The 57,671-nt window shown below is 26.8% G+C and carries 40 protein-coding genes (2 of these 40 running past the window's edge); 22 read left to right on the forward strand and 18 right to left on the reverse strand.

Annotated elements, in window-relative coordinates; genetic code table 11:
• A protein-coding gene (locus J0H68_05075) for a 23S rRNA (adenine(2030)-N(6))-methyltransferase RlmJ (GenBank protein ID MBN8828060.1) crosses the window boundary here: on the reverse strand, window positions 1–468 show its 5' portion. It extends 327 nt beyond the left edge of the window; only the first 468 of its 795 coding nucleotides appear in the window; its start codon is at window positions 466–468; its stop codon lies beyond the left edge, outside the window.
• Between the two features lie 64 nt (window positions 469–532).
• Between J0H68_05075 and J0H68_05080 the strand changes: the two genes are divergently transcribed.
• The 3 genes from J0H68_05080 to J0H68_05090 all read left to right on the forward strand — a co-directional run bounded on the left by J0H68_05080 (window position 533) and on the right by J0H68_05090 (window position 3,421).
• Window positions 533–1,807 carry an EAL domain-containing protein gene (locus J0H68_05080; GenBank protein MBN8828061.1) on the forward strand — a complete coding sequence of 425 codons (1,275 nt, stop codon included), beginning with the start codon at window positions 533–535 and terminating at the stop codon, window positions 1,805–1,807.
• Between the two features lie 94 nt (window positions 1,808–1,901).
• Window positions 1,902–2,513, forward strand: a complete 612-nt coding sequence (locus tag J0H68_05085; GenBank protein MBN8828062.1) for a DedA family protein — start codon at window positions 1,902–1,904, stop codon at window positions 2,511–2,513.
• Window positions 2,513–3,421: a hypothetical protein gene (locus tag J0H68_05090; GenBank protein MBN8828063.1), complete on the forward strand. Its 909-nt coding sequence runs from the start codon at window positions 2,513–2,515 to the stop codon at window positions 3,419–3,421. Before J0H68_05085 ends, J0H68_05090 begins: the two co-directional genes overlap by 1 nt.
• A 178-nt stretch (window positions 3,422–3,599) precedes the next feature.
• Here the strand turns inward: J0H68_05090 and J0H68_05095 are convergent, their stop codons facing one another.
• The gene (locus tag J0H68_05095) at window positions 3,600–4,712 is read right to left on the reverse strand and encodes a penicillin-binding protein activator (GenBank protein ID MBN8828064.1); all 1,113 of its coding nucleotides are present in this window, start codon (window positions 4,710–4,712) and stop codon (window positions 3,600–3,602) included.
• A gap of 163 nt (window positions 4,713–4,875) precedes the next feature.
• On the opposite strand from J0H68_05095, the gene J0H68_05100 reads away from it, so the two are divergent.
• Both J0H68_05100 and acnA read left to right on the forward strand, forming a co-directional pair.
• Window positions 4,876–6,918, forward strand: coding sequence for a hypothetical protein (locus J0H68_05100; GenBank protein ID MBN8828065.1), 2,043 nt, complete (start codon window positions 4,876–4,878; stop codon window positions 6,916–6,918).
• Between the two features lie 82 nt (window positions 6,919–7,000).
• Window positions 7,001–9,670 carry an aconitate hydratase AcnA gene (gene acnA / locus J0H68_05105; GenBank protein MBN8828066.1) on the forward strand — a complete coding sequence of 890 codons (2,670 nt, stop codon included), beginning with the start codon at window positions 7,001–7,003 and terminating at the stop codon, window positions 9,668–9,670.
• Window positions 9,671–9,806: 136 nt separating this feature from the next.
• On the opposite strand, the gene J0H68_05110 is transcribed toward acnA, so the two are convergent.
• Window positions 9,807–11,213 (reverse strand): hypothetical protein, encoded by a 1,407-nt coding sequence (locus J0H68_05110; GenBank protein MBN8828067.1) that lies wholly within the window; start codon window positions 11,211–11,213, stop codon window positions 9,807–9,809.
• A 258-nt stretch (window positions 11,214–11,471) separates the two neighbouring features.
• On the reverse strand, window positions 11,472–12,584 hold the full coding sequence (locus tag J0H68_05115) for a patatin-like phospholipase family protein (GenBank protein ID MBN8828068.1): 1,113 nt from the start codon (window positions 12,582–12,584) through the stop codon (window positions 11,472–11,474).
• A 215-nt stretch (window positions 12,585–12,799) separates the two neighbouring features.
• Here J0H68_05115 and J0H68_05120 point away from each other — a divergent pair, with 215 nt between their 5' ends.
• Complete coding sequence (locus tag J0H68_05120) at window positions 12,800–13,246, forward strand: hypothetical protein (protein ID MBN8828069.1); 447 nt, start codon at window positions 12,800–12,802, stop codon at window positions 13,244–13,246.
• 49 nt (window positions 13,247–13,295) lie between these two features.
• On the opposite strand, the gene J0H68_05125 is transcribed toward J0H68_05120, so the two are convergent.
• The 8 genes from J0H68_05125 to J0H68_05160 all read right to left on the reverse strand — a co-directional run bounded on the left by J0H68_05125 (window position 13,296) and on the right by J0H68_05160 (window position 20,653).
• Window positions 13,296–13,535 carry a response regulator gene (locus tag J0H68_05125; protein MBN8828070.1) on the reverse strand — a complete coding sequence of 80 codons (240 nt, stop codon included), beginning with the start codon at window positions 13,533–13,535 and terminating at the stop codon, window positions 13,296–13,298.
• Between the two features lie 5 nt (window positions 13,536–13,540).
• The gene (locus J0H68_05130; protein MBN8828071.1) at window positions 13,541–15,544 is read right to left on the reverse strand and encodes a sensor histidine kinase; all 2,004 of its coding nucleotides are present in this window, start codon (window positions 15,542–15,544) and stop codon (window positions 13,541–13,543) included.
• 73 nt (window positions 15,545–15,617) lie between these two features.
• Entirely contained in the window at window positions 15,618–15,824 is a 207-nt protein-coding gene (locus J0H68_05135) for a hypothetical protein (GenBank protein ID MBN8828072.1), read from the reverse strand.
• Window positions 15,825–15,839: 15 nt separating this feature from the next.
• Window positions 15,840–16,130: a hypothetical protein gene (locus J0H68_05140; protein ID MBN8828073.1), complete on the reverse strand. Its 291-nt coding sequence runs from the start codon at window positions 16,128–16,130 to the stop codon at window positions 15,840–15,842.
• Window positions 16,131–16,558: 428 nt separating this feature from the next.
• Window positions 16,559–17,551: a response regulator transcription factor gene (locus J0H68_05145; GenBank protein MBN8828074.1), complete on the reverse strand. Its 993-nt coding sequence runs from the start codon at window positions 17,549–17,551 to the stop codon at window positions 16,559–16,561.
• A 4-nt stretch (window positions 17,552–17,555) separates the two neighbouring features.
• The gene (locus tag J0H68_05150) at window positions 17,556–18,866 is read right to left on the reverse strand and encodes a HAMP domain-containing histidine kinase (GenBank protein MBN8828075.1); all 1,311 of its coding nucleotides are present in this window, start codon (window positions 18,864–18,866) and stop codon (window positions 17,556–17,558) included.
• Between the two features lie 79 nt (window positions 18,867–18,945).
• A complete protein-coding gene (locus J0H68_05155) occupies window positions 18,946–20,112 on the reverse strand; it encodes a hypothetical protein (GenBank protein MBN8828076.1) in 1,167 nt (388 codons plus the stop codon).
• A 136-nt stretch (window positions 20,113–20,248) separates the two neighbouring features.
• Window positions 20,249–20,653 (reverse strand): helix-turn-helix transcriptional regulator, encoded by a 405-nt coding sequence (locus tag J0H68_05160; GenBank protein MBN8828077.1) that lies wholly within the window; start codon window positions 20,651–20,653, stop codon window positions 20,249–20,251.
• 210 nt (window positions 20,654–20,863) lie between these two features.
• Between J0H68_05160 and J0H68_05165 the strand changes: the two genes are divergently transcribed.
• Both J0H68_05165 and J0H68_05170 read left to right on the forward strand, forming a co-directional pair.
• A complete protein-coding gene (locus J0H68_05165; protein ID MBN8828078.1) occupies window positions 20,864–21,076 on the forward strand; it encodes a hypothetical protein in 213 nt (70 codons plus the stop codon).
• 13 nt (window positions 21,077–21,089) lie between these two features.
• On the forward strand, window positions 21,090–21,473 hold the full coding sequence (locus tag J0H68_05170; GenBank protein MBN8828079.1) for a response regulator: 384 nt from the start codon (window positions 21,090–21,092) through the stop codon (window positions 21,471–21,473).
• Here the strand turns inward: J0H68_05170 and J0H68_05175 are convergent.
• Window positions 21,470–22,105 carry a helix-turn-helix transcriptional regulator gene (locus J0H68_05175; protein ID MBN8828080.1) on the reverse strand — a complete coding sequence of 212 codons (636 nt, stop codon included), beginning with the start codon at window positions 22,103–22,105 and terminating at the stop codon, window positions 21,470–21,472. The two genes, J0H68_05170 and J0H68_05175, sit on opposite strands and share 4 nt — an antisense overlap.
• A 240-nt stretch (window positions 22,106–22,345) precedes the next feature.
• Between J0H68_05175 and J0H68_05180 the strand changes: the two genes are divergently transcribed.
• The 11 genes from J0H68_05180 (at window position 22,346) to J0H68_05230 (ending at window position 42,394) form a co-directional block, all read left to right on the forward strand.
• Entirely contained in the window at window positions 22,346–22,507 is a 162-nt protein-coding gene (locus tag J0H68_05180) for a hypothetical protein (GenBank protein ID MBN8828081.1), read from the forward strand.
• Between the two features lie 227 nt (window positions 22,508–22,734).
• Complete coding sequence (locus J0H68_05185; GenBank protein MBN8828082.1) at window positions 22,735–22,902, forward strand: hypothetical protein; 168 nt, start codon at window positions 22,735–22,737, stop codon at window positions 22,900–22,902.
• Window positions 22,903–23,084: 182 nt separating this feature from the next.
• Complete coding sequence (locus J0H68_05190; GenBank protein MBN8828083.1) at window positions 23,085–24,278, forward strand: hypothetical protein; 1,194 nt, start codon at window positions 23,085–23,087, stop codon at window positions 24,276–24,278.
• A gap of 23 nt (window positions 24,279–24,301) precedes the next feature.
• Complete coding sequence (locus J0H68_05195) at window positions 24,302–27,283, forward strand: hypothetical protein (GenBank protein ID MBN8828084.1); 2,982 nt, start codon at window positions 24,302–24,304, stop codon at window positions 27,281–27,283.
• Between the two features lie 469 nt (window positions 27,284–27,752).
• The gene (locus J0H68_05200; GenBank protein ID MBN8828085.1) at window positions 27,753–30,482 is read left to right on the forward strand and encodes an ankyrin repeat domain-containing protein; all 2,730 of its coding nucleotides are present in this window, start codon (window positions 27,753–27,755) and stop codon (window positions 30,480–30,482) included.
• Window positions 30,483–30,558: 76 nt separating this feature from the next.
• Entirely contained in the window at window positions 30,559–32,097 is a 1,539-nt protein-coding gene (locus J0H68_05205; protein MBN8828086.1) for an ankyrin repeat domain-containing protein, read from the forward strand.
• Between the two features lie 19 nt (window positions 32,098–32,116).
• Complete coding sequence (locus J0H68_05210; GenBank protein ID MBN8828087.1) at window positions 32,117–38,302, forward strand: ankyrin repeat domain-containing protein; 6,186 nt, start codon at window positions 32,117–32,119, stop codon at window positions 38,300–38,302.
• A gap of 657 nt (window positions 38,303–38,959) precedes the next feature.
• On the forward strand, window positions 38,960–40,891 hold the full coding sequence (locus tag J0H68_05215) for a hypothetical protein (GenBank protein MBN8828088.1): 1,932 nt from the start codon (window positions 38,960–38,962) through the stop codon (window positions 40,889–40,891).
• Window positions 40,892–40,988: 97 nt separating this feature from the next.
• Complete coding sequence (locus J0H68_05220; GenBank protein MBN8828089.1) at window positions 40,989–41,249, forward strand: hypothetical protein; 261 nt, start codon at window positions 40,989–40,991, stop codon at window positions 41,247–41,249.
• A gap of 25 nt (window positions 41,250–41,274) precedes the next feature.
• Complete coding sequence (locus tag J0H68_05225) at window positions 41,275–41,514, forward strand: hypothetical protein (GenBank protein MBN8828090.1); 240 nt, start codon at window positions 41,275–41,277, stop codon at window positions 41,512–41,514.
• 88 nt (window positions 41,515–41,602) lie between these two features.
• Complete coding sequence (locus J0H68_05230; GenBank protein ID MBN8828091.1) at window positions 41,603–42,394, forward strand: class D beta-lactamase; 792 nt, start codon at window positions 41,603–41,605, stop codon at window positions 42,392–42,394.
• Between the two features lie 95 nt (window positions 42,395–42,489).
• On the opposite strand, the gene J0H68_05235 is transcribed toward J0H68_05230, so the two are convergent.
• From J0H68_05235 to J0H68_05245, 3 genes are read right to left on the reverse strand one after another with little or no spacing between them, the layout of a single operon-like run.
• On the reverse strand, window positions 42,490–43,473 hold the full coding sequence (locus tag J0H68_05235; GenBank protein MBN8828092.1) for a tyrosine-type recombinase/integrase: 984 nt from the start codon (window positions 43,471–43,473) through the stop codon (window positions 42,490–42,492).
• Window positions 43,474–43,490: 17 nt separating this feature from the next.
• On the reverse strand, window positions 43,491–43,889 hold the full coding sequence (locus tag J0H68_05240) for a type II toxin-antitoxin system VapC family toxin (protein MBN8828093.1): 399 nt from the start codon (window positions 43,887–43,889) through the stop codon (window positions 43,491–43,493).
• A 1-nt stretch (window position 43,890) separates the two neighbouring features.
• Window positions 43,891–44,130, reverse strand: a complete 240-nt coding sequence (locus tag J0H68_05245) for a hypothetical protein (protein MBN8828094.1) — start codon at window positions 44,128–44,130, stop codon at window positions 43,891–43,893.
• Between the two features lie 424 nt (window positions 44,131–44,554).
• Between J0H68_05245 and J0H68_05250 the strand changes: the two genes are divergently transcribed.
• Window positions 44,555–47,317 carry a hypothetical protein gene (locus J0H68_05250; GenBank protein MBN8828095.1) on the forward strand — a complete coding sequence of 921 codons (2,763 nt, stop codon included), beginning with the start codon at window positions 44,555–44,557 and terminating at the stop codon, window positions 47,315–47,317.
• 204 nt (window positions 47,318–47,521) lie between these two features.
• Window positions 47,522–50,179, forward strand: a complete 2,658-nt coding sequence (locus J0H68_05255; protein ID MBN8828096.1) for an ankyrin repeat domain-containing protein — start codon at window positions 47,522–47,524, stop codon at window positions 50,177–50,179.
• 256 nt (window positions 50,180–50,435) lie between these two features.
• On the opposite strand, the gene J0H68_05260 is transcribed toward J0H68_05255, so the two are convergent.
• Entirely contained in the window at window positions 50,436–51,308 is an 873-nt protein-coding gene (locus tag J0H68_05260) for a hypothetical protein (GenBank protein MBN8828097.1), read from the reverse strand.
• Window positions 51,309–51,513: 205 nt separating this feature from the next.
• Between J0H68_05260 and J0H68_05265 the strand changes: the two genes are divergently transcribed.
• Entirely contained in the window at window positions 51,514–57,054 is a 5,541-nt protein-coding gene (locus tag J0H68_05265) for a pentapeptide repeat-containing protein (GenBank protein ID MBN8828098.1), read from the forward strand.
• Between the two features lie 49 nt (window positions 57,055–57,103).
• Here J0H68_05265 and J0H68_05270 read toward each other — a convergent pair whose 3' ends face one another.
• Window positions 57,104–57,671, reverse strand: the end of a protein-coding gene (locus J0H68_05270) for an ankyrin repeat domain-containing protein (protein ID MBN8828099.1). It continues 1,262 nt past the right edge of the window; 568 of the gene's 1,830 nt are visible here — the last part of the coding sequence; its start codon lies off the right edge, out of view; it ends in the stop codon at window positions 57,104–57,106.

The raw sequence follows: 57,671 nt of genomic DNA on the forward strand, positions 1-57,671 counted from the left end.
AATTACTCCTCTTTTTTCTTCTAAAGGTAAAAGAGCATTTAATGCTTCATATCCATCACGATTATGAATTAAAATATTTGTATCTTTTAATTTAAGTAATTTTTCATATATAACTTTATTTTTCTCAATAAAAATTCCTTTATCACTTTCTCTTTTTAGATTTTTAATTATATATGGTGAGCCAGGATAATACCTAATTTCACTATTAACATTTAAACTCTCAATTAATTTACAAAAAACTGGAAATTCTTGTTTTAATTCTTTATAAACTAGATTAATTCCTGTTAAATATTCACCAGTTCTTTGAGATTTCTCATTATAAAGATCATAAATTCCTTGACCTGCATGAGTATCAAAAAAAACTATTGGTTTATTTTTTAACTTATAATATTCTATTTCATGAATTAAAGTTAAATGTTTAATAATATCGGAAAAACTTCCGGCATGAAATTCATGATTGTAATTCATAACTTGTATAATTATTTTAAATTTTTTATAACTACTAATAAATTTTTACGGCTCAAAGGTTAAAATGGATAAAAACTTATTACCGAAAGACTTTAATCTTATAACTGATTTCTATTCAAGTAGAATTTTAGAAATTATTACTAATGCATTAGATGATAAGAATAATAATGAATTAGGGTTTTTAATTGTAGAAATAAAAAATTTTAATAATATATTATTTTTACTTGGTAATGAGAAAGCTTATTCACTTATCCATAAGCTTGGTTATGAAATACAAAAAAATCATGTACAAGTTGAAATCATTAACCACAATCACTTTTTAATTATAATCAAAGATTGCTCGGATGCAAAACTTAGTGAATGCGCTTTAGATTTTTTTAATCAAATTCATCTATTTGGCTTTAAGCAAAATGAAGAAGCTTATTTTCATCCTGTTATAGGAGGAACACTTAGAAGCGGAAGTAATTTACCTAATGCCAAAGATATTCTTAATCAATGCATCACTGCTCTTGATAATGCTAAAGACTCTACACAAAATTACACTTCTTATAAGGAAGTACTAAATATTCAGGCAAAAATTAAAAATGAAATGCATTTAGCTAATTTTGCTCATAAAGCATTATTTTATAAAAACATAGCTTTCGCTTTCCAGCCAATTATAAAAAGTTCTGACGGTACCACCAGCTTTTATGAATCTCTTTTAAGGTTACTTAATGATGAAGGTAAGCCAATTTCTGCAGGCCCTTTTATTCCAATTGCTGAAAAATTTGGATTTATAAATCTTATAGATGACATTTCGTTTAAAATGGTTATCGACAATCTTACAAAATATAAAGACATTACATTATCTTTTAACCTTTCTAGTATTTGTATCGACAATAACAATTTTTTACAAAAAATGTTTGAATTTTTAAGAAATTGCCCTGAACTTGCCTCAAGATTAATAATTGAAATTACAGAAACTGCTATTTTAAAAGACCTTGGTAAAGCTGCATATTTAATTGCAAAACTACAAGATTTAGGTTGTAAAGTAGCGTTAGATGATTTTGGATCGGGATATACTTCTTTTAAAAATATTAAAGCTTTAACTATAGATATTATTAAAATTGACGGCTCGTTTATTAAAGATATTTCTGATTCTCATGATAATAAAATTTTCGTTGAAACCTTTATCGCTATGTGCAAAAAATTTGGATTAGAATCAGTAGCAGAATATGTAGAAACGGGTGATATAGCTAAAACTCTTATAGATCTTAAAGTTGATTACTTGCAAGGAAATTACTTCTCTCCAGCAGTAATTGAAAAACCTTGGCTTAATGAACAAAAGAAAATTATTTAATTTTTTGCTTGATTATTAAACATTTTAAGCTTGCTGGTTAGATGTTTTAGACGTATTATCATCTCAATAAATTTGCAATTTAACTTGAGACATCATGGAATTAATTTTAGACTGGATACAGTGGTTAGTTAACTTTACACATAGCATTGGTTACTTAGGAATTTTTATTGCAACTTTTTTAGAAAGCACTTTTTTACCTATCCCAGCTGAATTAACAATGATTCCCGCAGGTTATTTAGTTTATCAGGGCGAAAGAAATTTAACATTAGTAATTTTAACTAGTATTTCAGGAACAATTTTAGGGGCTGGTTTAAATTATTATATTGCATATGTATATGGTCGCAAATTACTTCTAAAATATGGAAAATATTTTTTTATTGATGAAAAAAAATTAAATTCTATTGAAAAGTTTTTTAATAAACATGGCGCAGTTTCTACCTTTTCCGGAAGATTGATCCCAGGAGTTAGACATTTCATCTCATTCCCTGCAGGCCTTGCTAAAATGAATCTTAAGAAATTCTGTCTATATACTGCCTTAGGTGGCGGCATATGGATGATTACTCTTATAGTACTTGGTTATTATATTGGAGAGAATGAAGATCTTATAGCTGAATGGCTACCTATTATAACTATTTTTATTCTTTCAGTCTGCGCAATTTTTGTAGGAATTTACACAAAATTACAAACAAAAAAGAAGGATAATTAATGGATAGCAGATGGTATAATATACTTCTATTTTTAGGCAGCATATTTTTTCTATTCTTCCTTTTTGAGAATAAAATAAATAAAGGTATTAAAGTTTCGCAAGAAATTATTGATGCACCCCTTGCCCCTCCTCCTACAAAGGATATTGTTAAAGAAATTACAGGAAAGGAAGTAAATAAAGATAATTTACTTGAAAGAAAAATTGCAGGAATAGTAGCTTCTTTCGCAGAAACACCTCAAGGTAAAGATTTTTTAAGGGGGTTAATTCAACCAGTTAATCCTATTAATGAACTTGAAAATAATTTTTTAGATGTGGAATTACCAAAATCAATTATTGAATATAAAATTATTGAAATAGGCTCTGTTAAAACCTCAAAATGCGGAGATAAATTAGATATAATCGATTTAGATAATAATAGTTCTAAAGTGATAACTTTAGGATTAAATGAATTTCATAATCTTGACCCTATAATTGGTTTAATGAGCATTGGTGAAACACGAGAAATTTCCTTAATGTCTAAGAAATTTAAAATCAAACTTAATAAAATTATCCATGAAGTAAAAAGAGAAAAAAGCTTGCATTTTTTTATGAATAAACCTACCAACCGAATTGCATGCGGGAGAAAAGTAGTAATAGATACAGCATTAAAAGACTTTAATAATGAAAAAATATATCATTATAGCGAAGTTAATAAAAAACCTTTAATAATAAATGTTAATAATAAAGACTTACCTACTTTTATTTTAGACCCACTTATTGCAGGTGGAATAGGAAATAAAGTATCAATTATTTTAGATAATAAGAAACTAAGTGAAGCGAAGAAATATTTTAATTTTCTATCAAACATTACTCTAAAAAACTCTGAAGTTTTTTCTTTAGAAATAGTGAGCCTGGCTTATATGGAATAGTTTTATATATTTTTCTAAATAAATACAATTTTAGAAAATGCTGATATAACCTATATTTTAACAGATTCAAACCTTTAGTAATTATTAATGGCGCTGCATATTATTAATCTTATTCCACTAAATTTTTTCGTGGAATAAGATTCTTTTATTTTGAAAAACTTTAATATACACCTTTAAACTATTGGAGTTCAGTTACTCCTCTATCCTCGCCTTTTCGTATAAAGACATTATTCTTAATGTCAAATATGTGCATATTATTATCAAAAACGCTTATTTTCAATTCATTTAGATTGGTGTTACCATTTTCCAAATAACTGATTAACTGGGGAATTAAAAGAGAAAGCTCAAATCCAGAGATAATATTATTATTAACTATTTGATTATTATTTAATCCCCTTAATATTTCCTCATAATCATTATGTTTAAATTCTGCAAATAAAATACCTTTTAAAACCTCATTATCAATTTCAGCGAATTTATCATATTGATTTGTCCCAAATATTTTTACACTTGTCATATCAACCTGCTCGCTTATAAAAGTATCTATTATATCTTTTATATACTTACCTGTATCCAATATTAATAATGCATTTTTAGTTTTTAGTGGATCTTGGGCTTTAAGAGACTCAGCCATTGATTTAGAAGCAAAAGTTAAAGATTCATTATCGTTATATTTCTCAATTTTAACTATAGTAGCATCATTTATATTTACTATTTCACTTAAATGCTCAATAACCTGATCAGCCACTTTTGTCTTTGGTGATAAGATAAATATATGCTTATAATTTTCTTGTAATAAGTTTTCTATTACAATTTCGGCATATCTTTTTGGGTGAAGGCCATAGATATAAACATTTTCTTTAGCAATTTCTTCATCATTAGAAAATGAAATAATCACCGTGTTTTTACTAATATTCTTTCTTAATTGTTCCGTATATTTACTAAAATACGGGCCATAAATAATTTTAATTTTATTGTTATTAATATAACTTATAGCTTTCTCTAACTCAGTTTCCGAATCAAAAAATTTTATATTTATATCTTTATATTCCTTATCTATTGAATGTAAGGTTTTAACCGCTTGCTTCATTCCAGTGGCTATATCCTTTCCGGTTCCATCGTGGCTACCTGTAAGAGGTAGAAGAGCAACGACAGTAAATTTGCCAACAAATTCTTCTTCTTTCTTTATTATTACTTTTTTATTTACAGTTTTACCAAGTAAATTATCAGTATATTTACAACCCGTAAACGAAGTAAATATCCATAAAATAATAAGACATTTTTTAAACATATATATTTCTCAAGATTAATTTTAAAAGTGCAGAATTATAATATATTAAAAACTTATAACTTACAATCGTTGCCTTACAACTAAAATATGTTAATATAATATTAACTATTTAATGTTTTAATTAAATAGTTAAATTATTTAACTATTTATAATAGGTTATTATATGTCTAAAAGTAGTGAAGAAAAAGTACAAGTAGAATCTACTGGTGATAAAACTCCTAGCACTGGAAATTCAATCCCTTCATTACATATTGTTGATATATTGCCAGAACATCAAACTCAAGTTGCACAATTAAGAGGAGAAATGAGAGCTAATAACTCACTTGAAAAAGATGAAAAAATTGCACGCGAATTACAAGACAAGTTAGAAAAAGAATCTCTTAATAATAATACTAATGAACCAAAAGAAACTAAAACAAAAAAAATAAAATTAATTAAAGAGGAAAAGTCTGAAGAAGGAAGTGAAGAAAAAACAGAGAAAATCTCACCTGATATTAAGGGTATAAAAACTTCTAATAATAACATTATTAATAATGCAAGTAACTTTGTAGGAACAGTAATAAATACTGCTGGAACTGCTGCTAGTGAAAAAAAAGAAAAAAAGAAAGTAAATAAAGAAACAAAAAAAGAAAATGAAGATGTCATCATTGATGTAAATAAAATTGATTTTGGAGATATTGGTGAAGGGTTGACTCAAACTCCCTCAACTATCGATCCATTTCGCTTTGATGATTTAAACTATCGTCAGAATAATGACAATTCTAAAGATCAAAAAAGAAACGCTAAACGTTGTTACTCTCTTTCACAAAGACTGGAATCTGATGTTATTGGCTCTATTATGCGTTATGCTAAAAATTTTAAGTCAGAAGCCTTTATGTGGATGAATAAATGGAGAAAAGCCGATAAAAAAATAAATCAAATAACTATTAGCAACGATAACCCATTTGATAATACAGAAAATATTGAAGAAAGATTAAATAACAATTTATTACTTCCAAATTTAAGCCAAACTGTTATTGAAAGTAAAGAAAGAGCGGCAGAGGCTTTAAAACAATATGGTGTCATTAGTTTAAAACTTGCAAAATCTTTGAAACAAAAAAGATCTGCGAAACTTAAATTTATTGGTAATATTGCTTTAATAACTGTTTCCTTTGGTGGAAGTATTGTGATGGAAGTATATGGAGCAGGTTATCTAGCAACTAGGATTATAGCTCACACCTCTACTTTTCTTGCAACATTAGTAGGAGGACAAGGTACTCAAAACGCATACAAAGAATTAGGCAAAGCTGATAAAAGTGCTGTTGGAAATTTTTTCGATGAAGATGAAGGCTTGCCAGAAACAATTAAAGATATTTTAGATAAAAACCTTAGTAATAATAATGCTGAAAACCGTGAAGAACAAAATATAGCTACAGCAAATGACATTGCAATAGCGGTAAAAAATAGAAAAACACGCCCTCAACTTGCAGTACCTAAATTAAAAGATATTGGTCAATGGGGCAGTACTTTTTCTATGGGGGCTACTACTTTTAGAAGTTCAAGTGATACTGTTAAAAGCGTCTATTCACCTAGACAAGACAATATTAGTAGATTTAATGCATTAAGTAACTTTAATAATGCAAATAGATGGTTAACTACTTTTGAAATTTTGGAAATTTTAAGAGAATATAATTCTAAAATTACTGTGCATCTATCGGCAAATCTTGCAGAATCAAACAAGTCAGAAGAAACATTAGTAAATGGTTATAAAGAGAATTCTACAGTTTTAATTATACAAACAATTAAGGCAAATTATATTAAAGAAGAAAATTATAGAGAACTTGCAAAACCTGAAATAAACGGCCCTGTTGGAACATATTATGCAGGTATTTTATTACATAATAAAACTATTTATTTAATTAATCCAAGAGGCGAAAAAACTGATCACACCGCAAACATTTTGAAAAGCTTTAATGAATTAAAGAAACATCTTCCAAATGTAATAACATTAATTAAAGATAATGATAAACCGCAAGTGATTTACAATCAAGGTGCTGATAGCGGGTTTTATTTGATTCAAAATATAATGGATATTGTTGAAGGAAATTATAATGGTAAATCGGTAAGTTCATTAGCTAAAAGCGAAGATATTAGCAAAATTAGAGATAATTTTCAAAAAAACTTTGGACATATTATTAATAACAATAGCCCAAGAAGAGAAAAGTAGAAAATTATATAAATTTTTAAACTATTGATATTGATTGCTTTTTTTAGATGTTATATGCTGTGGATGAATTAATGGAGAACTTATGAATAAAGAACAATTTATTGATAGTTTTGATGTAAAGGGAAAAACTTATTACTATTATAATTTAAATAAAATTGCTGAAGTTTATAAAATTGATCTTAATAAACTTCCTTTCTCAATGAAGGTGTTACTTGAAAATCTTGCACGTAATTTTGATGGAATCAATGTTACTGAAAAAGATTTTATATCGATTAAAGATTGGGTTGATAATCCGAAATCAGATCGTGAAATTTCTTTTATGCCTGCAAGAGTATTGATGCAAGATTTTACTGGCGTTCCTGCAGTAGTTGATTTAGCAGCGATGAGAGATGCTGTAAAAGCATTAGGTGGTGATCCAAATAAAATCAACCCTCTTGCACCTGTTGATCTTGTAATTGATCACTCTGTACAAGTAGATATTTATGGAACAAAAGATGCGTTTGAAAAAAACGTTGAACTAGAAATGGAAAGAAACATTGAAAGATATGAGTTCTTAAAGTGGGGACAAGAAGCATTTTCAAACTTCAAAGTAGTACCGCCTGGAACAGGTATTTGTCACCAAGTAAACTTAGAATATTTAGCGCGTGTTGTTTGGACAAAAGAAGAAAATGGTAAAACTATAGCATATCCTGATACATTATTTGGAACTGATAGCCATACAACAATGGTTAATGGTTTAGCCGTACTTGGTTGGGGTGTAGGTGGTATTGAAGCGGAAGCAGCAATGCTTGGTCAGCCTCAGTCAATGGTATTACCAGAAGTTATTGGATTCAACCTTTCTGGTTCACTTAAAGAAGGGACAACTGCAACAGATTTAGTACTTACAGTAACTCAAATGTTACGTCAAAAAGGTGTAGTAAATAAATTTGTAGAATTCTATGGTGAAGGCTTACAAAATTTATCACTTGCAGATAGAGCAACGATCGCTAACATGGCTCCTGAATATGGCGCCACTTGCGGCTTTTTCCCAATTGATAATGAAACACTAAAATACTTACATCTTTCTGGTAGAAGCGAAGAAAATATTCAATTAGTTGAAGCTTATGCTAAAAAGCAAACAATGTGGAATGAAGGTAAAAAAGACTTGAAATTCACAGATATTTTAAACTTAGATTTATCTCAAGTTGAACCAAGTCTTGCAGGACCTAAAAGACCTCAAGATCGTGTTTCATTAAGTACCGCTAAAGATTCTATATTAAAAGTTTTACCTGAACTTTCTAAAGCTGGTAACACTTCATTATCTAAAGATTATGAAGTTAAAGGACAAAATTTTAAACTTGCAAATACCGATGTAGTTATTGCAGCTATTACAAGTTGTACTAACACTTCAAATCCAAGTGTAATGATAGCAGCAGGAATTGTTGCTAAAAAAGCTAGAGCTTTGGGTATAGTTTCTAAACCTTGGGTAAAAACTTCATTAGCTCCTGGTTCAAAAGTTGTAAGTGAATATTTAGATAAAAGTGGTTTAACTCAAGATTTAGAATCTATTGGTTTTAACTTGGTTGGTTATGGTTGTACTACATGTATTGGTAACTCAGGCCCATTAAAGAAAGAAATTGAAGAAGCAATTTCAGCTAATGATGTTGTAGTTGCATCTGTATTATCAGGAAACCGTAACTTTGAAGGAAGAGTGCATCCGTTAGTTAAAGCAAACTATCTTGCGTCCCCTCCTCTTGTGGTTGCTTATGCTCTTGCAGGTACAATGAATATTGATTTATCAAAAGATATTATTGCAACAACGAGTGATGGTAAGCCAGTTTATTTAAAAGATATTTGGCCTACTAATAAGGAAATTGCAGATGTAGTAAATTCAGTAATTACACCCGAAATGTTTAAAGCAAAATACAATGATGTGTTTAGTGGTGATAAATATTGGAAAGAAATTAAAATTGCAAAAGGACTTAATTACGCTTGGAATGATAAAAGTACTTATATTCAAAATCCACCATATTTTGTTGGTATGAGTAAAAATACTAATATTATTGGCGATATTAAAGGGGCAAGATTACTTGCATTACTTGCAGATAGTATTACAACCGATCATATTTCACCTGCAGGAAATATTTCAAAAGCTGGCCCTGCGGCAAAATATTTAAGTGACCAAGGTGTTGAGCAAAAAGACTTTAACTCATATGGCGCTCGTCGTGGGAATCATGAAGTTATGATGCGTGGAACTTTTGCGAATATTCGTATTAAAAACGAAATGCTTCCAGGTGTTGAAGGTGGACTTACAAAATATATTCCTACTCGTGACACTATGAGCATTTATGATGCAGCAATGCTTTATAAAAATGATAAAACACCTCTCGTTATTTTTGCTGGTAAAGAATATGGCACAGGTTCTTCACGTGACTGGGCTGCTAAAGGAACATTATTGTTAGGTGTAAAGGCAGTAGTTGCAGAAAGCTTTGAAAGAATTCACCGTTCAAATTTAGTTGGTATGGGTGTATTACCACTTGTATTTAAAGACGGCGAAAATAGAAAAACTCTTAACTTAACTGGTAATGAGCAAATTGATATTTTAGGCCTTTCAGGTGAAATTAAACCTAAAATGGAACTTAAACTTATCATTACTCGTGAAGATGGTTCTAAACATGAAACTTCATTGATTTGTAGAATTGATACAAAAGTTGAAGTTGAATATTTTAAAAACGGTGGAATATTACCTTACATGATAAGGAATATGATATAAATTTTTATATCTCACAAGTTTTAAGAAAAACAGGTAGAAAGTTATGATTTTCTACCTGTTTTTATTTGATTATTTTAGCACAAATTTAGTTAAAAAAGCTTTTGGAAATTAGATTTAAAATTTCCCTTAGTTTACTTTATAAATCTATAAAAAATGATCTTTTGTCTCTTTGCTTTCTTTTTTCTTCTTCTTTAGCGTACCAACTTATAATTTCGTTGATTTCAAAAGGTAAACTAATTTTGTCATTCGTGACAGGATTAGTTGCATATAAGCCTTCATTTCTATTTAATCCAAATGTAAGTTTATTTTCAATTAAACGGCTATCAGCTTTATTTTTTAAAAACTCTATATTTCTTTGAAAGAATGGGTATAAATGAGGTGTTTTATTGTATAACTCTATAACACTTTTGTACCTTATATTTAGATTTACTAAAAATTCTTTTAAGTCATCTTGTGATAAACCACTTAAACAAAAATTAGGATGAGAAACATTTTGATTTATACGTGTTAAAATATTTAAACTAATTCTATTATTTTCTTCAATAAATGCGTGTAAATCAGGAAAAGCCTGTTGTAAAGGCTCCTCATAAGATATCTGTACCTCTAACAAATTTCTATTAGTATCTTTATTCGCTAGAATACCTTTAGCCATTATTTTTTGAGCTCTTTTATTAAAGTTGTTATTTCTTAAATCAATTGAAACTAAACTTTTATTTTCCTTTAAAAATTGTACTATAAATTCGGCTACATCAACGCCAGCAATAAGAATGTTCATCGTCCCCAGCCAATTAGAATGTAAGTTTAAATGTCTAAGCGTATTATTATATTTCAAACCATATAATATAGATTTTAATCCCTCAAAACTTATACAGTTTCCTGAAAGATCTAGCGTAACTAAAGTTGTATTAGTAGCTAAAGCCTTTCCAATAGCTTCAGCACCATTATCATTTATGGAATTATTAGCTAAAATAAGTTCAGTAATTTGTTTATTATCTTTAATTAATTCTGCTAATTTAAATATATCAGCCTGACCAATAAAACGATCTGACAAACTATTACCACTATATGGTTTTAAAATTTTAGTAGTAAACTTTCTAATTTTAGTACTTAAACCAAATGTAACTTTATCTTCAATATAATTTAAAGGTTGTCTAATTGATCCGTTCATAATTTTTTCAGAAAAGAAATTTATTGCTCCAAAAACAAACGAAAGACCATTTGACGATTTTTCACCATAACTTTCACCTAATTTACAAGAAGTAAGGTTTAATTTTTGTACATTGTTAGTAGTTTTATTTAACGTATCGACGATATTAAAAATACCTCTATCTTTATTAAAAATATTTTCAATTAGACTGCTTCTAACTGCTTCACTATTAAAATCATCGTTACTAGTAAAATTAATCGAAATTAAATGTGTATTAGTGTCGTTATTAAACCCACTTAAAATTATCTTAATATCTTCAAAAGAATAATTCCTGAAATTTAAATTAGTTAAAGTTGGATCATTATTTCTAATTCTATCTCTAGTAGCATGAAGCATTTAAAACCTCACATTAGCAATTTATTTAATAGCAATTTACTTTACAATTTATTATTAATCAAATTTTATTATTCAATTAATATCTTTTTATATTAAATTCAGTTAAATAGTATTAAATTTTATGGAATTAAATAATATATGGCACGTATAAAAAATTATAACTTTTCTAATGTAGCTGTATTTATCAATACTGAAAATGTCAGTAACTAAGTAATTTCATATTAATGAGATGAAATATATATCAAATTATTACTAATTTTATTCACATAAAGCTTCTGCGATTAAATTTAAATTCTCATCATTTTTCTTAATTAGTTCTTTAGCTTTTTGTTCAAGAACAGCGATATTATCAGGCGATGTATCGTCCATCTCACTATTTTTTGGATCCAAAATTATTTGCATACGAAAATAGTCATTATGGGGGTGATGATTATCAAATACATATCTCATTTGGTAATCTGTAACTTCATTTTCAGAATACATCATAAGTGGAATTATTTTTTTTGCCCAGCCAAGTAGCCCTGCGTTTTCTACATCTCTACGCTCAATTTTTTTACTGCTTGAACCTATATTAGTACCAGTTCCAAGTGAAATAATAAGAAAATCATTATCATAACCATGTAGTTCTACAGCATGAACAGTAGCAGAGAGCGTTGGATTATTTACTGCTACACCTCCATCAATAAAAGTGTAAGTATTTTTACCGGTCATTTCTTGAACAACAGCTGGCCTAAAATATGTAGGAGCGGCAGTTATAGCTCTCGCTAAATCTTTAAGTTTATAATTTCTTTCTGGATCATTTTTAGCTCGGGAAGTTTTAAAAAAGAATGTCATATCTTTTTCAATTTCATACGCAGGCAAGATAACATTAGTTATAGTATTTTTTAGTTCAGTATCCGCAAAATATTTTTCTAATAAACTTTCAAAGGATTTTTCTGAATATTTAGCATCTACCCAACCAAAAAATGATTTTGCATTTTGCCATAAAGATTTCTCAAACACATCCTGACCTAAGTTTTTATATAATGAAAGAACATCATCAATATTATATTTAGGTTTTCCATTTGAGTCAGGTGTATTAAGTAATAATATAATTAATCCTCCTGTTGAGGCTCCCGCCATTATATCAAAACAATCAACTAACTTTTTATTACTTTTAAGGCGGCCTTCTAGATCTTTTAACACCATTGCTGGAATTAAACCCCTTATACCTCCACCATCTATAGAAAGAATTTTAATACGTTTATTGGGTATAGAACCTTGTCTAGTAACGGTAGAAAAATTATCTGCTTTTACATTTTTTAATAGTATTATTGGGTTCAATAATACTATTAATAAGTATAATGTTATGTGTTTAAGGTGCGAAAACATTTTGTCTCCCCTTTATTGAATGTCTTAAGTATAAACTTTTAAAAATAACCAAGACGACTACTAGATTTACATTTATGGCTTTTAAATAATGAATTAATTTATAGTGTTAAACTGATAGTTTTACTTTAATAGTTTATATAAATAGTAGTAATATTATAATATTTAATTCTATATTATTCGTTTATTAAAGCAATAAATCTAAAGGCAAAATCAAAATGAAAAATTTTAAATCATCATTATTTATAACTTTCTTTTGTTTAAGTTTATTATCAAATTTATTATTTAGCATTTCTATTGCTGAAGAAACTAAGGAACAAATTAATTTAAAAAATAAATTTACCTCTTATTTCAGCCATGCAATAAAACATGGAGTGAATCCATATGCTAAAAAAGGTTTAGATATTTGGCTTTATGAAAGTTATAGTAAAGAGCAACGAATAGAATTACTTAAAGTAGTTTTAAAAGCTATTAATAATCATTCATATGAAAGTTGGTATGATATAAAAAATACAGCCTATGCTGATATAACTCCTCATACTTATATTAAAAATTGTGTATTTATTTCCTTACAGTTTCTAAATGTTAAAGATATCGCATATTGTACTAACTATAAAACTTGTAAAAATCAAAAAGGTAAATGGGATATTGAAGATAGTATGTAAGAGAGTAAAAAAGTTGTAAAACTAATATTATATCTAATGAATTTTTCTATTATAATTCATCTAAACATTGTAATAGCTCATTTTTATTAAATGGTTTTCTAATACACTTTAATGCTCCATAAGAAAGCGCCTTTTCAATTTCTTGGTGATTAGCGCCACTTTGAATAATTATAGGAACGTGTTTTAACTTTTCATTTTTTTTAACTATATTTAAGAATTCAAGTCCATTCAATTCAGGCATCATCATATCTAATAAAACTATATCAATATTTTTAATATTATTTTGCAAAAATGTTAGACCTTCATTTGCGAAATCACTTTATAGGAAGTGCCAATCAGTAACATTTCTGTGCTTAAAGTGCATGTTTCCTCATCATCAATAATAAGAATAGTTTTTTCTTTATTATCTATATCATTTTTTTCATATGAATATTTAGCTCTAACAATTGGTAAAGAGAAGTAAAATGTAGCTCCAGACTCATTATTATTTTTTGCCCAAATTTTACCATTATGTTCTTCTATAATTTTTCTTGAAATACTTAAACCTAAACCTGTATCACCAGCCTTTGTCCTTGTTCTTGAGCTTTGATAAAAAGGTTCAAAAATATTTTCTAATTCATCTTCTGGAACGCCTATACCGTTATCTGTAATTGAAAATAATACAACATTCTGACTTGAGGAAAGATTTATAATTATAGTACCCTTTTCAGTAAATTTCAGTGCATTAATTGCAAGGTTTCTTATTACTTGTTTTATAAATTGTGTATCAATATATACAGTAGGTATGTTATTTGAAAAATTTAATACAAATTTTATATCTTTACCTTGTAAATGTAGAGATTTACATTCATCAACAACCTCATTAATAAGGGGTTTTACATCAGTAATTTCTTTATTATATACAATTTTTCCTGATTTATGTTTTGATAAATCTAGTAGGTTACATATAAATTCTTTAAGACGCTGAGCATTATTAGCAACCTCTTTTGCAGCTTTATATCTTTTTTCCTCACTCAAAAGATTCCATTTTTCTACTAAAGATTCCGATATATTACTAAATCCTTGAATAGGTGTACGTATTTCATGACTTACATTATTTAAAAATTCATTTTTAGCTTCTAATGCTTCTTGTAATTCACTAGTTCTTTCTTCTAAGTTTTTATTAGTATCTTCTAATACTTGTTTAACTTCTCCTAAAGAAATATTAGCTTTATTCAATTTCCTCACGAATTGTTGTAATCTAACTAAGTTTAATGCAAGGACCCAAAGTTCAATAGATTTAACTGTAGGTATTTTAATCTCTTCTTTATAATCGTTTGTTCTAATTTTTTCAGCAATATCTGATAGCATTATTAATGGCTTAACGTGGACGTTACGTATAAATATCATTGAGAAGGTTACAAACATTCCAATTACTAATATAGAAACTACTCCTGGAAAAAGAGTTTCTTTTAAATCCTGGTTAGCCATTGCTTGATTATAGCCTATAAGTACTATGAAAGGATAATTTTCAAGTTTTCTGTAATAAAGTAATACATCATGACCTATAGTAATGGGATGTTTAAAAAACCCTTCACTTTTTGTTATTGATTTAAATTTAGTTTTTATTTCATCATTGGAAACACTAATATTTTCTGAGCTCAAAGTTACATCACCGTCTTTATCTAAAACGATGTAACTTACAGCTTTGCTATCTATAGCTTTTCTAATTTTACTATTAAGTTTATTTACGCTAAACCCAAGAGAAATTATCCCTGTAAATTTATCTTCTTTATTAGTTATACCGGCACCAGCAGGAATTACTAATTCTCCGCTTGAGATACCGATATCTATCTTGTCAAAATGAAGTTTCCAAGGTTCTAACAGAGCCATTTTTGCATAATATCTTTTAGATCTATCTTTTGGCTTTTGTAATACACCGAGTAATGTACTTGCTACCATTTTATTATCTGGCGTATTCCAATCAAACATTACCCATGAGAATTGTTCTTTTACTTCCTGATTAGTAATAAGTGGGTTACGAAGCAATTCTGCTATTTTATTATGATTATTATAATTATTTTGTATTATTTCATTTCCAAGGAAGTTTATTAAGCTGAATACATAATTAAAGGATTCTGATATTTCATCCGAAATTGCAATAGATTCTTTAACTACTTCTTCTGCCTTAATTTTTTCCCTTGAATCAAATACTGACCATATGAAAAACCCAGCTACGGCTAATGAAATTAAGATTATAGAAGAGATAATATAAAAGTAATCTCTTGAAATAGAAGGTTTTTTAAAAAAATTAACCATAATAATTATCTACTTATTATATAGTACGTTACAATATGATGAATAATCTAATATTTATTAATTATTTTTCAAATTATTTGTAATATTTGTTTATATATTTACCAACATTGAAATTAGGTAGATTTTCTACAAGTTTATGTATAATGTAATTCAGAGCAAAAGCTGGTGCATCCGTAATACGTTTTCCACCAAACCCAATACCTGCATAAAAACCTGGTAAAACTTGAACAAATTCCCCTGAATTTTTACCATTAATTGGCCGAGAGCAAGCTTTAACCAAGGAAGAATATGCTGATTATAATGCAGAAATCCCTCCAGCAAATATATCAAAATGTTTCTTTGAATTTTTGTGGTTTGCGTCGGAAGAACTGATAATATTTACCTTATGTACTTTTTTAGGAGATTCAATAATTGGACTATTTATATCAAAAACTTTATTAATATCATTTAGTGAATTTTCAATAAGTTTCAAAAGTTCCTTATTTGATGTTTTCCAAATAAAGCCTTCTGTCTCCTTAAAATATCTTTGTGGATAGCTTTTAAGAAAATTAATAAAATCATTAATTGAGTTACTTTTACTTTTCATTTAAGTAATAATTATCCTTCTTACAAATTAATGACCAAAATCCTTAATTTTATTAAAGCAAATCTAAGTTTAAGATAATGCATATAGTACTTAAATTTTTATAAATATACAAGCAATTTATTAATAAATTATTATTATTTTTTATAAAATTAAGTATTTTATTTTATCGCTTAAATATTTTTTAGATAAATCAATGTGTTATAATTTAAAGTTAAACCATTATTATAAGAAAGCCAAAGCCACAAAATAATTCCTTTTTCAGAAAACATCTTAGCTCTGATGTTTTTATAATTTCTTCTTTTATACCAACATAAACTATCTTTTTAGCAATCATTTTTATTTTAGGAAGCAGAAAAGAAAATTTAGAAAAAGTTCATTTTTCGTTATAAAGATTTATATATAGAGAATATAGTATAAAACTAATTAAATTATAAGTTTTTTGAAATAAAATCATTAAAAGAAAAAATTTTATTTACGTCAAAATCCATTATATCATCAGTAAATGAATAATAATAAGTTTTATGTTGCCCTTCCAATCTTTTAGCTGGCCTTAAATAATTTAAACGTTCACTTATATTAGGAAAGGTGAGATTCTTTATATCTTTATGATAACAAAATATTTTTGTTCTATTTTTAAGAAGTGCTACTATATCAGAATTTATATTATTTAATTCCTCAGCTTCTTCTAACATGCTTTGAATTTCTTCTTCAGGATATATAAATAATCCATAAAATTTACCTCGTGCGTCAACCATTAAGTAACAACCATATTCTTCAAATATATAGTACTCAATTATTTTGTACTCTCGTATAAGTATATTGAACATATCTATGAATATAGGATCATTGATGGCTGTATTGTTAGAATTAATAACAAGATTTGTTACATTAGTAGCAATATTAGTAAAATATTCAAATTGGGCTTTTGTAATAGCTTTATTAACTTTTTCTAATAAATTTTCTTCTGATTTTCGTATAAAATTATTTATTAAGCCATTATTGAAGGCTTCTACAGCTAAATGTTCATCTGCTGCACCTGTTAGAAGAATTTTTTTAATATTATGATCTTTAATTGAAGCACAAAGTTCTAAGCCATTTAGCCCTGGCATATCATAATCAATAACTATACACGAAATTTGGGAAAATCGATCTTTGTTATAAACTTCTTTAGGTATATCATAAATATTAAAGTTAAGAGCGCGATTTTGATATCTTTCCCCCTCTATTTCTTCTATAAAGCGATTTGAGCAATTATTGGGACTATATTGATTTTCAAAATAATTCATGGCTTGTAAAGAGTCATTGTATATAATATAGGCTTTATCAGGGCTTAAGGCAGTGTATAGCCGATCCAAGAATTTTTTATTGTCATCAATCAAAACTACAGTAGTGGGAAAATAGCAGATAGGTAAAATGCTCATGTTCTTAATGATCCTCTATATTAGGGAAATCTAAAGTAAATTCAGTGTAAAGATTCTCTTCTGATTTACAAGTAATAGATCCATTGATTTTTTCCATAACTTCTTTACAAAATGCTAAACCCAACCCTGTTCCATGTCTAGTGTTACTTATAAAAGGTTTAAATAAATTTGTTAATATAGTTTTAGATATACCAGTACCAGTATCTCGAAATATAAGTTTATTATATTTATCTCCACATTTGAATCTTATTGTAATAGTGCCGCTACCTTTAGTACGAATATAATACACTGAATTTTTAATTAAATTAAAAAGAACATGTATAATTAGTGTCTCATTACCCTTAAATCTAAAATCATCTACTGGTTTAAAATTTATAATATCTTCAATATCTTCGAGAAGTTTATACTGATCTAATGCTTTATTTACGCAATCCGCTATAGAATAAACGCCCTCTAAATCATTTTTATCAATACGCTTAAGTTTAGTTAAAATCATTTCTACGGTTATGTTGGCCCCTTGTGCTAAATGTTCTATGTCGTCTAATGTATGAGCAAGTAAATTTAAACGAGCTGGGTTAATAGGTTCAGATGAAAATCCATTGGCTATAGCAGCATGATGATCTTTAATAAGAATTGGCAAATATGATTTCAAACCATTCACAGCGAGTTTTATAGAAGCAAGAGGTGTTCTCATTTCATGAGCTATAATACCACTCAAAGCTTTCATAGCTCTAATCTTTTCATTATAAATTTTTCCTTGTTTAGTTGAAAATATAAGAAAATAAGCAATAGGTGGAATATAACTTACAAACATACCAATAAAATTATCAGGCAAATGAAATTCTATAGATGTAAAATAAAAGAGTGATAAAGCTACTAAAATACCAGAGCAAGAAAGAAATATATAAGATTTGATACCTACAAAAAGTGTAAGGATAGTGAAGCCTACCAAACCATTTAATTGCCAAATACCTGAATGAGGGTTTTTTAATAACATAAAAGTGAAAAAAAATGGTAAACAATATAATAAAGTAAAATACCAATGTATATGTAAATACTTGAGTAATTTTTGAGGTAAGTATTTAGAAAATAATATAGGTAAGGCAAGAATGGCAACTATTAATCTCAAATACAAATTTTCATAATCTGTAGTAGTAAAAAACAAAGAATTTAGAAAATAAAAAAGGATATAACCAATGAATAAGGCTAATCCTAAAACTTGAAGATGCTCTTCTGTATTATGAAATTCTTCTTTGATGTGTTTATTAAGGTTTTTAATTAATAAGCTTAATTTAAGTTTGTAGGTAATTAACATAAAATAGTATTTTTTTTAATAAATCTAATTCTATTTTATACTTTAACTTTCACTATAACAATAATTTTATAAGTTATCTCTAAGCAGCTTTACAAAATTTACTCGCATTAAAAGAGTTAAAAAATAAATTCAAAATTTTCTTTTGTGTAGAAAAACTTGGTTTAACTAATCCATTTTTATATTCTTTAGGATTTAAAAGAAATTGTACGGTAGCATAAAACATTAAACCGATTATCAACTGTATCTTTTCTACAGGAACACTATCATAATCACTGCCAATAAAATTGAGAGGAAATCCTGAATTTAAGAGATAAATATTATTTGAATTTACAATTTCATGGCAGTTAGTAGTTTGATCCTTAAATTTTCTAAGGTAAAGAGCATTAAATTCTCTATCTGATGAAGAAGCGCTAGCAAGGATAGTATTATGTTTTAACAGCTTATAATCGTTTTGGTTTAGAACGTTTGTTCCTGTACTTCCGATTATAAGATCAAATTCATTTAATTTTAATTGAGTTTTATTTATTTCGCTTTTATAAGCCTTTTTATCATACATTGTTATATTGTATAAATTTTTTAATTGTTGTCCTAAAGCGTTTCCAATAGCTCCATTTCCAATTATTAACGCGTTACTTATATTTAAATTTAATGATGAAATATTATTAAGTAATACTTTTAAAATAGATTTAGCTATCATTTGAGGTTCTAACTCAAGTTTAGTATGTGATCTAGCAATATTAACAACAGGAAAATTTAATTCTAATGGTTTTAATTTATTGTAACCAGCAGTAGTTTGTTCTATTGCAAAAACATTTGTGAAATTTGGGAATTTTTGTTTAAAAGCAGTTATAAGTTCTCCACCATCATCAATAATGATAATTTTTTTATCTTTACTTAAACTCATTCTATGCATCTGGAAGTCAATAAATTTATCAATATTTTCAATAAACTGATGGTCAAATGTTTTATGGCTATCGAACATGCTACTTGTTTTGCATACGTAAATGCCCTCTTTATTCATATTTGTCATTGCTAATTGACTTGTAGAATAACATTTACCAATTACGGCTACGTTATCTTTAGAAAGTCCTAAATCTACCATAGAACGTATCATTAAATGAACGGAAGGTAAAACGTGTTGACAAGCTAAAATATAAACAGATTCAAAAATATTTTCATTTATTTCTTCAACAAGCTTTTCTAATAAAGGTAATCGATCAAACTTGTTTTCGTATTTATGTAACATTTAAATTCTGCTTAAATTAATTGTTTTTAGAAATGTATCATAAAAGGTGCAAACGCGCAACTAATTTAACCAAATTTTAACCTTTCCTTAAAGTGTTTAGCTTATATTATTGAAATATAAGGAAATTGATAAAAAATTAAATATTATAAGTAATGTATATCAATCCTTCTACAAAACCCCTTTTAATTTCTTTAGAAACATTATTTCTACTGCAATATAAATATAACAAACTAATAAATTTATCTAATTGACCTTTTGTTAAGGGTATATTGTAATTTTTTACAACCTCTTTCACTATTTCTAAAGCCTCGAAGTACTCTTTAGACAAAAGCTCTTTTTCATTTAGTGTGGGTGAATCTAATAAATATTCAGGATTAATACCAAGAAATTCTGAAATCTTTAAAATTAGAGATCTTTTTTTAGTTTTATTATAAATAAGATTCCTAAGATCATTTATAGGTATGTTAGCTTCTCGGGCTAAATCACTAACCTTTAATGCCTTGCGACTTAATATCTCTTTTAATTTTTCGCCCGTTGTCATTAACCTAATGTTAATATAATTGTAATTTTATTATAATTTAATATACCACTTTTTTCTTAATAAAATCAACTAATTATCAATAAGATAAAAAAATAGTTGTAAAATATTGTAAAAATGTTGTAAAAAAGTTGTAGATGCAATTTACAAAATCTTTTAATAAAACTATATGTTAAACGATTATTAACATCTTAACAAGAGAAAGAGGTTACTATGCTTGATTTAAAAGAAATGATAGAAGATAGAAATTCACTTGAAAGCTTTACGCAAACTTTAAGAACTTCCTCTCACGGGCTTTCAAATATTGCAACAGGTTTATGCGATAATTGGATGCATTTAAATGAAGAAGAAAAATTTATCTATTTGACAAGATTGAAAATGATTTCAAGTAATTTAGCTAAATATTTAAGCGAAATGCTTGCATAACCAAGGAGTCTTAATGCACATAGTTTTTATAGATGATGAAGAAGTTACACATGATAGTATTAATCTATGTTTGTTTAGTACAGAATATAAATTGAAAAGTTTCTTTAATCCTCAAGAAGCGTTGAACTATTTATTAAATACAGAAGATAAAATTGATATAATTTTATTGGATTTAATGATGCATGGATTTCATGGAATTGAGGTATTAAATATGATAAAAAAAATACCCAAAATAAAGAATGTTCCTGTTGTAATACAAACTAGTATTAATAAGCCAGAAGATATAGCAAAATGTATGCATCTAGGTGCAGATTATTATCTTCAGAAGCCTTATAACAAAGAAGACTTAATAAAAGTATTTGAAAATGTTAAAAATACAAGATCAAGTTCAAGTTAATTTTTAATTCTATGAAAGATTAAAGGAGCTATTTTTTTAATATTAACGTTATTAATAATAGGGGAATTTGATTTTGAAGGGTCTAAACTAATTAAGGAGATTTCGTTGCTTACAGAGTTTACTAATATTTTTTTAAATAAAAGGTCATTATTTTCAAGTTGTACTATACATTCAGAATTATTTAAATTTTGTATAAAATCAGCATTTAAATCAGTTGCTATACCTGCAACAAAATCACCTACTTTGTATACAGGCAACATATCTTCAGAGGTAATGAAATAAATTAATATATCTTGATAATATTTTTTTAAGTATTCAATATCATTAATCATTTCACTATTTTTAGTATCAATGGATGTTGAATTAGGGATGACATATAGTGTCATATTATTATCTTTTTTAAATATAGGTGTGCCTATACCTTGTTTTAACCACTCTTCAGTAACGTTAATTCCAATTTTATTATAAATATCGATACACTGTTTTAGTCCACCTTCTGAAATAGGGAAACGTCCTATTTCCCAACCCCTCAAAGTGTGAGCATTAACCCCGTACTTTTCTTCCATTTCTTTCCGAGTAAACCCGCTTAGCTCTCTTAAAAATTTCAGTCTTTCATGTAAACTATTAAACATTCACTAATGTAATTAAAATTAACTATCTATATTTTTATACCTAAAATACTTATATGTAAATTCTTATATTTTAATGATATATATAGAAAAAATTAAAATACTCACTAAGTGAGTAAAATTTAGTTGCAAAAAAAAACAAAATTGTATTAATATATAAAAAATAATCAGCGTTACCAGGAATTATATTATTACTCACTTAATGAGTAGAGTGTAAGGCAGAATATTTGTATGGTAAATTTTATGAATAAATTTTTAAAACCTTCTTCATTAATTATTGAGGAATTCAAATCGTTGGTAATTAATTATTATAAAACTGAAGGGATGAAAGGAAAAGAATTAGCGCAATTAGTAAACTCTTTAGTTGCACAATTTGAAAAAGATAAGAGTAAATACAAATTTTAAATAAATTAGAATACCTACAAGAATACTTCAAAGCGTTTCCCATATTGAGTCAAGAAAACATCCATGAAACATTAATTTTAAAGGGGATTGTATATTATTTTAAAACTAAAGTATATGCAGTTAATTACGTAAATAAACTAATAAAAGCAGGATACAAAAATATAGAGATAGGCTGCATGCCGGTTAATTACGCATTTCATAGAAATAATTTCGCAAGTATTGAATAAATGTTTGAGCCTGAAATTAATGTAAAGTATTCAGCTAAGTTTTTAAGTGCTAATTATAAAGAACTTAACGACTGGAAAAAAGCCGTAGCTGCATTTCATTCTAAAGAAATGAAATTAGGGCAGATATATTTAGGAAAATTTTTGAGAGACTTTCATACATTTAATTAGATTTAAATAATTTCATTGAACTAATAAAAAATTAACTTTAATATTAATAAATAAATATTTTTATTCTTAATATTAAAGTTAATTTTAAATATAGGATGGCATAAAAGAATAAACTTTACTTATAAATAAGCAGAAAACTAAATTGTAAATTTTCATTAGTATTATTTATTTAGGGAGGATTTATGTCTAAAAATCACACATTTAGAAGCTTGGTTAATTTTACATACAATAATGAAGGTTTTTTAAGTGGTGAACAAATACAGGATTTAATTAAAAATTCTGGTCAAAGTTTAGCGAAAGTTAGTAATCTACCAAGAATAACACCACCTTCATTATCTGAATCTGAGCGTGACATAGTTTACAAAAATATAGCCTATACATTATCAGGCAACGTACTTGGAGCAATTGCAAGTGGTAGACCACCTCAACCACCCACACCTTCATTATTACAAAGTACTCTAATTAAAATAGGAACTGCAATAGTTTCTAGTGTTATAACCGAAGCTATTACAAGTAATTTATTTGCTAAAGAACCTCAAATAAAAGAAATTAAAGATGTAAAAGCAATACAATCTGGAAGCAATAATACGAATGATAACCAAGGTTCTTCTAATAACACTACTAATAAACTTCCTTTGAATTCCAAACCGAAAGAGCTTATTCCTGGGGTATCACATGGGCAAATTGAATTAGGAAATTGGCTAGATGGTTTAGCACCTGTAGAAAATACAAAAGATAGCACTAGTGTTCGTTTTTATACTAAACAAGAGTCAAATGGTGAATTTAAAGCTGGATTTGCAGTAGTTGAGTATAAAAATGGAGAAATTTCGAGTATTAAAACTTTTGAACATAAAACTAATTTAGGTGAAGATATAGCTTTAAGTATTGGAAAAGATAAAGCTCAAACAGCTACACTTGAGTGGCTTGCTAAAAAATTTGAAAATACATTAAAAGAAGTAGCACCTGATCTCCCAAATGTAAATGTAATTGCAAAAGGCTTCGGTGAGACTATTAAAAAATCTCCATATATTCATGAAGCGTATAATGATGGTATATTTGAAGCTAGTAAAAGTATAGCAATTGATAAGTTTACCGATTTTGCTTGTAACGCTATTGGAACAATTATTTCTCCAGAAACTCCAGGGATAAGTCAGAAGCTTGCTTGTGAAATTGCTAACGGAATAAAAGCAGCATGGACACCAATTTATGGTTATATAGAAAAGAATTTCTGTGAAGGATCATGCTTTAAATATACTACTGATCAGATAAATAAGTTTGGAGCTGAAATAAACGGTTTATTACAAGGAGCAATGGAGTCCCTTTATAAAGCTAATGGGATATCAGTACCAACTAGCGATCCATCTAGAGGAAGATAAAAATTTAATTATTGGAGGCTATTATGTTAATTGAAGCAGTTGTAGGTTCTTTAGTATCAACAGGAATAAGTACAGTGGTAGGACTAATTACCGCTCCAGATTTAGAAAAAATTCAAAAACAACAAGAAGCAGCCGTAAAAGAAGCTTATGAGAGGTTTGCTAGAGATATTGAAAAGGTTATGCGTACTTTAACTGAAGATTTTAAAAGTACAGTAGAAACAATTGTAGCTCAAGGATTTTTAAATCACGAAAAAAATATAGTAGGTTCTTATATTCAAACAGCCTTTAATGAATATGTTACTGCTTCAAGAAGTGAATTTACTGATAAAGAAGCGCTTGAAAGAGCTTTCGAAAGTTTACAACACGCTCGTGGTTGGCTTAAGGAGTTACATACAACCTTTATGAATCATACTGATCCAAATATTTCTGCAAATGCTTATAATTTATGGCAAGCTTTTATAAGTATATATTTAGTAGTGCAAAATGCACGTTCAGTTGTGTTTCCTGAAAAAAATGTACATATCGATACTATAGGAGTCACTGAAGAGTGTGTATTTTATCAGTGGCAATTAAATATAAAACAAATTGATTTAACAAGGTTATCATATAGAAGTAGATATGATTTCGTTGTAAACAAGCTAAGAGAATATTATCGTACTTTCACTAATAATTGGGTTCCTGATGATACAACACACCCAAATTATAATTGGCAATATCACTACAACGTGTTTCAAAACAAAAATCATGAATTTTTCTCTTTAAGTCATGAAAAAAGAAGCATTGATCATTCTTTAAGTAATATCACTCATAAGTGTTTTGAAATTAACCAAAATTTTGAAAAAAATTATAATAAACTAGCTGTTATACATAACAATTTACTCTTACATTGGATTAAATCATTAGCTAATTTAAAAAATAAGCAAGATGAAAATATAATTAAAATTAACAATTATATAAAAAATGAATTTCGACCTTTAGCTTATAATAGGTATGGTGGTATTAATTATAGGATAGACACAGATATAAAAGAACCTAGTGAAGCAGATAAACTTACGGAAAAGAGGTATTATAGAGTTTTGCACAATGTAGGAGGATATTATTTAAATTTTATTGATTATATTCTTAAAGAAATAAATTTTTCTATAAGAGTCAATGGGATTACTATAACCGATATTCCTAATATGCTTAGTGATGAAACTTTTAGAAGAATATTTAGAAAAGATATTAATAAATTCCTAGATACCGAGCATAAACCACTTCTAAAAAATATATATTTTAAAATAATAGAAAAGGGAAGTGAGAAATTAGCAGTATATTTTATGGATAATATAATAAAGCAATTAAGTTATCAGCCAAATTTTATGTACATAGATATATCAAAAGAAGATATAGCAAATTCTATTCATAAATGGGTTGGAGATAATAACTTTGAAGCTATCACACTGTTACTTAAATTAACAAATTATAAAATTTCTGATATTTCCTTAGAAGTAAGTAAAAGTATAGATTATTGGATAGAAAATCATCAATTGAATCAAATAAAAGAATTTATAAATTATATAAATTTACCTATATCAAAACTCCCTATTACTACTCAAGAAAAGTTATATAATTTGCTATTAAATTCGGGAGATTATTTATATTTAATTAATTATATACAAAAAGGGGCATTTGTATCTGTGTATATGAAAATAATAGGTAATATGCAAATAAACACATCTGTTAAAAACCCTTATAACACAATAAATCTTTTACCTTTAATTGGAAATATTAATAATGAATCAATTAAAAAAGATTTAATTTCAAATATTATAACATCGGCTTTAAAGTATAAACATTATAATGATCCTAATATTAATGATAATAAGTTATTAGATTTAGCGATATGTTTATTGAATGAAGAAGTTTGGGAAAGGGTGATGGTACATTTCTCAAATAATCGTATTAATATAAAACAATATTTACATTTATTCAACGACCCTAAATTAAAACCATTTTTTGATACATATTTACTTAACACCGAAAAATATAAACATACATTACTTGGTTTAGATGTAAATAGTGTCAACTTAATGGTTAAGAAAGGTCAGGAAATACCTTTAAGTGTAATAAATAGTAGTCTGATTGAATACGCTAAGAGAAATTATGGTGATAAAGTGAACAGGCAAGCAGCTGACGAATTATTAAGTTTATATAAAAATCAGTTTTATAGCTCACATGAATGGCAATCTAATTATGAAAAGTTTTTAAAGGCTCATAGCCTTTTAGAAAGTATTCAATATAAAGATGATATGTTTCCGTTTATTAAACATTATTTATCTTTAAATCCTGATATAAAAGATATAGATATTGATCCTTCTATTGGATTTTGTGATTTATCTGTCATAGATTACTATTTAAAAAATGGAGGAAAACTTGAAGAAAAGCATTATAAAAAAGCATTAGAATATAACAACCTATTTGTTATTGATATGTTTGGAAAAAAATGGGGTGAAAGGTATAGCGTATTACCTTTAGGACTTGGAGAAGCTTCTAATTTTCCTACTTATTCTTTAAAAGATATTTATGCATTTATTTATACTTATGGTTTGAAAAAAGCTTGGCTCTTACCTTTTTCTAAACATTATATTAGTAGTAAACTACAAAAAGCCCCAGGTTATGCTCCTGGATTTTCAAGATATATATTAACTTATTTTGAATATTTAGACAGTAAAGAAAAAGACTACATACCTGTATTTAGTAAAGAATTAATGCTAGAAATTTCAGTTCTTGTAGGGCATAAAGAAATGGTAAGATATTGTTTAAAGAAAGGTATTACACCTACTAATAGAGCTTTAGAATGGGCATCATTACTTGAAGATAAAACAGTATTAAATTTATGTCAGAATAAAGTTAAAGAAGTAGAAAATCAGAATATTGGTGATAACTTTTTCCCCAATACAAATAATAGATCAAATGTAGAAAAATATATAAAAGATTCTAAAAGAATTTGTGTAATTCAATAAACTATTATTAAAAACCTAGCCTTGATTGATTTCTACATTTATAATCATGTGCTAGGTTAAAGCCTTTTATAATTTAAATATAAGAGGAAAATTAAATTGAAAAGGCATTAAAATATCAATCCTATAATTTTTCTTATGGAAAATAAAGCTCCAATAGCCTTGTATTTTTAAACTTTTCTTTAACCAGTATATTATAAATTTGCTTATAATTAAACTTTAAAAATTGCGTTTACATACTTAATTCTAAATTAAACCTTTTAATCAAATGATTTGATATTATTCTTCCTTCATTGCTAAATATTATTAAATAAAAGTTTTTAACTAATATTATAATTCAAATGCTAGTTACATAATAAACCTTTGATGTATAAAGATAAAAATTTAACCTTTAAAAAACAAGCACTATTTGATTGCAATTTAACTCTTTATTAATTAAGATGTAATATGAAAAATTAATAAGGTGTTGAAAATGAAAACAAATAGTGCTCTACCCGATGAAGATGATTTTACAGATATTACAGATCTATTAAATGAGGGTCAAAGTCAATCAGAAAAAGAAATTGAGCCACAAGTTGAAATTTTTACAGAAAATTTTGAATCATTAGAATTAAAAAAAGAAAAAGCAAATATATCATTAATTGAAAATGAGATTGATGAAATAATTAAAGAAATTGGGATTTTTATAGGAGAAAAGAGAACCCTACTAAATCTAGTTGATAATTTTTATTTGCTTGAAAGCTTAGGGACACCCTTAAAATTCACAAAAATATCCAATAATATTATACATGAACTATCTTATTATATTCTTTCAAGCCCTCTTATAAATAATTTACCAGATGCGCATAAATATAATTTCTTTAAAATACTAGAAAATAAAGCAGATTTACTAAAATTACCTAGGAAGCAAATTGAAGTTATGCTTACCGAAATGCTAAAAAAACGTAAAAATATCTTATCAAGAGAAACATTAACTATGGCAGCCTCAATAAGGCTCGAAAGCGATTCAAATCACATAAAGAATAAAATTAAAGAAATTACGCAAAAAATTAACGATCTTATTCAGATTTCACCAGAAGAAAAGCAGCAATTTGTAGAAAGTAAATTGAAAGTTGTAAAAGTAAATCTGGAAAATCTATTACAAAAATATGAAGTAAAAATAAAAGAAATACATTATATTGCCGCAAGAGAATTTCAAAACAATTTAGAAGCTAATAAAGGTAATGGAACAGAATTTGACCAAATTTCAAGATTAAAAGGATTATTTTCAGTATCGGAATCTTACGGTTTAGAAATAGATTTAACTAAAGTTAAGCTCAAAATTGATAAACCTTTTAGTATAATTTTTAGAGATATTGATTTTACTAAAATCAAATTAATATTAACTCCTGAACAAGAACACTTATATTTTTCCTCTGAGGAACTTATACAATTTTATCCTCAATATAAACTATATGATGCATGTTTAAAAGGAGATATAGAGGCTATAATACAATCTTTGGATGAAGGGGCCGAAATAAATAAACCTGATGGATATGGAAATATTCCTTTATTAATAGCAGCATTAGCTGAACACGAGAATGCTGTTAAAATTTTACTTGAAAAAGGCGCTTCATTAGAGCTCTTTACTGAACAAACATACATCGCTTTAAAAGATCTACTTAAAAAAGAAAGAACCTTACAAATAGAAAATATAATAGATTTACTAGCTGATAGAGCTTTAATAAATAAAATGAATATTCATTTGGCAGTATTAATGAGCGATTCTTTAGCTCGTAGTAACAAATTATGGGATGTTAAAGAAGTTAACAGCAAAGATTTTGATGGTTATGCACCATTACATCTAGCAATAATTTATGGCTTAGAAAAAAATGTTAGATACCTTTTAGAAATTGCTGGTGCTGATATAGAATTAAGTGATGAAAATGGCTTTAAACCTCTTAATTTAGCATGTCAATATGGTCGTGAAGATATAGCTTTGTACTTGATAGAAAAAGGTGCGGACTTAAATTGTAAACCTTATAATTTGTTTAAATTTACCCCATATAAACTTGCTAAAGAAAAAAAATTACAACAAGTTATAAATAAATTAGATGACATCTACAGCCAGGAAATCGGTATATTTAATAGGTTAGATACTTTACCTACAGAAATTGCTTTTAAGTTATTTAAAAAATTTAGTTTAAAACAATTAGTTACGCTAAGAGTTTTAAATGAAAACATAAAAAAAACTATTGATTACTATATTTCAAAGCAAAATATTAATTTAAACTCAGCTTCAGATATATATAAACTAATCCAGTTTGCAGATGATAATAATTTAATGGATTCCTTTAATAGAATTACTGCAAATTACTGCATAAAAATTCCAATGCTTAGAGCTTTTCCTAATTTAAAAGCTTTAACCTTAAACATTGAAACTTCATTTTATCGAGGTGCATATTCGCAAATTATAAGTTTTGAAAGAATAAGCGAGTTATCATCACTTGAGGAACTAACAATAATTAATAGTCAAAATTTAATAACTGACTTCAATCCTATATTTCGTTTAAAGAACAAACTTAAAAAATTACATTTATCAAAGTGTCCTGAACTAGAAAATATTGAAAAATTATTTGAATTGACTGAATTAATAGAATTAAAAATTGATAAGATCAATTTAAGTGCAATTACGCAAATTAAGAATCTTAAAAAACTTGAAAATTTTGAATTATCTTATTGTGCAGCAATACAGGATCTAAGTAGTCTAACTGAAATTCCAAAGTTACAAAATTTAAAAATGACTGGAAAGGTAATAAATAACCTTAGTCATATATTTAACATATCTAACCTTAAATCTTTAAGTTTAGATAATTGTAGATTTAATAATTTACTTATTGGACTTGATAAAAATAGTAATATCGAGGAATTATCTATTCAAAATATGAATATTATCCCTCTTATTCATATATTTAAATTTGAAACATTTGAAAAACTAACAAGACTTCAAATGAAAAATTGTACATTACCAGCAAGGAATACTGAAGAATATAAAGCTTTGGTAATTACACTCGCTAATATGGTTAATGAATATGGACTTAAAATTGTTATTGATGAAAAGTCACAGTTCAAAAAAGACATTGATAGTAAAATAAAGGAATTTTCTGCAAACGATTACAGATTTGCAGTAGGAAAAGAAAAATCTAATTGTCTTATGATGTAATTTAAATAGGGGTGTTTTTTTTTAAATTGCACCCCTATTTAAATTACAAAAATCCATTTGAATTAAGAGGAATGACATGAAAAAAAATGAAAATTTAACTTCAATTACAAACAAAATATCTGAGTTAAGAATATATACACAGGAAATAAACACAGTTTTAAATGTTTTAAACAAAGGTGGGTATAATCTTTTAACATGCGAAGGTAATTCAATTGATTTATCAATTATTGAGGATGAAATATTTTACCCATTATCAATAATGGCTCTAACTGATTATAAAATAAATACAAATCATTCAGATGTTGAAAATAATTATAGCATAAAAAATCAATTATTCGATGCAAAACGCCCTATGTTAGAAGAAAAATTGGACAGTCTACTTGCTAAAAGAAAATATTATTTATCTAGTGAAGAAGCATTACTTGCGAACGTAATAATGTATGAAAAAGTGTATGCACATTTTAAATCTCATACAACGATGGTTATTCAAGAAATCAAAAAAAATAAATTACCAAATTCTATCGATCAAGACTTACAAAGAATAGAAAATTCAATAACAAATATTTTAGCTAAACAACGTCAAAACTTATGGGCCAGCTACAAAGCGTGGATTGAAGTATTTTTAGAAAATTTTAATAAATACGAAGAAGAAAATAAAGTATTAGATTTGTCACTTGTTACTAGAATAGAGAAAGCCATTGAAATGGTAAGAAATACAACCCTTACCCTTGATTTTACAAAACTTAACTTAGGAAAAGTTGGTTATTGTTTAAAGAATATAGATTTATTAGGTGTTAAACTTATTTTAACACCAGATCAAGAACAAATATACTTAACGGATGAGCAGCGCAGATTTAGGGATGAAGGCAGAATATATGACGCAGCTGAATACAACAATATAGAATTTATTGAATTTTTAATAGTTAAAAGAAAAGTTAATGTAAATATCGCTAATGCAATGGGATGGACACCATTATCCACAGCAGTGTTTTTTAACAATATTGAAGCTGTAGAAAAACTATTAGACCTTGGTGCAAACCCTAATACTATTAGCAAAAATGGACTTACACCACTAGATAGCCTTTTGTTACAACCAAGAACAGAACAAATAGAAAATATAATTGAACTTTTATTAAAACATAATGCTGATGTAAGCTTTCATAATGCTATTCTTTTAGGAAATGATTTAAGCAAATATGAGATTAATCCAGAGTTATTAAAAACTTATGGTATGGGTGGTCATACACCTCTTACTCTTGCTATTCAATCAGGTAATTTAGAAATAGTTATATGGCTTATAGAGGAAAAGAATGCTGAAATTAATTTTCCAGATGAATATGGATTCAAACCTATTCAAATTGCAAGTCAGTATGGTCAAAAGGGAATATTAAGATATTTGCACGAAAAAGGGGCTGATATATATGAGAAAGCTAAAGGAAATGATCAATTTTCAGCAGTCAATTTAGCATTTAACCGTGACGATATTGATACCTTTCAAACAATTATTGATATAAGAGCACGTGAAAATTTAGATAGAAAAAATAATCTTCGTTTATTGCAAGAAATAAGTGATGAAGATAAAGACGCTAATAAAAAGCGTTGCATAGTAATGTAACTTATAAAAAAGCAATAAAATGAAAGAAATTAAAGGTATACCCGCAAATATTGAAAGTGATTTTGCAAATAAAGTCTTAGCTAATCTTATAGATATTAAAGTAAATAATAATATTATTTTACTTAAATTACTAGACGAAGTAGAGAATTTACTTAATAAAAAAAAATATTCTAAAGCAATAAAATGTTTTAATAAAATAGTTGCTAATATACCTATAAATTTCTTTAATGAAGAATTTGATAAAAAAAGAATTTTACTTGCAAATTCTATTGTTCAAATTTCTTTAGATCAAAGGTTAAGTGAAAACAATGAAAATAGTAATAAAAGTTTTGATTCTTACTATTTAAATGCTGTAAAAGAGCGCTATGAAGTTTTAAGTAATACTTTAAAATTATCTAATAAAGACTCTTTAGACAGTAACGCTGAACTTCTAATTAATATTATTTTAGAAGCAAAAAAAATAAAAGATTTAGGGCTTTATGAAGAAGCATATAAATATTTTGAATTAATTCTAAAATTTAGTCAAAACCCATTATTTCTTACTCAAGCCTATGAAGAAATGGGTGAAATTGACAGTTTATACGGTAAAAAAGAAGTAAGATTAGATAATTTTAATTATATAGTCACTGCCTGTTATCATTTAAATTGTGCCTTAGCTTTATGCACTGATGCAAATATACAAAAAAAACTAAAAGCAAATATAAATTCTTTAGATGCTTATATTTTTTATAGAAACATTAAGAGTTTTACAGGAGATTTAAATAGTACAGATGATCCTGATAAAGCATTATATTTACTTAATGTATTGTTTGAAAATGTAAATAAGTTATATGCGGAATCTGATGAAGAAATAATAAGTCATCTTTGTGAAATTGGTATAAATAAAATAAGCCAAATGCTTTCCGATCTCAAACAAAAAAATGTATTTACTACAATCAAATCTGTAGAAGAATTTTCTAACATACACGCTTTATTACATACATATAAACACTTTATTGAAAGATTTTATACCTGTTTCATAGGTAATTTTGAGTTATTATATCAAAAAATCAACATAGAGGTGGAATTCAAAGGCTCTAAGCACCAGAAAAAGCTATCAAATGCAAGAAATAAAGTAAAAAAAACAGATGAATATAAATATGAAATAATTAGTAGACAATGTAACAGGGATATTTTTAATACTTTAGAACAAATAGTTAGCGAGGCAATAGAAACTTTAGGGTATAAAACCTTTAAATTCTCAGTCGTATTAGTAGGTTCAGGAGCAAGAAACGAATTTAGCCCATATTCTGACATTGAATTTGGAATCATTACAGATAATTGGATAGATAAAAAAGCAATTATTAAAGAAAACCATAAATTATCTGAGGAAATATGTTATTACTATGCATTAATATCTCTAATACGAATAAAGATTCTTTCATGTGGTTTAAGAGTCGAAAATGGTATATTTAAGCAAATATTAGATCAAGATGAAAGACTTTCTCCAATCATAAATGAAGAAATTGATCAAATAGATATTGAAGTAAATAAAAAAATTATTATTCACTCTCCTTCTGGTAATGAGGAGAAGAAAATTACAGAGGTAAAAAATAAGCAAGTCAGAAAATTGAAAGGGAGGTTAATAGGAAATATAGAAACATTTACAAAAATTCTATATGATGATACTGACCTTACCTTGCCTATGGTTATCCAGGATTTAAAACCTATTTATAATAACAACGTAGATGAAAGTTTATTTGGCCAATTAATAACAAAAATAAAAGAACTTACTCAAACAAATTTGAAAACTACTTTACCTGAAAGGTTAAAAGAAGACTTAACTACATTTACATTAACTGAAAACTATAAAGATACCTTATTAGATATTAAAAATGATTTACTTCGTTTTCCGTATCTTTATATAAAAAGGTTGTGCATGTTTGCTGGTATTTATTTCACTAATTTACCTAATGATATAACTTCTACAGAAGCAGGAATAAATAAATTAATTGAACTAAAATTTTTAAGTCCTACCGAAGGATTAGGTTTAAAGGAATGGTTCAAATTTGCTTTAAACCTAAGAGCCAAAATTCATTCTTATTATGATCATGAACAAGATGATTTTTATTATAGCAAAAACGAAGAAGGTGTTTTTGTATTAAATGAAAATGATAAAGAAATATTAGATATTTTATATCAAGATATTATGCTTCCTATATATGAAAAAGCAAGAAAATGGGCAATAAATCAAACTCATGATTTAAATGATTTGAGTAAAGTTATTTCAAAGCTTTATTTGATTAAATCAAATCATTTATTTAAATTATTTGAAACTACAAATGATTTTGAATATGGGGCAAGAGCAAATTGGTATTTTGAAAAAGCGGTAGAGTATAATTTAGAAGAATCTCGCATTTATTGGGAAAATAGTATTACCAAATTAGGTAAAGTGTCAGAAAAAAATGATGCTGAGGCTAATAACAATGAATATATTGAATTGTATATTGACGGCAAACTAACGAAAATACATTTGTCAGAAGAAAGTATAAAACAGTTAAATGATCAAAATAACCTTGAATATAATGGAAGAAGAAATGTACGAAAGATTGTTATAAATGGGCATTTTTTTCATATAAAAGAATTTCCTGAAGATCCAATGACGGAATATATGGCAAGTACCTTGACTCATATGTTAATGGGCTATACAACTACACCTTTTAGTATATTGGCAAAATTTACACGTAATAATAGTAGCTTTCCAATTCTTATAAGCAAATCGGCTATTGGTATTAATTTAGAAAAAGCCTTAAAGAAAGAAAAAAATATTTTAAAAGATATTGATAAAGAAAGCTATGGATTTGCTTTTTTCAGACAATTATATATTTATTCAGCAGATGATCAACCTTCAAATTTTGTATTACTACCTATATTGAGCCCTGATGGAAATGAAAATAAAAGGAGAATAATTTGCGTAGATAATGACATATCTTTTATAACCTGCACATTCAAACCCGCCCTTTTATCTTATAGAATATTGCTTAAATCTATCTTATTCTGTGATGTTGATTTAATGAAAGATATCATTGATAGAAATGTAGTTGAAAAAATTATAAAACATAATCCTCGAGAACTTGTTGAGTATTGGTTTAATAAAGTAATTCAATACTGTGATATATATAATTCACTATTTGCATATAATATGGGCAATGTTAAAATAAGTAAAGGCAATGAATTAATAGATGTGCAATTTACAACAAAAGCAAAAGTAAATAAAGGACGTGTAAGTAATGTTTATTTTAAATTATCACAAATAATTGACGTTTTTGTTGAGAATAGCTTTCAAATTAATCATTTTAAATTATTTTATTCTTTAGATAGTGTAACGGCTTCACTTTATAATAATTATTATACAACTAATAATGTGACTACTTTAGGCAGATTTGAAGAACTTTCTAAAGGCCAATATGATGTTATTGAAATAAATGATCTTGACACTAATGAAAAAATTCAAAGAACTCAAACTAAATATAATAAATCGAAGATGGATAGCATGCAGGATGAACCAATAGATGCAACTCCTGAACAGTCTTTAAATGAATTTTTAAATTATATAGATACAATCGATAAGACAAAAATAAGGCGTGAACAACTACTAGTCAGTAATACGTCTAATTCTTTCTCTATGCTCCCTATTAAATTGAAAGAAATCTTAATTAATGGTAAGACTTCAACCCATGAGGGAGAAATTGTTAGCAATATATTTGGGTTTCATAAAAATGCATTGAAAACAGTATATAAAGAAAGCAATGATTTAGATATTAAAAAATTTAATTTAGAAATAAATAAAATTTGTAGAACCCTTTTAGATAATATTATAAATTTTGGTTTTACAAAAAACTTTCAACGATTAAATTTGAGTCAATGCTCGATTTTAAATGAAAATGATTTAAAAAGAATATTAAATCCTAATATAACATGGCTTGATATTAGTGATTGTACAAATTTAGGAAAAGAAGCGTTAAATATAATTGCAGAAAAATGTCCTAATCTTGAAGTATTATATATATGTGATAGCACTTCAACCTCCAGTTTTCAAGGAAAATCAAGTGAAACACCTATTTCAAATATTTTTAGATATGCAAATATAAAATCATTTTTTAGCATAAAAAGATTATATTTAAATGGTGCAAATATAGATAGAAAAGCATTATACAAAATCTTCAATAATTCACCAAATCTACAAAACATTGTTTCAAAAAATTCTCGAATCGATTGTGAGGAAGAGTTTGAGAACTTTCAAAATGATATAGCAGATATTGAGGATACAATTAATAATATGATTGAATTTATTGAATATCCTATAAATTGGGAACACTTTATTTCAATTTGTTATAATAAAGAGGAAGCATTAAAAAGCTTCAAACATGCAAAAGAGAAAAACTCAAGAACAAAAAAACTTTTGTCACAATCGAATTTAAATAAAATACTTTTATTAGGTAAGGCTGTTGAAAATGATGTTTTTGATTTAACTGAAACATATTTGGAACTGGGCGCAAATCCTAATTTTAAAAATGAAAATGGTAATACTCCCTTACATATAGCAGTGGATAAGGGGAATTACAATATAGTTAAGCTTTTACTTAAGTATAAAGCGCATATTAATGTAAAAAATGATAAAGGGGAAACTCCTTTACATCTTTTAATTTCAAAACAATCGAATAGCAATAACCTGATAGAGCTCGTTAAAATATTAATACAACATGGAGCTGATGTAAATAATACTAACAATGATAACTATAGCATTGGAGAATCATGGGTTTATTATTGTAAAGATCTAAAAGTTTTAGAAATATTATCAGCAAATCATATTAATTTAACAATTAAAAGATATTTAAGCGATAAAAGAAACATAATAACTGGACTTTTTAAGAATGAAGAAGAGCCATACATAACCGCAATTGATAAAATTGGTTGTTCTGTAAACTTAAATATTAAAATTGTAAAATTATTATTCTCATATAAGCAATTCCCATGTAAATGGGGATTGGCTAATATTGCAAATTTACTAACAGAAGCGATTATAGCAAATGATATAAGGTTTATTGAAGAGTTTATCGAACACATTAATTATAGCTATACAAATAAAGAGAATTTTTTACTAGCTTTTATAATAACAGACGAAGATTATAATAATTTATTTAATCTTTGTTACAAATATAAAAGAGTCAATATTTATGATATCTTATATGATAATTATAATAAATGCCTAATGCCTCACAGTAATTATCAAGAAAAAATGAAATATGAAAGGTCAAATTTCATTTATTATTTAGAAGAACCTAGAAAATTTCCTATATCAGAGGCTGATTTAAAAGAAAGAGATATAATTCATTTAGCTATCTTAAATAATGATCTTGAACTATTAAAGCATTCATTTAACTTTGGCCTAAACTATTTACCTGTCGATAATAAGGGAAATACCTACCTACATTTAGCAGCTGAAAATGGCAATATTGATATATTAAACTATTTAATATATCAACGTAGTCTTTTTAATGATGAAATAAATAAAGAAGGTTACACCCCTTTACATTTAGCTATAAAACATAATCACCAAGAAGCAATAACCACTTTATTAAGAGTAAATGCTGATCGTTATAAAGTAAATAGTAAAGGGTGGAATGCTTTCCATATTGCTATAATTTTTAATATTAATAGTCTTACTCTAATTAAGGAGTTTTATTTTAATAGAAAAATAACCACGAAAGATGTTGATGGAAATAATATTTTACATTTAGCAGCAATTTATGGACATATAAGTATTTTTGAATACGTTTTTTCTGAAAATAAGTATAAAGATTTTGATAATTATAATAATCAAGGTTTATCCGTAATAGAATTAGCTTTTTTAAATGGCCATGACGAAATAATTAAATTATTACAAAAAAATGGAATAATATTGAATATCAGTCATAAGAAACCTAATCAAAACTTGTTAAAAGCACAAACTTCATGTGATACACGTGAATCACTATCATCTTTCAATTTTAGAAGTAAAATAGATTCCAAAACCTCAAATAATGCTAATACATTACTATCAACTGATACTCATAATAATATAAAAATTATTGATAATAAAAATAATCCTACAAATCTTAATTTTAAAAAAGTAAAGAATTTATATATTGAATCGATAACTAAAATCCAAGATAATTATATATAATTTGATAGAAATAATTAATATAACCTTTAAAAGTTCACCGAGGTGCATTTAAATAAGAGTTATTTTAGCAATTTATTTATTTAATAAATTAAAATTATATTTCAAACCTAGGGCCTTTATGGCTTAGATTATGCTCTTACTCTAGGTTTACATCCTTTTTTACAGTTTCAAGCTCTTCTAACTGCTTTAATAATTCTTCATTGTTGTTTAAACTCTTTTATTAAACCATCCTGTATCATCCAATGCTTTATCGCTCTTTCTGCATTAACTTCCCGTGATTTTAGGTATCATAAACTTCTTCTATCCCCCCTTAAACTTAGTTTGAATATAATATAGCTAAATGCTTCTCTATTAATTTTATCTTCAAGGTATTTTACTTTGTCTTCAGGATTCTCTGGAGTGATCTCTACTTCTTTGAATTTAGCTAGTTCTTCTTCACTCCAATTATAACCTTTATACTCAATTCTATAATTAATCTTCTTCTTTTATTTTTTAATTATAATTGATTTATAAAATCACTTTAATCATAATAACAAATGTAAATATTTTTACATTCTACTTATTCTATAAACACAATATTCACAAATATTACTTTATTTCTATTTTTTTATACGACGCGATTTTACCAATTAAATAAATTTCATATTGGAGGGTAAGATGTCTAAAATTCAAGAATGGTATTATAAATACAATGAAAGACAATGCAAAGAAATCAAGAATATTCAAAATAAATATCAAGAATTATTAAGTAAGATCGAAAAGGAAGAGTTACCCGATTTATTTTTAAAAGATGAGAATCTTTTACCAATTTTGTTTACGACCGATCCAAAAAGAAAATTTCCTATTGTATATAATCCTAGTGAAAAGCACAGTAGCAGCTTTGCAGTTACATATAATGTCGATTCAGCTTTAAAAGTAGTTAGACAGGCAATCTTTTTACCAATTCAATTACAAAATCATCTTGAATCTGTAATTCAGCTATGCGTGAATTATAATATTCAAAATGCAAAATATAAAGGTCATGATATAACCGGCAATTCTCAATTATATGGACCAACAACTTTACTTTTTGAAAATATAATTCAGTGGACTAAATTGATATCTGGTAAAGAAGATCTAGATAAATTAGAGAAATTAATCACCGCAAGAAAAGGTTTCTTAGAACAGATAGTAATATATCTACCTAGAGGATTAACCAGAAACGAAAAAAGTAAAAATGTCATAAAAAAGGCGTTTCATATACAATCATATGTATCTAATAAAAGTACTGTTAAAGAATTTAGATATCAAACTATTGAAAAAATCAATAAATCTTTGGAGAAAATGTTAGATGTGATTACTTTTGAAAAAGAAAAAAGATCGGCGGCAAAAATTTTAGCTGACATTAGTTCAAAAGTTAATATTGGAAATAAAGACTTACTTGCATACCAATATTATGCTATTTCTAATATCAAATTACCTGTATTTAACATCCAAGAATTAGGAAGTTCTCAAAAATCTGGCATGTATTTAAAAGTAGCAGATAAGTACATAGTAAGTGTAATTACTTCTGCAATTCAACAACCAAATTCAATATTACCAAATGCCATTAGTTATGAAAATTTTGAAGAACTTACAAATAAACAAATAGAGAAATTTATAGATAAAGCACATAAAGAGCTTATACCAATAAAAAAAAATATAGAAAAGGTTGAAGAAATCAGAAGGCAGTGGCTAAATCTATTTAGGGCTTATCAGCACTTTAATGAATTCTTTGATTTTATTGAAAAAGCTAAAAGATTTGCAGATATGACTGGGGATCTAGGTGTATTTTATATATATTCTTGGGTGATACTCAAAGTTTTTGAAAGCTATAAATCAGTTTATAAGCAATTTAAAAATGATATAACTACATTTAATAATCTTTTAAAGCAAAATTACAATCCAGGTAATCCTGATTTAGAGTATACATATTGGGCTCCTAACTTTAAATCAGCTCAAACTAATTTTAATAATTCAATAAACTATTTTGAGTCATTACAAAAATGTATAAATGAAGCAGAATTTAAAATAAGAACTTACAATATTGATAATAATATTGAAAAAGAAGTATTAAATAGCCTTAAAGGATTATTACTTACTGCTTATAGATTTGTGAAAGATGACTCTTTCAATAAGCATATAGATATAGTTGATAAAAAATTATTAACTTTGTATGGAAAAGATATTGAACAACCTTCTAAATTAACAATATCTACTAATAGAAGTAATAATAATTCCGCTTCAAAAAAGACTTCAAATTTAGAAGAAATGTATGTTAAATACCATAATGCAATTTTATACAATAATAATATACCTGCGGAAGAGAAGGTAGAGCTTATGAAGAAATTAGATTATATATATAATAAAAATAAAGAAAAGGAAGAAAAAAGTGCTAGTCAAGATGAAGTTACAAATGAAGCTTATACTATTCCTGCAAGTTCAGCTATTGCATCGGTAGAATTAGTGTCTATAAATAATTCTAATAATAATATCATTACTTTATCTCATAGAAATGAAACTGAAAAACAACAAAGTAATTCAAATAAGAGAAAACAAAGAAAAAAATAGTTTTACTAAATATTAAAAATTAAAATTAATAGCACGTAGAAAGAAAGTATTACGAACAAACCTTCTATTTAATGCAACTAACAATAAGTTCTTTGCATTGTTACTAGCTTTGCTTGTTGGATTTATATTTTATTTAAGAGAATTTACCCACCACTTTACTATTATATATCCTAAACTCGATGTAGAGGTTTGTTTTACACCTCCTTCAGGATGTCGAGAAGTAATTATTAGTAAAATTAATCTAGCCAGAACATCTATTTATATGCAGGCTTATTCTTTCACTTCTAAACCTATTTATAAAGCTTTAGAGAATGCTGCTCGTAGAGGTGTAAATGTAAGCTTGATAAATCTCAATTAACCGAACCTAATACTGTTTATAAACCATCCTTCCCTCAACTTCCCTTATACATATTGATATAGACAGGTCTGTAAAAGGAATTGCTCATAATAAGGTTATTATCATTGATGACCTCTATACTATAACTGGAAGCTATAATTTTTCAAATGGAGCTGAATTTAGAAATGCCGAAAATGTGGTAATAATTAAGAATAATGATATTGCTAAAGAGTATAAAAATAATTGGCAATTCCATTATTATGAAAGTAAATTATTAAATTATTAGCTTATTTTAGGCGAATTTTAAAATACATTGAAAAAGTTTCCCTCTTCATATAATATCCCTTTTTTAATTAATAATGTGAAATGTTACCATGATAAATAAAATACTTTTTATAATTACTATAATCTTTTCATTTTCCGCGCAAGCATCAAATAATTGCTTTGTGGCAAAAGAAAATGGAAGAATCATTAAACAAGAAGGTAAGTGTGATTTACGTCACTCTCCTTATTCTAGTTTTAAAGTAACTTTATCAATAATAGGATTTGATTCAGGTATTTTAAAATCTTCAAATGAACCTTTAATTGAATTAACTCCTGAAAGAATGAAGGGTATAGAAACATTATATAACCCCCAAAAAATGCCTATTATGTATTTTTGGAATAATTCTCATAGCCCTTCTTCTTGGATTAAATATTCTGTTGTTTGGTATTCACAATATATATCTCAAAACCTTGGAGTGGTAAAACTTCAAGAATATCTTGAGAAATTTAATTACGGTAATAAAGATATTTCAGGTACGCCTAATCAAAATGATGGCTTATTAAATTCTTGGATTAACAACTCCCTACAAATATCTCCATTAGAACAACTTGATTTCATTGATAAATTATCTACTCTTTCTCTACCTGTTTCAAAGCAAGCACAGAAAAATACAATTGATATTATTAAATTAGAAAATATATGGAATGATTGGCAACTTTATGGAAAAACCGGTGGAGGTAAAGGTCTTGGGTGGTTTATAGGTTGGATAGTGAAAGATAATCGTAAAATTTCATTTGTTCAATATATTGAACAACCATCTGATTCTCTTATTAGCGGTGGCTTAGTTGCAAAAGAGTTAGTTAAAAATAATCTAATTCCAATAATTTTAAACTTAAATTGATGCTCTAAGGATTGTTCTTATATAATAACATAATTGCCAGAAAGTATAAATCTAACTGTCAATTATGTTATTATGAATGTAATTTATTTTAAATACTAAAATTTCTTAGCTAGCTTTTCTGAAATGCTTTCTATTTCATCATGCGAAGGTTTTGTATATCTAAATATTTCGCGCATGGAAATATTACCACTTAAGGCTTGGGCTACATGTACCCCTTCACTATCTGCTACATTCTTTAAAAATGTGTGCCTAAGCATATGTGGAGTAAGACGGATTTTTTCCTCAATAGATAACTGCGCTGAAGCTTGTGAAGCAATACGGTTACAAATTCTTTGAACATCTCTTGGATTTAACCTATTGCCATTTTTTGTAACTAACAAGGGCTCATTAGGTTGGATATCGCTTCGTTTTTCAAGGTACTTATCTAATACTTCCCTTGCTTCTTGAGGAAGATGTACTTTTCTGGTTACTTTTCGGCCTTTTCTTATAACGTTATGAAAGCCACGTGAATGATATTGGTCAATATTAAGTCCAATAAGTTCAAATTCCCTTAATCCAGTGTGTAATAATATATAAAACACTGCAGTTTCTAAATAAGCATTTTGATTAGCTCTTTTACAAATCATAAGTCTATGGTCACAACCTACTTTAAGCCTTGTAATTTCAATAGAAGTTAAACCCTTCCAGGCAGGATCATCAATTGCAACGTCTCTTATATTTGTAAATGGATGTCCTGCTAAGAATGGCCTTTGGTTTTGTATCCAATTTGCAGCATGTCTTAATGTGGCAAATATTCTATTAATAGTAGTGGCACTATATGGAACATTTAACAAAAATCCTTGAAATGCTTTTGTAACCGAAGTTGTCCAATAATCAATATTATTTGTTTTAATATTATTCTGGAAATAATTCAGAAACTTAACTATATCCTTTTTTTTAGCGCCAATAGTTTCTTTTGGAGATCCTAATACCTGAGTAGAAAAATAAAGTTCAAACCAATAGCTTAAAGATTGAGTTTTATCTTCTAATTTTATGTCAATTGATGGTAAATTCTGCTTAAATATAGTAAGTTCATGCACAATAAAACCTATATCTTCTAATGAGATTTACGAATAACAACAATATTAACATCTTTAATAGAAAGATTTTTCCAAATTTGATCTGCCGTAATAATCTTACACTTATTTATAATACCAGTAGCAATACAAATTCTATCACCTAAAGATAAACCATATTGCTTAGTTTCTTTTAATAATTCACTACTTAAATAAGCAATTTTCTCATTTACAGGAATAATTTCTGAAATTAGAGTCGAGATATAATTTTTTATATTTTCAATTGTAGCATCAGAATTATCAATAAAATATTTTACAACTTCAGCTAAGTTTACTGCCGATATTATAGCATTATCTAAATACTTAACTACAGTTTCAGAGCCTGGTTCTTTTTTTATAAGAGCAATTATAGCAGAAGCGTCGAGAACTACTTTACTCATATTATTCTCCACTATCTTCTTTTCTAGACTTTAAAAAATTGTCTACGCTTACATCACTATTAATAAAAATTGTAGCAGCCCAGTCTTGAGCATTTTTAACAGCCTGTTTTAGGCTTATTAATCTTAATTCGCCTTCTAGCTTTCTAAGCACAAAAGTTTCTCCCGGTTGGAATCCTTTTCTTAATTCGGCTGGTATGCGTATTCTACCCTCTTTATCCATATGTACCCTTATTTCTTCCATAATACTAATCCTATATTATATACCCTTATATTAACATGTTACCATAAATTAGAATATTGGTCAAATTGATTATTATAAACCCTGAATTAATATAATGGGCTATTATTTTATGGCCACCCAATTATTAGATATTCGGAAATTTTATATTATAAAATCTTACGCGACGTAAACTTTGCTTGTTTCTGGTAATCCATTTAAAAATCATTTTTATACAAATGTTAGAGATAGAATATTGATAAAACAATGTTTGTGTCGCGTAAGGTACGTTATACGACATAAACATATTTTCATGCTTTTCTTATTACCCCTCTAAGTTCTGAAATATAAACATTTATATATTATATTTACTGTTTGTTAATTTTTTATTGCTTTTTAACTTATTATTAATTATAATGTCGTTAAATAATTATAAATGGTAGTATTAATGAGCAAAGTACAGGAAATAGTTAAAAATCACCTTTTAGAGACATTTGTTATGCGTAGGCGAGAGTTTAATGTTCTTAATGAAGAAACAAACAAATTTGAACATAAAAATCGTTTTATTAACTCTATTGCAAATATCCTTTACTACCATTTAGAAATTAAAGATAAATCATTAGAAAAATTTATCGATCAACATACTATTCAAGAATATTCTTTAGAAGAGATTCAATATTTTTACGATAATTTTTATTTACCTAATGTAGATAAACTAATTGTTTATACCACTAATCTTGCCCTTGCAAATGAATTAAAAAACATACGAAATGTTTTTAGTAATGAAATTTTCATTCAATTAAAAGCAAATTTAATCACAATATATAATATTAATAGTACCGAAGAAGAAATCTTTAAAGCTATAGATAATATTACTAAAATTGGTTATGAAAATGGCATTTTAAATGAATTATTTAAATCCATTCATATTTTTAGAGCTGATACGTTAAATTTCAATATTTTTTTAAAGTCTGCAGAATATTATAATGATAAACTGGCCAAAAAATTATACGATACAGATGTACTACCAACTGAATATCAACCTTTAAGTTCAAATATAAATAAGCAATCTTTTTACAATAAAATTGCCTCTACAATTTATAAAGAATTACATAAACTATATGCTTCCGAATACAGAATCCTTGCTGGATTTGAAATTACTAAAACAACTGGTAATGAAGTTTTCTTTCGCGGTATAAATAAAAGTATCACAGCAGATCATCATATTGGGCGCGCAAACAGTAAAGGATTTGATAGCTTGTTCAAATATCACTTACCAGCTGAATTTAATTGCAAATGGAAAGATGACGATGCTAGTTTTGTCACTTCAACTTCTTTATCTTTACAATCAACTTTCGCATATACTGTTGACCATTGTAAAGAAACGTTTTCCCCTTATCAAGTATCATTCGGATATATACTTGATATTAGGCCACCTAAAGGTACAGAGGTGGTTAATTTAATGAGATATCATACTAATGAACAATTAGGACATCGTAAAAGTAATCTTGAAATATCCTTTGATGTTATTGATTTAAGTTGGATTAGAGCAATTTATGAAATCGCAATAAGTAACAATGAATTTAAAGTTGTGAATGTTATCGAAAATCCTTATCACACTGAAAGGGTAGATAAATTAGACTTACCTTTAATAATACAAAATACAACTTTTGATAGATTAGCTAAATACAAAAGACAAAATAACACTAATATTAACGATTTGCCATTTAATCTTGATACTCATTATCCAATAAATGATGAACATAGAAAAGCTATCACAGAAGTTTATTTTAAGGATTTATTAGTAGACAATAATAAATTTGTTCCTTCGCTTGATGTACCACATATATTAAATGAAAATGGAGAGTTAGTAAGACAGGAAAATTACGATAGCACAATTATAAAAGCCAGAAGAGAAAAAGAATTAAAAAGAATCAATGAATTATTAGACATTACTTTAGGTAATGAAAGAATAAAAGTAATTGAGAAAAATGAAACAGTTGTAGAAGAAAAACAACAAAATAATACAAATCAACAATTAAATGGAGATAAAAGAATGGGTAAACATAATATAAAAAATACTGGCTTTGGCTATGATATGTTTAAAGATACTTTTAAAGAATATAGTAAAGAAGATTCAAATCAAATTAAGGATAGATTTCAATCTTTAATGAATTCTAAAAATTACCCGTCTTATGAAGATAATCATATTTATCATCTTATGAATAAACTTGAAAATCATGAAAATTTACCAACTGAGCATCGTATAGTAATTTGGAATGATGGTATGTTTGGTCCAATGTCGGAAGAGATATCTATTAATGATGAAAATGCTAAATACACTGCTGATAGTATCGATGACGTTGAGCTTGATGGTAAAGTTACTGTTATGGTTGTACATACCGGAAGTCATTTCCAAGCTTTATTAGTAGATAAACTTAACCCAATAAAGCCAAGATTATTTTATTTTGAACCAGCTTCAAATGGAGCGGAACCTTCATTTATTAAATATTTAGATCAGGGGAAATATGAAATTTATTGTAATACAATAGCTTTCCAAGATTCGAGTAGTTATGAATGCGGACCTTTATGTATTGAATTTTTAATGCGTGCTTATAATGGAAGAATTTGGGAAAATTCAGCTATTACACAAAAAAATTATAATGATGAACTGGTTACTCTTATTGATAATAAAGCAAATAATATTCCTAATAATAAAAAAGATTTTATATACTTTGAAGAATTTAGTAAAAATAATATTAGGCCAAGACAATATAAGTTAATTGAGATTAGTGTTGAAACTGCACCTAGGGTGCATACTCAAGCACACGAAGAGAATAATTTAAAAGAAAATCAAGAACCAAAGACACAAAGTAACTTACCCTCTCCTGAAAATAAGAATAATCCTGGTCATGAAAAAAAGACTTCATTAAATTATATTAAATTAGCTTTAGGTATTTTACTAGGTGGATTAAGCATAATTGGCGCAAGCTTTATTCCACAACTTAGAAAAGTAAAACCTTTATATTTAATATCAACTATAGTTTTAGGTGAAAATTTCTTAGCTAATTTACTTTCACCAAAAGAAGAAAAACAAAACCACCAAAATGTTGTTAGATCATTTGCATCTAATCTTTTCGGCTTAGGTTGGGCTAAAAAACTTGATCAATCAACCGAACAAACTCAATCGGGTCCTAACCTTAACGCTTAACTTTAACTTATAACCCTTCTGTACATAAAATATAGAAGGGTTATTTATATATATATTATAAAGGCAAAACCCTTTGAACATCTAGTAAAACATTGTTTTTATTAATAAAAAATATTACTTATTCTAATAAAGCTTATGTTGACATTTGGTTAAATTTAAGTTAATATTTGTTAAATTTATTAACTTTTAATTATTTATCAAAATATGTTTGATTCTTCACATTTTAAATATCTTCCTTCAGAAATATTGGATTTAGTTTCTGATAATATGGATGATAAAGAGTTTATGAGTTTCATAAGCAAAAATAAACAACTAAGAAGATATTACATTTTAAATGAATTGAATGCTTTAACTACTAATGGTAAAAGCGGAAAAAATCAGCTTTTAAGCTTTCTTGTATTAAAAAATTTTTTAGACAATTTAAAAGAAAACGACAACCTTTGCTTTAACATAACTTATTTTAATGATTTTCAGTTTTTTAAGTACAAGCTTCCTAAAACCATATCTGAATTATTAAAACAATACAGATTTAAAAAATTTAATGCACACCTAGAATTACTTTTAGCTGTAGCAAATTCTGATCTTGAATATGAACTTCCTAATCTTATATATATTTATAATAATATTGATAATAAGACAAAAAAGTTTTTTTGCGATTTCACAGTAAATGCCTCAAATACTATAGGGAACCTTATTGCGGGGCAGTTTCAGTTATTTGAAATTCTAGAGAATATAAGCTTGAGTGAACAAGATCGTATAAACAAAATTATGCATTTAATTTCATTAGGTACACCTTTTGATTATAATTCATTAAAAGAGGCGTTTTATATATTAGAACAAAATCATAACATTTTTGAATATTTAAAAAAAATACATGATTTTAGAGAGTATCCAATAATTAATTGGAACATTTTAGAAACCTTAAATGATAAAGAAACTCGAGTTATAATTAATGCCAGAAATGCCCAACTAGATACTCTTTTAAATTTTCTTATAAGAGAAAATTATGAAACATACGCAAAGGTTATAATAAATAAAGGCTGTAATCTAAATATGGCAGGTAAAGGGTTTAAAACTCATTTAATTGAAGCAATAAATAATAAATGTTTTCTTATTGCCAAAATATTAATTGAAGAAAAAAAAGTTAGTTTAAAGATTTCGGATAATAATTATGATAATCCTTTAGATTATGCTATATTAAGTAAAAATAAAGATATATGCGAATTATTAATCGCTAATGGAGCTGATTTAAACTTATACGGTAGTAGTCAAGAGCCCCCTATTCATAATGCAATTCGTTACGCTGGAAAAGAACTATCTCAATTATTAATTCAAAGTGGTGCAGATATAGATCAAAAAAATAAGTATAATGAAACTGCTTTGACAATTGCTATAAAGTGGGAATTTTTTGATATTGCAAAAGATTTAATTGAAAGAAATGCAGATGTTCATGTTATAGATTATGAAAAAAATAATCTTTTAATCTCCGCAGCCGAGTCCAAAAAAGATAATATAGATATATTGAATATTTTATTAGATAAAGGATTAAATATTGATCATTTTAATAAGTATGGATATACAGCATTGTATAATGCTATTTCTACAGAAAATTCTAAAGCTACTCAATTACTTTTGAGTAGAGGCGCTGATATTAAACTTAAAGATTCCACTGGAAAAACGTATTTACATTTTGCATGTGAAAAAGGTAATTATTCAGGCGTTAAATTTTTCATAGAACAAGGTTTAGATGTAAATGCAAAAGATATTAATGGTTTTACACCTTTACATTATGCTCTTAATTATAATAATTATTCACTTGATTTCTCTTCTCAAAGGTTTGATATAGTTAAACTATTAATCCAAAATAATGCCAATGTTAATGACGTTACTAACGATGGAGACTATCCACTAGAACTCGCTGTATCAACAGGTAACTTAGAATTAGTAAAATTTCTAAGAGAAAAAGGAGCTAACTTAGTTTTCGACACAAAAAATAATAAATCAAATATTTTACATACAGCTTGCAGAAAAAACTTTAAAAATATAGCAGAATTTTTATTACAGTTAAATTCAGATTTAGTTAACTCGTTAGATCACGAAGATTATACCCCTGTGTATTGGGCTATAGGTTTAAAGCGTACTGAGATGGTAGAACTATTATTTAAATATTCACCTAAGCCTTATATACAGAAAGGAAATTTACACACTTACCTTCATGTAGCATGTGGGACAGATGCCATCGATATTGTTAAATTATTATACAATGAAGGTTATGACGTTAATGCTTTAAATTATAACAATGAAACACCTTTACATTATGCAGTAATGTACGGAAAAACAGCAATTGTAAAATTTTTATTAGAAAAAGGGGCTGATATTACTATAAAAAATAATTCCGGCCAATCTGTGTTTGAAATAATGAGATTTGGACCTGACCGTGAATTAATATATAGAATATTAATTAACCATAAAAATTTAATTGATAGTAGAAATATTCAAAATAATGTTTCTAGTAAAGCGCAATTAAAAGAACCTATAGAGAGTTCTACTAAAAGTAATGCAGACGATAACGCTCAACCTAATCAATTATTAACAAATGAAAATGCTCAAAATAATAGCAGCATAAAAGATAGTCCTTCTAAGAAAAATATTATTTTCAATATTTTAAAGCCTCTTGGGCTTATCTTGTATGTTACTGGTTTAGCAATTTTAAGTGATCGCTTTATCTTTAAAACTAATGCTTTACCTAGATTTTTTAATTACTGTTTTAAAACATTAAAAAATAGTAATAATTACAGAAACTATCTAGAAAAAGCAACTGAACAAGCTGCGAAGATAATTCAACGTAATTTTAATTCTTAGTTACCCCTACCCTTCTTTTTGATTATACATTTAGAAGGGTATTTCTTTATCAAAACCACCCCTTTATAAGATTTTGATATTAAGATGAGTTTTGACACACATAATTCTTTCAACTCCCTTATAATTTTCAGCACTAAAAATTAATCTCATAAACCATCGTTTTTAGGACAGTTCAATTTAAAAATAGAAAAATATATGAAACTAAATATTTTTTTAGTTGTTAATTTGTAGAAGGGTATAAATACCCTTCCCTAAATTACATAACTATACAATTTTTTTGATTTGCAAGTGGCACATGTTCATTTACTAGTCTTTCCAAGTTTTTTACATTTGCAAATTCAGGTAAAGTCATTTCATGATTTTTTGCTTGTTTTAATTTGATTTCAACATAATCAGGGCTAGGTATGAATGGCCCTGTAAGCATTTCAATAAATACAAACGTTTTATATTGCGCTTTTTTATTTAAAAATTCAGAAGCATTTTCTAAAGCTTCTTTAGTTGAAGTTATTTTTTCACCTAATCTTTCTAAACTTGGATATGCTAGAACTTTATGATAAGCACATTCAACAATTGATACTACACTTCCGGTTGTAGAAGTTAAAGTACTGCCAATTGATGCAAGTGTAGACATCGATGAAGCTTGAGATGATTTTGAAGAAGCTTTAGAAGAAATTTTAATTTCATCATTTTTTGTAAAATATTTTCCTAATCCTCCAACCAATAATAAACTTAAAGCTAACGAAGCACAACTATGAGACACATCTTCAGAAGGTGTTTCACTAACATACCCTATTAATGACCACCCTGCCTCATTATTTAAAACTTTATTACAAAAATTTTCAGCTTCTTGTTGAATTGCGGCAGTATTTAATCCATAAAATCTTAAAATTAAATCTGGCTGATGATTATCTTCGTTAATCACGTCCTGCTCAGGATTTGACATATTAATCCCTCCTGAATTTGAAGGCCATAAGCTAATATATCTGTTATTAGATAATTCGATTGAAACATGACCTACATTAAATTTTGACACTGCACCCAGACGTGAGTTCCAAATTCTAACTATAACTGCATTATCACGAAGCATTTCTTCAGTATAAGCACTTTTAACATCTACGCGCTCTCTCATAACACATACCCATATAAGTTATTATTAATCAAAAATTTCTACTAAAATAAGTATGAAACTTCAATTAATACTTTACCAATAACTTACTTTTTGTAAATATTCATTTTAACTCATTAAGATTTTATTTGTATGCTTTTCTTAATATATATAATATTAATATATAAAAAATTATCTCCTAATTAATTTTAAAACTAAGAGGTTACTTATGAAAAATAGCAATTCTGAAATAAACATTGCTAGTATTTATAATAATAAAGCCGCAAATATTATAGCTCACATTGAACATTACTATACGCATGCTTATTATGAAGAAACTTTATACGTGCCCTTAGATAAAAAAAGTGAATCTATTGATGGCGAAAATAATAGCATTGAAAAAATAATTGAAAGTTTTTTTGCAAGTAGCAAATCATCTTTATTACTTACTGGTGATTCTGGTTCTGGTAAAACTTTTACTTTGAAACAAATAACTGCTAAATTTTGGCGTAATTATAATAAAAATGATCACATAATTACACTTTTTATTTCTTTAAGTTCTATTAAAAAGATAGATGAAATTTTCAAAAATCATCTGGAAAGTATATGTAATTTTGAAATTGAGGAACAAGTTTTAGAGATTTTAAAATCAACCTACACTTGGCATTTTATACTAGACGGATACGATGAAATGACAAATGCTAAAGGTGAAAATTTGTTTAAAAAGAATTATTTTAATGGCCGTAGCGAAGGTGCAAGAATAATTAAACCTTTTAAAAATTTAAAAGTAATAACTTCTGCACGTTTACAATATTTGCAGACAACTAATAATTACAAACAGCTTTTTTATCCTATAAATTCTAACGATATAGAACAACCCGCTTTATATGATGAAATAGTAATAAATCAACTTAGTTCTTCTAAAATAAGTGAATATATTTCTGAATATATTAGAAGTAAGGGAAATCAATTAACTGAACCCTGGAATAATTTAGCTCAATATATTACTACTCTTAACCGTTCAAGCGAATTAAATGAGCTTGCTAGTAATCCATTTATGCTTTCAAGGTTAGTAGAATTTATTCCACAGTTAGCACAAAGTGAGCAGTTAGAAAATATTGATAAATACACTTTAATTAGTAAATATGTGTATTGCAGTTTTTCTAAAGATTCTGAAAAAAAATGCACTGCTTTACTTTCAGATTCTTTAGAGCAGAAACAATTTTTTTTCGACATGTTCTTTCTTTTTGCAAAAGATTTAGCTAAAGAAATGTTTATTGAAAAAGCTGAAAACCGCCAGTTTCAGCCCGGAGTCAATTTAATTATTTATCAGGAAGACAGAGAGAATCCATGGTATAATTTTTTTAACAATTTGTTTGAAAGTTATAGTAGACAATATCCACAAAAATATAGCCGTAACAGGGATGAAAAATGGCAAAAAGAAAGTTGCCTGGTAACAATTGAAGAAAGTCCTGACCCTAATGATGCAAATAAAAAACTTTATAAATACAGTTTTAGACATAAATCAATATTAGAGTTTTTTGTAATTGAGGTGATTGTAGATGAGTTACTGAATGCTTATAGTAATTTTAATCAAGATTTTCAATTAAAATACCTTGATCCCAATAAATTAAAACAATCAATTTTAAATCAAAAAATATTAGCAGATGATCCTGACTTATTAAATGGCATAGCTAGTCGTTTGATTTATCCCGGAAGGTTACAAAATTTCAATAATAACGAAACAAAAATCAGTGATATACGAAGAGTAGTTACTTTATTAGAACAAGTGGTTGAAGCATCTGCGGTTATGGAAGATATAAGCATTCTTTCATCAAACATTGCCACACTTTTAAATTACATGAATATCGACCTGAAGAATAAACAATGGAGCAAGGTTAAAATACCGGCTGCTGATTTACGTGAGACAGATTTAACCGGCATAGACCTATCTCATGCTGACTTAAGGGGAGTTAAATTCGACAAATCTAAATTAGATAATACTAATCTGTCCTATTCTAACCTTGAAAATTCTATATTTGATAATAGTTTAGAAGGTATTATTAAATATGATGAAAATGAGATTATATTAAGAAGAATTTTAGCTCGTAATATTGGTAAATATTTAATTTTTGTTGATAAAGTACAAGGTAATAACAAAATTTACCAAATATTACGCATATATGACATAAATTTAAAAAAATTTCAGGGTAATTTTGAAATTCCTTCAAATACATATTTAGATAAGTCAACAAATGTTTTTATAATTGAGAATACAAATAAATTAATATTTATAAATCTTGATAAATTTGGTTTTAATAATATTAAGCCAACCCAATATGTTATATATGACATAAATAATAATAAATTTAAAACTATTACAAAAAGTATTAATTATCTTAGTATGAGAGAGATATATAATGAAATAGATTTTGAACAAATAATGAAAGATGAGAGGTTAATATACAGAACTAATGGAAGTTACAATGAAGAAAATTCTTTGGATAATTTAATTAATTTTAATAAGAATTATTATTTCTATTCACTGTCGGATAACCTAGAGCATTTAATTATAGTACATAAAGAATCTCATTATTATTTTTCAATACTTCAAAGATTTGGTCAACAAGGAAATTTAATTCAATATCGAAAAATTTTTTCATTAGAACGTCACACAATAAGAAAAATACAAAATTTAAACCATTCCTTAATTGCCATTACAGTTGATGATTATACGGTAAAAAAGTTTAAAGATTCATATATATCATCCCCAGCAATATTAATTATTAATAAATTTACTGGAGAAATAATTATTAACCATGACGTTGGAAATACATCTTTTACCTCCGCAGAAGAATATGGATTAATACTATTCGATAAAGAAACTAAATTAATGATTGGAAACCAAAATTATGTTAAAGCTTATGATTTAGAGCATGGTACTGAAATTAATGAATATTATATACGTGACATATTTCCCTATGATTACCATAATCTAAATCAATATAAAAAATTTGAATTTAAACATTTTTTAAATTTTAATCAATTAGAAGCTGATATTAATAATTTTAAAAATGCTTACACTGAACTATATCAGGATTTGTATAATCCTTCTAATGATAACAGATTGGATTTAACTGAACGTTGCAGATATATATTATATTATAGAATGAAACAATTAAAAGAGCTACGCAAAATATTGTCAACTGCATTTGACAAAGTGGACTTTTTAATAACAAGTTACATTGATGATAAAACAGAAAATTTACATGATAAAATTATTGAACGAATTTCGGAAGAACTAAGTAAAATAAAACAATTTACTAAATTTTTCCATGATACAGAATATGTTATTTTACCTCACTCATCTTTAGAAACAAATAACTACGAAATTTTAAGTTTAGGCATATTTAAATATGGAACTGTAAATATTAATATCTCTAATAGCAATTTACAATTGCAATATTCTTCTGAGTTTGGTGAATCGTTTTCATATGAAATTATTACTAATGATAATTTTTTACATGAAATGTTACATTCTTTTATAACTAAACTGAAGCTAATTGAAGATGAGTGTAATAAACTTATAAACGAGGATTATATTAAAAAATCAAACGAAAGCATTAATTGTAGAAATGAAAATTTTTTGCCATTAATGCATAGAAATTATGAAATTGAAAATTATTTGGAAGAGAACAACCAACTTATAGTTGTTCCCAATGATCAAAAGCAAAATGTTGTAAGAGCAATACCATATTGCTTTACTACTAATAAATTTATTAATCAACCAATTGATTGGAAAATTAGTGAAATTTATGGCAGACATAGTTATCAAACTTATAAAGTTCAAGCAAATGGTGTGATTATAACAAATAGATATAAAGATATTATATTTAAAAAATTGAAGAAATTAGGCCAGCAATTTGCTATTTGTGAAAATAGTAGAACAAGCCTTTATAATACTAATTTTCAGTCAGTCTTAAACGTTTCGCGGCAAGATTTATTGTATTTTCAATCTTTAAGGCTAAATATAACTGGCTGCCAAACTATTTCAGAGAACAATTATTTTACTAATTGGACAGAGGTTTTAAGAAGAGAGCGAGTTTCACCACCTAATGTAGTTCCTATAAATCAGTTAAATTCTCCAATACTTGGATTTAATGGTCAGACCGTAACCTTAAATGATAATAATTTTCAAATTGTATATGCACTAAATGAAGTTAATAGTAAAGAAAGCTTGTTAATTTTATATCATAACAATAATAATTTAAAAGTAATTTGGTTCTATGTTCATGGTAGTCGTTTATGTAAAACTGATTTACCAATATATTTAGTAGCTAATTTAATTAAAGGTAGTAAATTTTCTTCTTCCATTGTTAGTTTCAATAATTTAAAAAATCTTCCTCATAATAAAGGACCTATTCCTAATAATGCCATTTTAAGCAGTTTTATTGAAAATACAGTAACAAATTTATTTAATTATAATTTTCAGGTTCCAACAAATGCTAATTGTTTTGAAAGCTTAATTTGTAATATACACTCTTTGATATCAGGAAATCAAAATGACATTGCTAGAAATAATTTAATACTTAACCCTCTCAAAGACTGGTTTAAGAATTTGAAAATTTCAAAACTTGATAAGCCTATTGATGTAAAATTTATTCAAAAATATTTGGAATTAATAAATGCAATTAACTTTAGAAAGTTAAGAAATCAGGATCACACCCAAGTTTTATCGAATTATTATCGGATAAAAATTCCAAATGACACTTTAGAACCTGGAAATTACATACAATCACAAATTTTAATTTTACCTTATATAAACAATATTGAGGTTTTAGATTTAAGTTACAATAATCTTAGTGATAATACGTTTGAGTTTTTACTAAACAATTTGGCTCGTTTTAATAATTTAAAGATATTACTATTAAATAATAATAATATAACAAATAGTGGCCTTGGCAGGTTGATTGAAAAACTTAGAAATATTAATACGTGTCCTAATTTAGAATTTATTAGCCTTGCTCAAAATCAAATTTTTTGCACTCATGAAAGTATAAATACACTCGAGATATGCGTTAACGCAAGGAACAATTTAAAATACATTGACATATCAATGAATTTTATAATGCGAGGAAATGAAAATTGTCCTATAGAAAATAGTTTAAGAAATAATATACCGCATATAGCTTATAATTATACAAAATATTTTGATTCAAATAATTATAATAATAAAAATAAATTTTACTTACCTAATACTAAGTTTATTTCATATAAGTCGAATGTTTATAGCTTGTTAAGACCCACAACCCTATTAACTACTGATAATGCTGTATCTGGATTATATGTTTACAGAGGTTTACCTACAGCTCAACATGCATCAATGTTAATAGAGGCTCTCTCAGATTATGGTCAAAGATATATTCTGAAAGCAGATTTATATTGTGATCCAGATACAAAAGAAATGTTTATAAAATTCAGATATTTTTCACCAGAGGAATTACCTGATTTTAAAAGTAGAACTGGTTCAAAAACTGTCGAAATAAGTAAAAGTAAACTTAAAGAGTTAAAAAGTAATATCCTGGAATCACAAAGAACAATCACTGCTTATACTTATAGCGCTATACCAACTGTATCTAAAAATCAGCATAATTGTGCTACATGGCTAAAAGAAATGTGGGTAAAATTAGGTTTACTTCAATCAGCGGAACTTAATAGTTTCTTGATTATAAAAGAAGTAGAAAGTAAAGGTGGGTGTATAATGATGTAAAAAATCTTTAGTTCCCAAAGTTATAAAAGCTTTTTAAAGCATTTCACATTTATATTTGTTTTCTCTTAATGATAGTTCCTTCATTAAGCCTATCTTGATTATCCCTTATACTTTGGTTACTAACAATATCGTAATTAATTGACGATGGATAATTTGAAGCATAAATTCTAGGTGTAATTGGAGAATTATCTACCTTATTTAACATTTCCAATATAATATTATAGTTAGATTTTTTTGTAATTTCGTAATTTGATAAGGCATAATCAATTGCCTTGCAGCCTTTGCTATCAACTATATTTATATCAGCACCTAATTCTAATAGTAAGCTGACTAATTTAATATTTCCATCTTTACATGCCAGATGCAGGACTGTTCTACCTTTAGAATCAATTTGATTAATATTACCTTCTTTTGTAATCAACCGGAGGATACGCTCATACTTTTTAGTAGGCCAGAACCATACGTTATCAAATGGTTTTACAATACATTGTAACAATGGTTTTTTAGTAAAAGGCTTTGAAATTATATTTAATCCTATATTTAAAAAAGCTATAGATAAACTTATCAACGGTAATGGCTCATATGAACAGGCTAAATAATTTGAAAATTCAAGGTAC

Source organism: Sphingobacteriia bacterium (genome assembly GCA_017304685.1).
In the GTDB taxonomy this organism is placed as follows: domain Bacteria; phylum Pseudomonadota; class Alphaproteobacteria; order Rickettsiales; family 33-17; genus JAFKLR01.

Bases quoted from the DNA above. Each gene is read 5' to 3' on its own strand.
- J0H68_05165 (MBN8828078.1), top strand. From the start codon at position 20,864: ATGCTTGATTTAAAAGAAATGATAGAAGATAGAAATTCACTTGAAAGC.
- J0H68_05245 (MBN8828094.1), bottom strand. From the start codon at position 44,130: ATGGAAGAAATAAGGGTACATATGGATAAAGAGGGTAGAATACGCATA.
- J0H68_05090 (MBN8828063.1), top strand. From the start codon at position 2,513: ATGGATAGCAGATGGTATAATATACTTCTATTTTTAGGCAGCATATTT.
- J0H68_05255 (MBN8828096.1), top strand. From the start codon at position 47,522: ATGTTTGATTCTTCACATTTTAAATATCTTCCTTCAGAAATATTGGAT.
- J0H68_05250 (MBN8828095.1), top strand. From the start codon at position 44,555: ATGAGCAAAGTACAGGAAATAGTTAAAAATCACCTTTTAGAGACATTT.
- J0H68_05175 (MBN8828080.1), bottom strand. From the start codon at position 22,105: ATGTTTAATAGTTTACATGAAAGACTGAAATTTTTAAGAGAGCTAAGC.
- J0H68_05145 (MBN8828074.1), bottom strand. From the start codon at position 17,551: ATGAGCATTTTACCTATCTGCTATTTTCCCACTACTGTAGTTTTGATT.
- J0H68_05155 (MBN8828076.1), bottom strand. From the start codon at position 20,112: ATGTTACATAAATACGAAAACAAGTTTGATCGATTACCTTTATTAGAA.
- J0H68_05140 (MBN8828073.1), bottom strand. From the start codon at position 16,130: ATGAAAAGTAAAAGTAACTCAATTAATGATTTTATTAATTTTCTTAAA.
- J0H68_05080 (MBN8828061.1), top strand. From the start codon at position 533: ATGGATAAAAACTTATTACCGAAAGACTTTAATCTTATAACTGATTTC.
- acnA (MBN8828066.1), top strand. From the start codon at position 7,001: ATGAATAAAGAACAATTTATTGATAGTTTTGATGTAAAGGGAAAAACT.
- J0H68_05185 (MBN8828082.1), top strand. From the start codon at position 22,735: ATGTTTGAGCCTGAAATTAATGTAAAGTATTCAGCTAAGTTTTTAAGT.
- J0H68_05150 (MBN8828075.1), bottom strand. From the start codon at position 18,866: ATGTTAATTACCTACAAACTTAAATTAAGCTTATTAATTAAAAACCTT.
- J0H68_05260 (MBN8828097.1), bottom strand. From the start codon at position 51,308: ATGAGAGAGCGCGTAGATGTTAAAAGTGCTTATACTGAAGAAATGCTT.
- J0H68_05095 (MBN8828064.1), bottom strand. From the start codon at position 4,712: ATGTTTAAAAAATGTCTTATTATTTTATGGATATTTACTTCGTTTACG.
- J0H68_05110 (MBN8828067.1), bottom strand. From the start codon at position 11,213: ATGCTTCATGCTACTAGAGATAGAATTAGAAATAATGATCCAACTTTA.
- J0H68_05190 (MBN8828083.1), top strand. From the start codon at position 23,085: ATGTCTAAAAATCACACATTTAGAAGCTTGGTTAATTTTACATACAAT.
- J0H68_05265 (MBN8828098.1), top strand. From the start codon at position 51,514: ATGAAAAATAGCAATTCTGAAATAAACATTGCTAGTATTTATAATAAT.
- J0H68_05240 (MBN8828093.1), bottom strand. From the start codon at position 43,889: ATGAGTAAAGTAGTTCTCGACGCTTCTGCTATAATTGCTCTTATAAAA.
- J0H68_05215 (MBN8828088.1), top strand. From the start codon at position 38,960: ATGTCTAAAATTCAAGAATGGTATTATAAATACAATGAAAGACAATGC.
- J0H68_05120 (MBN8828069.1), top strand. From the start codon at position 12,800: ATGAAAAATTTTAAATCATCATTATTTATAACTTTCTTTTGTTTAAGT.
- J0H68_05115 (MBN8828068.1), bottom strand. From the start codon at position 12,584: ATGTTTTCGCACCTTAAACACATAACATTATACTTATTAATAGTATTA.
- J0H68_05200 (MBN8828085.1), top strand. From the start codon at position 27,753: ATGAAAACAAATAGTGCTCTACCCGATGAAGATGATTTTACAGATATT.
- J0H68_05210 (MBN8828087.1), top strand. From the start codon at position 32,117: ATGAAAGAAATTAAAGGTATACCCGCAAATATTGAAAGTGATTTTGCA.
- J0H68_05230 (MBN8828091.1), top strand. From the start codon at position 41,603: ATGATAAATAAAATACTTTTTATAATTACTATAATCTTTTCATTTTCC.
- J0H68_05170 (MBN8828079.1), top strand. From the start codon at position 21,090: ATGCACATAGTTTTTATAGATGATGAAGAAGTTACACATGATAGTATT.
- J0H68_05085 (MBN8828062.1), top strand. From the start codon at position 1,902: ATGGAATTAATTTTAGACTGGATACAGTGGTTAGTTAACTTTACACAT.
- J0H68_05205 (MBN8828086.1), top strand. From the start codon at position 30,559: ATGAAAAAAAATGAAAATTTAACTTCAATTACAAACAAAATATCTGAG.
- J0H68_05195 (MBN8828084.1), top strand. From the start codon at position 24,302: ATGTTAATTGAAGCAGTTGTAGGTTCTTTAGTATCAACAGGAATAAGT.
- J0H68_05100 (MBN8828065.1), top strand. From the start codon at position 4,876: ATGTCTAAAAGTAGTGAAGAAAAAGTACAAGTAGAATCTACTGGTGAT.
- J0H68_05130 (MBN8828071.1), bottom strand. From the start codon at position 15,544: ATGGTTAATTTTTTTAAAAAACCTTCTATTTCAAGAGATTACTTTTAT.
- J0H68_05180 (MBN8828081.1), top strand. From the start codon at position 22,346: ATGAATAAATTTTTAAAACCTTCTTCATTAATTATTGAGGAATTCAAA.
- J0H68_05160 (MBN8828077.1), bottom strand. From the start codon at position 20,653: ATGACAACGGGCGAAAAATTAAAAGAGATATTAAGTCGCAAGGCATTA.